This is a genomic window from Morganella sp. HSTU-ASny43 (genome assembly GCF_022819185.1).
Classification (GTDB): domain Bacteria; phylum Pseudomonadota; class Gammaproteobacteria; order Enterobacterales; family Enterobacteriaceae; genus Morganella; species Morganella morganii.
The window spans coordinates 1-40,803 of sequence record NZ_WSPG01000033.1 but is presented as its reverse complement, the minus strand read 5'-3'; the positions used below and the strand labels follow the sequence as shown (position 1 = coordinate 40,803).

Here is a 40,803-nt window from a genome sequence, read left to right as displayed (position 1 = left end):
TACTGGCAGTTGCGGCCGAGACAACTGAGTTTATCAGTGCTGATTTTGCGCCACAGGCTGTCCGGAATGGAGGTTTTGTGGTGATCGCGCAGGCCGTCCCAGCCGAAAGAGGTAAAATCATTCTGCAGCTTGCGCACAGTATCGCGTTCAGAGGCCGTTGCCACATCTGCCTTGTCTTCGAGCAGCAGCATCAGGTCGATCTGTTCCCCTTCCGCCGCGCCGATCACCGCCATATTGCGCGGACACACGTAGCGCCCGCGCCCGAACGCACCGGTAAAACGCAGGTCAGGGATAATTTTTGCCAGCAGCGGCAGATCTTTGCTGTAGATCTGATCCTGCAACGCGACATTGGCGGTGCTGATCACCAGCAGCTTTTGCTGTTCCCGCGCGACCGCAATGCCCGGGATCAGATAAGAGAGGGTTTTTCCCACCCCGGTCGGGGCTTCAATCACCAGATGCCGTCCTTCATCACCCGCCATCGTCCGGGCAACTTCCGCAATCATTTCCCGCTGCGGGGCGCGCGGGACAAAGCCGTCAATCTGCTCCGGCAGGGCTTTGTACCAGGCGCTGATTTGTTGTTTGACGGTGGCGGAAAGGGGCATCTGAAAAACCTATGGATAAATAAACAGGGCGCTATTGTTTCACACTACAGAAAAAAAATCAGCATGTCCGGGCCGTTACCGCTCATTTTCTGCATACGGTTGCTTCAATAGTTTGTTACAATTAATCAACATAGCCCCCGGATTTGTCCGGCAGACAGGCTCCACCAGATAAGACCAGAATACATCTATGAAGAAATTATTGATTATTTTCATTTTTATTTTTGCCTTCGGCTCCCTCGGCGGCGTTTTTCTTGCCGGAATGAATATGTATAATCGTTCGGTTGCCCCTGAGACTCCATCCACGGCGCAGGAAACAACCACCGGAGAAACCCGGTAGCTCTCTGCGTCCTGCTAACGAGGTTAATTGCGATGTACCGAGACTATTTTGTGACCGCAGACTGGCTGCACACGCACCTGAATGACGACAATCTTGTTGTGCTCGATGTCAGCAAAGCGCCGCCCGGTCAGCCCGCAGATTGCCATCAGTTATGGCTTGAGCGCCATATTCCGGGCGCACACTATTTTGATCTGGACAAAGTGGCTGATCTCTCTTCCCCGCTGCCGCATATGCTGCCGTCACCGGAAGTGTTCGCACAGGCTGCCGGTGAATTCGGGATCGATAATGACACCATGGTGATTATTTATGACCAGGGTAACCTGTTTTCCGCCCCGCGCGCCTGGTGGACACTGAAAACCTTCGGTGTGAAAAATCTGCGTATTTTACAGGGCGGACTGAATGCCTGGGCCGGTGCCGGTTATACCACCGAAAGCGGTGAGCTGCCGCTGCCGCAGGCGAAAACCTTTGTGCCGGAGTTTCAGCGTCATAATGCGGTAAATAAAGATGATGTGCTGCTGGCAATTACGGATCCGGAAATTCAGATTGTCGATGCCCGTTCTGCCGACCGTTTTCAGGCGCTGGCACCGGATCCGCGTCCCGGCGTGCGTTCAGGCCATATTCCCGGCAGTTGCAATGTACCGTGGAATACCCTGGTGGAGAACGGGATCTTCAAATCCCCGACGCAGATTCAGCAGATATTCCGTGATGCGGGTGTGGATTTAAGCAAATACCTGGTGGTGTCCTGCGGTTCCGGTATGACAGCCGCCATACTGCTGCTGGCGCTGACACTCACCGGCCATCAGAATGTCCGTCTGTATGACGGTTCCTGGGCGGAATGGGGCGGCTCAGACACCCTGCCGATTGAACCATAAAAAAATGCCGGAGCGCGTCAGCTGCTCCGGCATTTTTTAAATCTGTTATGCGGCTGTCAGCCCGCAAACTTCCCGGCGAGAAACAGCACCACCATCGCACCGATCACCGCTACCACAAAGCTGCCGAAATTAAACCCGTCGACACGCCCCTTGCCGAAGAAAACACTGATATATCCCCCGACAACAGCACCAACAACACCCAGTACAATCGTCATAATAATGCCGATACTATAGGTTCCGGGCATAATCCATTTCGCCAGCACACCGGCGATCAGGCCAAAAATAATCCAGGACAGAAAATTCATCAGTACCTCCTGCTGTATTAACGGGTTAAGAAAAAATCCGGCTCACCTGTCAATTAAAGTGCGATATGGCAAAAAAAGCAAATTTTATGCACCCTGAGCCCGGGCAATCGCCTGTGCAATCGAGGCAGAATCTTTCAGCGGGCGGATCACGGCAAAAAGTTCATCCGCTTCCTGCGAATAGGCTTTATGCAGATAGCTGAACCACTGTTTGATACGCGCCACATGGTACAGCCCGGTATCACCCTGCTTTTCCAGCTGCGTGTAGCGGTACAACAAAGCCACCACTTCCGGCCACGGCATAAAGGGCGCGTTATATTTAACCACACAGCTCAGGTTCGGCACATTGAGCGCCCCGCGCCCGAGCATCACCGCATCACAGCCGGTCACAGCCAGGCATTGCTGCGCACTCTGCCAGTCACGGACTTCGCCGTTGGCAATCACCGGAATGGAGAGCCGCTGACGGATAGCCGCGATCGCCGGCCAGTCAATCAGATCCGCACGATAGCCTGCTTCTTTGGTGCGCCCGTGCACTGTGATCTCGGTTGCCCCGCCTTGTGCCACCGCATCGGCGATTTCAAACTGGTGCGCATTGCTGCTCCAGCCGAGCCGCACTTTCACCGACACCGGCAGATGTGCCGGTACCGCTTCACGGATAGCTTTGGTGCCCTGATAAATCAGCTCCGGGTCTTTAAGAAGCATCGCCCCGCCGCCGCTGCCGTTCACTGTTTTGGACGGGCAGCCGCAGTTGAGATCCACCCCGTGCGAGCCGAGTTCCGCCGCACGTGCGGCATTTTCCGCCAGCCATTGCGGGAACTGCCCCAGCAGCTGGATCCGCACCGGCGTACCGGATTCGGTCAGACCGCCGTTTTCCAGCTCCGGACAGAGACGGAAAAACAGTTTCTCCGGCAGCAGCATATCCACCACACGGACAAACTCGGTGATACAGAGATCATAGTCATTCACCGCCGTCAGCAGATGACGGACGAGGGGGTCTAAGACCCCCTGCATTGGTGCTAAAAGAACACGCATGAGCCGGTTCCGTTATTTGCCCCGGTTACCCCACGGGCTGCCGGAGTCGCTGTTGCCGGAACGCGGTTTGTGCTGACGCGGACGCGGCGGACGTTTGTCACCGCCACCGCTGTTACCGCGGCCTTCGGCGCTGCGACCCTGTCCGCCCTGACGTCCTCCGCCGGAACGTCCGTTGCCGCCGCGACCCTGCTTCGCTTTCTGGATAGGTTCGGCTTTGATGGACGGATCCGGATCGTAACCCGGTTCAGCCATCCGCTCGATTTGCTTTTTCAGCAGTTTTTCAATGTCACGTAATAAGTCATGCTCATCGACACATACCAGTGATAATGCCAGGCCGGTAGCCTCCGCACGCCCGGTACGGCCGATACGGTGGACATAATCTTCCGCCACATTCGGCAGTTCATAGTTCACCACATACGGCAGCTGCTCGATATCCAGACCGCGTGCCGCGATATCAGTCGCGACCAGAGCGCGGATAGCGCCGCTTTTGAAATCCGCCAGTGCACGGGTACGTGCGCCCTGGGATTTATTACCGTGGATAGCCGCCGCTTTGATGCCGCTGTCGTTAAGGAATTCCGCCAGACGATTGGCACCGTGTTTGGTGCGGGTGAAAATCAGCACCTGCTCCCAGTTATCACGGCCAATCAGGTGCGCCAGCAGTTCTGCTTTGCGTTTTTTATCCACCAGATGAACAAACTGTGTGACCTGCTGTGAGGCACTGTTGCGCGGGGAAACTTCCACCGTCACCGGATTATTCAGAATGGTATTCGCCAGAGATTTGATACCATTGGAGAATGTCGCGGAAAACAGTAAATTCTGACGTTTCACCGGTAATTTTTTGATAACACGGCGGATATCATGGATAAAGCCCATATCCAGCATGCGGTCAGCTTCATCCAGCACCAGAATTTCGACTTTGGATAAATCCACGGCATTCTGATGTTCCAGATCCAGCAGACGGCCCGGAGTGGCAATCAGGATATCCACGCCGCCGCGCAGTTTCATCATTTGCGGGTTGATGCTCACCCCGCCGAAGACCACCAGCGAACGGGTGCGCAGATGGCGGCTGTACTCGCGGACGTTTTCGCCGATCTGAGCGGCTAGTTCACGGGTCGGGGACAAAATCAGCGCGCGGACCGGACGCCCGCCGCCTTTGCGCGGATTATCCTGTAAATATTGCAGGATAGGTAAGGTAAAACCGGCGGTTTTTCCGGTACCGGTTTGTGCGCTGGCTAATAAGTCATGTCCGGCAAGAACCTGCGGAATGGCCTGCATCTGAATCGGGGTCGGCTGTTCGTAGCCCATCTCTGCGACGGCCTTCTGAATTTCCGGGCATAATGGTAATGATGAAAAACTCATGAATTGTTAAGACTCCGCCCCGGTCTGTTGTCTGCGGGGCCTGCTGATAATTGAATGTCGAAAATTAATCCGTCACTCCGGAAGAAATATCGATAAAATACGTCTGTGATCAATCCGTTGCTTACTGCTCATTTACAACAGATACTGATGAGCATACAGTTAATCATATGATTGATCTCTCGTTTATGCCGACACACCCATAAGGATATACGCCATGTCAGTCAATACGACTAATACGCCGCGAGGCGAACAAGCCAAACTCGCTTTACTGGAAGCCGCTATTGAGATTTTCGGACTGAACGGCCCAAATAGTGCCACTACTCGCCAGATTGCACAACGTGCGGATCAAAATATCGCAGCTATTGCTTATTATTTCGGCTCAAAAGACGGGTTGTATCTGGCCGTTGCACAGCATATTGCCGACATTATCCGTGATGAATTCCGTCCTGTCATTGAAGAAATTGATCTGTTTCTGGAAAACGGCGCTGACGAACGGGATGAAAGCCGCTGTCTGCAACTGATTGAACTGAGTTTTCTTGCCTACAATGAGCTGGTACTGAAGAAAAGTAATATTAATATCAGCCGGATTATGTCGCGCGAGCAGTTAATTCCGACCAAAGCTTACACGCTTATCCACGAACAGGCGCTGTCTGCGATTTTTACCCGCCAGGCCAGATTAGTTGCCCGTTATACCGGGCTGCCGGACGGACATATCAATACGCTGATCCATACACACGCTCTGATGGGTGAGATTTTATCTTTCCGTCTGGCACGGGAAAACCTGCTGCGCCAGACCGGCTGGGATAATATCGGCCCGAAAGAGTATGACATGATCAATGATGTGCTGCGGGAACATATCCGGTTGCTGCTCAGCGGATTAAAGCAGCATTACCGCAACTGATACACCGCTGTCTCTGATAACTCACCAGGAATCAATTCATGAAGCCAATGAAAAAAACCGGGATATTTATCATTATTCTGATCCTGCTGGCCGGTGCCGGCGGATGGTACTGGTGGGAGTCGCGCCCGTCGGGGCCTGCTCTGCTGTACGGTAATGTGGATATCCGGACGGTGAATCTTGGTTTTCGTGTCGGCGGCAAACTGCAATCCCTGAATGCGGATGAAGGGGCGGCGGTTCAGCCCGGTGAGCTGCTCGGTATGCTGGATGATACACCGTACCGTCACGCCCTGCTGAAAGCGGAAGGGGTACGGGACAGCGCGCAGGCGGCATTACTGCTGATGGAAGCCGGCTACCGGCCGGAAGAAATCGCGCAGGCAAAAGCCGATGTTGCCCGTAATACGGCAGCGGCGGAGTTTGCCCGTCAGTTTTATCAGCGCCAGGCCGGACTGATGAAAAGCCGTGCTATCTCCGCCAATGACCTGGAAAATGCCCGTAATCAGCGCAATCAGGCCGATGCGGCACTGAAAGCCTCACAGGACAAACTGAACCAACTGGAAAACGGTTACCGCAAAGAAGAGATTGCCGAAGCGCGCGGACAGCTGAAACAGGCTGAAGCCGCCGTGGAGCAGGCACAGCTTGACCTGGCAGACACCCGTCTGACCGCACCGGCAGCAGGTACTATTCTGACCCGCGCCATCGAGCCCGGCACGATTTTACCGGCAGGCAGCACCGTGTTCACCCTGACACTGACCAATCCGGTGTGGGTACGGGCGTATGTCAGCGAAAGCGAGCTGGGACAGGCACAGCCCGGCCGTAAAGTATTACTGGAAACCGACAGCCGCCCGGGCAAACCGTATCACGGGCATGTCGGATTTGTCTCCCCGACTGCCGAGTTTACCCCGAAATCCGTTGAAACCCCGGCACTGCGGACAGATCTGGTCTACCGTCTGCGCATTGTGGTGACGGATGCCGACCCGCTGCTGCGTCAGGGGATGCCGGTCACTATCCGCTTTGATAATGAAGAGCAGCAGCCGTAAGGAGAGACGATGCCAGACATCACTATCTCCCTCAGTGCCGTCGAAAAATGCTTTCCCGGCCTTGATAATCCGGCAGTTGACCGGCTGACCACCACCATCCGGGGCGGCGGTGTGACCGGGCTTGCCGGGCCGGACGGTGCCGGGAAAACTACCCTCATCCGCATGCTGGCCGGATTACTGAAACCAGACGGCGGGGAGATCCGCGTGGCCGGGTTTGATCCGATTGAAGACAGTGTGGCTTTGCGCGCACAGCTCGGTTATATGCCGCAGAAATTCGGGCTGTATGAAGATCTGTCCGTGATGGAAAACCTCCGTTTATATGCCGAACTGCGCGGTCTGCCGCACCATGAACAGCAGGCTGTTTTTGACCGCCTGCTGACCTTTACTGACCTGACCCGTTTTACCGGCCGCATGGCGGGCAAACTCTCCGGCGGCATGAAACAGAAGCTCGGACTGGCCTGCACACTGCTCGGGCAGCCGCAGGTGCTGCTGCTCGATGAGCCGGGTGTGGGAGTCGATCCTATCGCCCGCCGCGAACTGTGGCGGATGGTGCACACTCTCGCCGATGACGGCATGCTGATCCTCTGGAGTACCTCTTATCTGGATGAGGCAGAACAGTGCCGCGATGTGCTGCTGCTCAATCAGGGAAAAGTCATTTATGAGGGCAAACCGGCACAACTGACAGAAACGATGGAAGGCCGCTCTTTCCTGCTCTCCGCAGCCCCCGGTGAACGCCGCCGCATCTTACAGGAGGCATTGATTCAGCCACAGGTGTCTGATGGTGTTATTCAGGGACGTTATGTCCGGCTGATTGTAAAACCACAGGCCGATACCCACACCCTGCTCAGCGCGCTGAAATGCCCGGATGCAGAGCTGCTGCCTGCTAAGCCCCGTTTTGAGGACGCATTTATTGATCTGCTCGGCGGCGGCCCTTCTCACCGCTCACAGCTGGCGCAGATTATGCCGCAGATCCCGGCGGCACCGGATGAAACCGTGATTGAAGCCGTCAGTCTGACGAAAAAATTCGGCGATTTTGCCGCGACCGATCATGTGGATTTTCAGGTCAAACGCGGGGAGATTTTCGGCCTGCTCGGCCCGAACGGTGCGGGCAAATCCACCACCTTTAAGATGATGTGCGGCCTGATGATCCCGAGCAGCGGCCGCGCTCTGGTGCTGGGGCTGGATCTGAAAACCAGCTCAGCCAAAGCCCGCAGCCGCCTGGGTTATATGGCGCAGAAGTTTTCCCTCTACGGCAATCTGACGGTCGCCCAGAACCTGAAATTTTTCTCCGGCGCTTACGGGCTGCGCGGCAAAGCGCAGCAGCAGAAAATCGATGATATGGTGAATGCCTTTAATTTCACCCCGATCCTGCGCCAGACCACCGAAGATTTGCCGCTCGGCTTCAAACAGCGGCTGGCGCTGGCCTGCGCCCTGATGCATGAGCCGGATATTCTCTTTCTCGATGAACCCACCTCCGGGGTTGACCCGCTCACCCGCCGTGAATTCTGGCTGCATATTAACGGCATGGTGGATAAAGGCGTCACCGTGATGGTGACCACTCACTTTATGGATGAGGCGGAATATTGTGACCGCATAGGGCTGGTCTATCACGGCAAAATCATTGCCGCCGGTACCCCTGATGAGCTGAAAGCCTCGGTGGCAGACGACACCCGTCCTGATCCGTCAATGGAAGATGCCTTTATCGGGCTGGTCGAGGAGTATGACAAAGAAAGCGCACAGGAGGCTGCATCATGAGCACACCTTCCGGTTTTTCATGGCGCCGTCTGCGGGCGCTGTGCATCAAAGAGAGCAAACAGATTGTCCGCGACCCGTCGAGTGCCCTGATCGCAATTGTGATCCCGCTGATTCTGTTATTTATTTTCGGTTACGGTATCAATCTGGATTCATCAAAACTGCGCCTCGGGATTCTGGTGAATCAGCAGAGCGAACCGGCGCGGGAGCTGATCAACGCCTTTACCGGCTCTCCGTTTATTGATGCCACCCTCAGTGATAACCGCCGTGAATTAATTGATAAACTCCAGGCGGGGCATATCCGCGGTATTGTGGTGCTCCCGGCGGATTTGGACAAACGTCTGGCCCGTCAGGGCGATATCGCACAGATTCAGGTGATTACGGACGGCAGCGAGCCCAATACCGCTAACTTTGTGCAGGGCTATGCCAGCGGTATCTGGCAGATCTGGCAGCAGCAGCGGGCACAGGATCGGGGGATCAGCAGTGAACCGCCTGTTGATGTCCGGCTGCGCTACTGGTTTAACCCTGCGGCTATCAGCCAGCATTTTATTATCCCGGGGGCTATCAGCATCATTATTACCGTGGTCGGCGCTATCCTGACCTCACTGGTGGTGGCACGGGAATGGGAGCGCGGCACCATGGAAGCCCTGCTCTCAACACAGGTGACCAAAACGGAACTGCTGCTCTCCAAACTGCTGCCGTATCAGGTGCTCGGCAGCTTTGTCATGGTGCTGTGTATGGTGGTGACCGTGTATGTGCTGGATGTGCCGTATCACGGCTCGCTGTGGCTTCTGGCCCTGGTGACCTCCCTCTATCTCGCCACCGCGCTTGGTATGGGATTGCTGATATCCACCGTGACCCGCAATCAGTTTAACGCGGCTATGATTTCGCTGAACGCCGCATTTCTGCCTGCGATTATGCTGTCCGGCTTTGTGTTTGAAATTGACAGTATGCCGGTGGCGATACAGGTGGTAACTTATGTGATCCCGGCGCGCTACTTTGTGGAAAGCCTGCAGACACTGTTCCTGGCGGGTAATATTATGCCGGTGATTATCAGTAATCTGGTGTTGCTGATCCTGTCAGCGCTTGTGTTTATCGGCCTGACCGCCCTGAAAACCCGCCGCCGGCTTGATTAAGGAGACTGCCATGTTTCATCGGATACTCACCTTAATTATCAAAGAGCTGCAATTACTTCTCCGAGAGCGGCAGACCCGGACGATCCTGATCGTACCGGTAATTTTTCAGATGATTTTGTTCCCGCTGGCGGCAACGCTGGAAGTCACCAACGCCACTATCGCCATTTATGATGAGGACAAAGGCCCCGCATCCATTGAACTGACCCAGCAGTTTGCCAAAGCCAGTGCGTTTTCTGATGTGCTGCTGATCCAGAACCGGCATGATGTACAGGATGTGATTGATAACCGCAAAGCCCTGCTGCTGGTGCATTTCCCGCAGAATTTCAGTGCACAGCTCGCCGCACAGAAACCGGCACAGCTGCAAATCCTGCTCGACGGACGAAACTCCAACAGTGCGCAGATTGCCGCCAATTATGTTCAGCAAATCACCGCGCATTACCAGCAGGAGCGGATGCCGCAGGCGGTCACCAGTGAGCTGGTGGTGCGCAACTGGTATAACCCGAATCTGGATTACAAATGGTTTATCGTGCCGTCGCTGGTGGCGCTGATCACCACCATCGGCGTGATGATTGTCACCTCTCTCTCTGTTGCCCGTGAGCGGGAACAGGGTACGCTGGATCAGTTGCTGGTTTCGCCGCTGACCACCGGTGAAATCTTTGTTGGTAAGGCAGTTCCGGCACTGATAGTGGCCACGGTCCAGGCCAGTATTGTGCTGGTGATCGGCATTTTTGCTTACCGCATCCCCTTCTCCGGCTCACTGCTTCTGTTTTATTTCACCATGATGGTGTACGGCTTGTCGCTGGTCGGGTTCGGCCTGTTAATCTCCGCGCTTTCCGCCACCCAGCAGCAGGCCTTTATCGGTGTGTTTGTCTTTATGATGCCTGCCGTGCTGCTGTCCGGTTATATTGCCCCGGTGGAGAATATGCCGGTCTGGCTGCAACATATCACCTGGGTCAATCCTATCCGTCATTTCAATGAAATTACCAAACAGATTTACCTCAAAGATGCGGATTTCAGTGTTATCCGCCAAAGCCTCTGGCCGTTACTGGTGATCGCCGTGACCACAGGAACCGCCGCCTATACGTTGTTCCGGCGGAAGATTGCGTGAATCAGAACGTAAAAAGGCCGGTTTTCACCGGCCTTTTATTGTTACATCCTGTTCTGTCTGTGATTAGCGGCGGTCGCCCATCAGGCGCAGCAGCATCAGGAACAGGTTGATGAAATCCAGGTACAGCGACAGCGCACCCACGATCGCATAGCGGCGCATGGTGTCTTTGTTGTTGCTGTCAATCTGCTCACCCAGCTCACGCAGTTTCTGAGTGTCATACGCGGTCAGACCGGCAAACACAATCACACCGATATAGGTGATGATCAGTGTCATACCTTCGCTTTTCAGCCAGATATTAACCAGTGACGCGATGATAATACCAATCAGCCCCATAAACAGGAAGTTACCCATCCCGGACAGGCTGCGCTTGGTGGTGTAGCCGTAGATACTCAGCGCACCGAACATCCCTGCCGTGATAAAGAAGGTGCTGGCAATAGACGATGACGTATAAATAATAAAGATACTGGATAATGTCAGTCCGGTCAGAACAGAGTAAAGCATAAACAGACCGGTGGCTGCGGCACCACTCAGGCGCTCAATCATGCCGGAAATGACCCAGACTAATCCCAGTTGGGCAATAATCAGGCCAAAAAAGACAATCTTGCTGGAATAAATAAAATTCATTATGTTGGCGTCGTTTGATGCATAAAAAGCAACAAACGCGGTCAGTAACAGACCCACAGCCATCCAGCCGTAAACCTGGGCCATATAAGCCTGAATACCGGAGCCCGCCTGTGAAACTATCGAGCCGTTAGAACGAGGAAATCGGTCCATGATGGATAACCCTTTCATCTGTATCAAATTGTTTATCGGATGATAAACGACCAAGGACTATAGATTATCACATAAAAAGGGTGTTGCCAGCAGGCAAACTGTCAGGAATTCTCCCCATTTCTTTACAAACAGAGAATATTTTTAACCTGATGTACAGCCGCCGGAAAAAATCCGGCGATCAGGAGGTTATCAGCGGTAAATTACCAGCGATCTGCGGCTTTCTGGTCGCTTTCTCTGGCATCCACCCAGCGGGTACCGCCTTCCGGCAATGTCTCTTTTTTCCAGAACGGCGCGCGGGTTTTTAAGTAATCCATCAGAAATTCAGCCGCTTCAAATGCCATGCCGCGATGGGCGGCGCTGACACCGACAAACACAATCTCATCATTCGGGTATAAACTGCCGACCCTGTGGATCAGCGTCACCCGCTGTAATTCCCAGCGCTCACGCGCCTGTGTGACAATATCCGCCAGCGCTTTTTCGGTCATGCCCGGGTAGTGCTCCAGCGACAGAGCCGCCACATTATCACCCAGGTTATGATTGCGGACTTTACCGGTGAATGTGACCACTGCGCCGTCATCCGCGCAACCGGCCAGCCACTGATATTCCTCACCGACACTGAAATTGTCCGTCTGAACAGCAATCCGGGTATTATTCATGGCTCAGCCTCCGGTGACCGGCGGGAAGAACGCGACTTCGTCACCGTCTGTCAGCGGGTGCGACAACGGCACAAAAGACTGATTCACCGCACACAGCAGTTTGCCGGATTCCAGCGCCAGTGCCCAGCGTTCACCGCGCTCACACAGCGCGGCCCGCAAATCTTCCGCTGTGGCGTAATCACACGGCAGAGAAAGCTCATCGGTATTCACCAGCTCGCGCACCTGCGCGAAAAACAGTACCTTAATCATGCGTCCGCCTTAAAATGTCCTGATTTCCCGCCGCTTTTTTCCAGTAAACGCACCGGGCCGATAACCATATCCTTCTGCACCGCTTTGCACATATCATAAATCGTCAGTGCCGCCACAGAAGCCGCAGTCAGGGCTTCCATCTCCACCCCGGTTTTACCGGTCAGGCGGCAGCAGGATTCAATACGCACACGGGATGTGTCCGGCTCCGCGCTCAGCTGAACCTCCACTTTGCTCAGCATCAGCGGGTGACACAGCGGGATCAGATCCCAGGTTCGTTTAGCGGCCTGGATACCGGCGATACGGGCTGTCGCAAAGACATCCCCCTTGTGATGGTTGCCGTCAATAATCATCTGTAAGGTTTTGGCATCCATGGTGATAAAGGCTTCGGCGCGCGCTTCGCGGACAGTTTCCTGCTTTCCGGACACATCCACCATGTTGGCTTCGCCCGCCGCATTAATATGGGTGAGTTGAGACATGTAAACTCCTGATATGACCGGCGGATCAGCCGCCGATAACGGATAAATTCGGGGTAATACCGCTGTCCCCCTGATGGAGGAAATGGGTTTCGCGTTTGTGCTGCAATGCGCGCTGAAGCCGTGCTTTCAGCTCCGCATCGTGTCCGTCTTCCGCCAGCAGATCACGCAGTGTGATCCCCTGCTCGCCGAACAGGCACAGATGCAGATTACCGACCGCGGACACCCGCAGACGATTACAGCTCTGGCAGAAGTCTTTTTCATACGGCATAATCAGGCCGATTTCGCCCTGATAATCCGGATGACTGAACACCTGTGCCGGGCCGTCACTTCGGGCACGCGCCACCTGCTGCCAGCCTGCCTGTAACAGACGGGCACGGATAACATTGCCGGAGATATGGAAACGGCGGAATACATCGCTGCCGTCACCGGTTTCCATCAATTCGATAAAACGCAGCTGGATCGGGCGGTCTTTAATCCAGTTCAGAAATGCAGGCAGATGGATGTCATTGACATTCTTCATCAGCACCACATTCACTTTTACCTTCTCAAAACCGGCCTCAAACGCGGCATCGATACCACTCATCACCTGCATGAATTTATCCTGCCCGGTGATAGCATGAAACTGGCGCGGGTCGAGACTATCCACACTGACATTCACGGCGCTCAGCCCGGCGGCACGCCAGTCGCGGATATCCCGTGCCATGCGGTAACCGTTGGTGGTCACGGCAATGGTGCGGATATTCTCATTTTCGCGGATAGCGGCAACGATATCGGTAAAATCGCGGCGCATGGTCGGCTCACCGCCGGTCAGACGGATTTTTTCCGTGCCCAGCTGAGCAAACGCGCGGGTCACCCGGCGGATTTCGCCGAGAGAAAGAAAGGATTTGTGTCCGTTTGGTTTATAACCATCAGGCAGACAATAGTTGCAACGGAAATTGCAAACGTCTGTCACGGAGAGGCGCAGATAGTAAAATTTGCGCGCAAAGGGATCTGTCAGTTGTTCAGTCATAACACCTTTCCAAATACGGGAGATGCGGACATTTCTATCCTGCACCCTGGTGGCACTCGTGAGTGTCACGGCCAGCTCACCCTATTTCCGGTTCCGACCTGAAACGTAGGTGTGAAGGCTAGGAGTTAATCGTTGTCATTAATGCTGTTAATAACCACGCTAAGTGAGTTGATTCTAGCGTTGCCCTGCGGGAATTACCATGATAAATACGCTATATATCTTATTATACAACGAGTTACCGGGCCTCCGGGAAAAGGAACGGATACGCCGGATAACGAAAATTTCACACAGTTTTTCAATTAATTAGCAAATACATTATAGATTACTGAATAAATAATAAACAGCAAACCGCCGGAAATACGGCGGTTTGACAGGAAAATTATTTACCGGTTTCTTGATCTGACACAGGTATAGCAGGCCCGGTCAGTCCAGTGTAACGTGATAGAAAATAACGGATTTATGATTCATTCTCAGTGTCTCCTGCGGGCGGAATCCGTTACGCTCTGCCAGCCGGATGGAGGGTTTATTCTCTGGAGCAATAATACACACGCATTCATTAATACCGCGCACCTCTTTCAGCCAGTTCAGTATGGCTCCCAATGCTTCACCGGCATAGCCCTTACCGTGTGCCCGCTTTGTAAACACCCAACCCGCTTCCGGATAGTGGCTGATGTCTTTTTCCATTTCACGGTAAAAATCCGCAAAACCGATATCCCCGATATACTCTCCGGTGCTTTTCTCCCTGACCGCCCAGTAACCATAGCCCAGCAGCGGCCACAACCCGAGATACGCCAGCATCCGCATCCAGCTGTCACGCGGTGTGGAGATTTGTCCTGCCATAACATGATGCGTTACCACCGTGTCTGACCACATATCAGCAACCGCCGCATGATCTTCTCTGCGGTGGGCACTCAGGATCAGACGGTCAGTTTCCAGCACCGGAATGGTGCACGTCAGGTCATTCATGATGTTCTTCCTGTCATTTATTGATTTTTGTTATTGATGTTTATTTGTGATGCTTTCAGTCACCGCATTCACTCATACCATGACTTCCCTGCCGCTGCCACTTCTGAATCACACGTAAAAGTACGCAGCAAAAAGATAATTTATCTTTATGATTGACCGGAGTTTGATAAATCTCAGTATCGTGACGCGAAAAATTGGTTTTTATGATAGATTACCGCGCAAATAAATATGAAAACTCAGGGAATGCATAAACACTATGGGAAACCGCACACTCACGTCGCTGGAACATGTTGTTGCTTTAGGCGGAGGCCACGGGCTGGGACGGGTGATGTCCTGCCTGAACGGTCTGGGATCGCGGCTGACCGGCGTGGTCACCACCACGGATAACGGCGGCTCCACCGGCCGGATCCGCCGGGCGGAGGGCGGCATTGCCTGGGGCGATATGCGCAACTGTCTCAATCAGATGATCACGGAGCCGTCGATTGCTTCCACCATGTTTGAATACCGTTTTAGCGGTAACGGCGAACTGGCGGGACATAACCTCGGCAACCTGATGCTCAAGGCGCTGGATCATATGAGTGTGCGTCCGCTGGATGCCATCAATCTGATCCGCAATATGCTGAAAGTCAAAGCTAAATTGATACCGATGTCGGAAACGCCGGTCGACCTGATGGCTATCGACAGCGAAGGTCATGAAGTGTACGGCGAAGTGAATGTCGATCAGCTGACCTGCCCGCCGCAGGAGTTACAGCTATCCCCGCCGGTGAAAACCACCAAAGAGGCGCTGGATGCCATCTGCCGCGCGGAACTGATTATTATCGGGCCGGGCAGTTTCTTTACCAGCCTGATGCCGCTGATGCTGCTGCCCGATTTCACCAAAGCCATTAATTTTAATCAGGCGCCGATGATCTATATTGAGAATCTCGGCAAAGAACTGAGCCCGGCCGCGGCGTCCCTCAGCCTGAGTGAAAAAATCGCCGTGATTGAAAAACGCATCGGCCGCAAACGGATAGATGCAGTGGTGTGCGCACCGCATATCAATACCGGCGACCTCGGCGACCGCCTGATTGTCAGAGAGGTCCTGGAGGCACAGGATGTACCGTACCGCCATGACCGCCGCCTGCTGCTGAGTGCGCTGGATAAAACAATCGCCCTGCTGCCCTGATCCCGTCAGGAGTTGGCAATAAACTGCTCACGCAGCCCCTGTAATTCATCCCGTACCGCTGCCGCCTGTTCAAATTCCAGATCCTGAGCGTGGCGGTACATCTGTGCTTCCAGCTCCTGAATTTTAACTTCCAGCTCTTTCGGCGACATACGCTGATAATCGCTGCTTTTCGCGGCTGCTTTCCCTTTGCCTTTATTCTTCGCCCCGGCTGACGGCTGGCCGATTTTAAGGATATCGCCAATCTTTTTATTCAGCCCTTTCGGCACAATACCGTTTGCTTCGTTAAACGCCATCTGCTTCTCTCTGCGGCGTTCGGTTTCCTCAATAGCCCTCGCCATTGAGTCAGTGATTTTATCGCCGTAGAGAATCGCTTTGCCGTGCAGGTTACGGGCGGCACGACCAATGGTCTGGATCAGTGAACGTTCGGAACGCAGGAAGCCTTCTTTGTCCGCATCCAGAATCGCCACCAGCGACACTTCCGGCATATCCAGCCCCTCACGCAGCAGGTTGATACCCACCAGCACATCAAACTCCCCGAGACGCAGATCGCGGATAATTTCCACACGTTCCACCGTATCGATATCCGAGTGCAGATAACGCACCCGCTCGCCGTGCTCTTCCAGATATTCGGTGAGATCTTCCGCCATCCGTTTGGTCAGCGTGGTGACCAGCACGCGCTCATTTTTCTGTGCGCGGATGCGGATTTCAGACAGCAGATCATCCACCTGAGTGGTCACCGGACGCACTTCCACTTCCGGATCGAGCAGCCCGGTCGGCCGGACCACCTGTTCAACCACATCAGACCCGGATTTCTCCGTTTCATATTTGCCCGGCGTGGCGGACACATAAATGCTCTGCGGCGCGAGGGATTCAAACTCCTCAAAGCGCAGCGGACGGTTATCCAGCGCGGACGGCAGACGGAAACCGTACTCCACCAGCGTTTCTTTGCGCGAACGGTCTCCTTTGTACATCCCGCCGATTTGCGGAATGGTGACGTGGGATTCATCAATTACCAGCAGGCCGTCCGCCGGCAGGTAATCAAACAGGGTCGGCGGGGATTCACCGGATTTGCGTCCGGAGAGGTAGCGTGAGTAGTTTTCGATACCCGAGCAGTAACCCAGTTCATTCATCATTTCCAGATCAAACTGAGTGCGCTGGGCGAGGCGCTGCTCTTCCACCAGTTTGTTGTTGTCGATCAGGAATTTGCGCCGCTCCGCCAGCTCCGTTTTAATCCCTTCCATCGCCTCAATGATGCGCTCACGCGGCGTTACATAGTGGGTTTTCGGGTAAACGGTAAAGCGCGGTACCTGATAATGGATATGGCCGGTCAGCGGATCAAACAGCGACAGGCGCTCGACCTCATCATCAAACAGTTCCACGCGCAGTGCGTAATCATCAGATTCCGCAGGGAAAATATCCACCACTTCGCCGCGCACACGGAATGTGCCGCGCTGAAAGGCCTGGTCGTTACGGGTGTACTGGAGATCGGAAAGGCGGTGCAGGATCGAGCGCTGATCAATGATCATCCCCTCGGTGAGGTGCAGCATCATCTTCAGGTAGCTGTCCGGATCACCCAGCCCGTAGATAGCGGAAACGGACGCCACCACCACCACATCCCGCCGTTCCAGCAGGGCTTTAGTGGCGGAGAGCCGCATCTGCTCAATGTGTTCGTTTACTGAGGCATCTTTTTCGATAAAGGTGTCAGAACTCGGCACATAGGCTTCCGGCTGATAGTAGTCGTAGTAGGAGACAAAATATTCCACCGCGTTTTCCGGGAAAAAATCTTTAATCTCACTGTAAAGCTGCGCGGCAAGGGTTTTGTTGGGCGCCATGATCATGGTCGGGCGGTTCAGCGTGGCGATAACATTGGCAATGGTGAAGGTTTTCCCCGAGCCCGTTACCCCAAGCAGCGTCTGATGCGCCAGCCCGTCTTCCAGGCCCTCAACCAGTTTTGCAATGGCCTGCGGCTGATCACCGGCCGGTTTAAAGTCAGAATGCAGTTTAAATAGTTTGCTCATTGGCCCCCCTGCGCGAATAGGGTCACTATGATACTGGATAAAAAACCAGCTTCAACCCCCGGCAGAAAAAATCCGTTATTTTGTGATTTTTTGCTTGCAAAACCGGGGAAAATTTTATTGGCTTTCCACAGTTATCCCCAAAAAAAAAGCACTTGCAATTTTAAATTATGCTGAAATCTGATGCCCCTCTGACCAATTGCTATTTTTCACGCCGGAGGACCCTTGATTTTATTTATCTAATTGTTATTTATGAATAAATCATAAAAGCCCGATTTTACAACAATGTCAGTGAAAGCCCCGTTCCTGCAAGGATAGCGTGAGTTTTCTAAAGTTAATACACAGGGTTATCCACAGGAATAGTGGATAACTTAATAAAGTCGTTTGCCGGTGCATGGTTGCGTGACATTGTGCAGTCATAAAATTGTCACTTTCAGCACAAAGAGAAAAAATAATTCAGGATTTTTTCCTGATAAAAAACACCCGGCCGGAAGATTTGCCGTGATCCCGGCACGATCCGTCCGGATGCAGGATCAGTGCGCGGAAACCGGCAGTGAAAGATAGCCGGATAAGTCCTGATTCATCGGGTCCGGCAGATGCGGTAACACACCCAGGCACAGTGCCGGGATCAGGTTATTCAGTGTCGCCAGATACTCCGGCTGACGCAGGCCCGGCGGTGTGACTTCATTCGCCACCCAGCCCGCCAGGGTCAGTCCGGCCTGCTGTATCGCCAGTACAGTCAGTAACGCGTGATTAATGCAGCCGAGCTTCACCCCGACGACGAGGATCACCGGCATCCGCATTTGTGCCGCCCAGTCCGCATAACTTTGTGTGGCCGACAGCGGCGTAAACCATCCGCCCGCCCCTTCGGTCAGTACCCAGTCAGCCTGCTGATTTAAGGCATGCAGCCCGTCAGTCATCACCGAAAATTCCAGCGGGGTTTGAGTCAGTTCGCTGACAATGTGTGGTGATGTCGGCTCGGCAAAGGTATAGGGGTTAATCTGCGCGTAACTGACCGCCGGTACCGTATGCCGCCACAATGCCAGTGCATCACTGTTGCGCAGCCCCTCCTCCGTCATCTCACTGCCCGAGGCTACCGGCTTATACCCCGCGCAGCAGAAACCGGCGTTGCGGGCCGTTTGCAGCAGGGCGCAGCTGACCACGGTTTTACCGGCATCCGTATCGGTGCCGGTTAAAAACCAGTTATTTTTCAACATGTATGACTCCGTACTGAATAAGATAGCTGAGCGGAAATACGCCGTCTTCGGCGGGATAATGATTCGCCAGCTGAATGAGTTTATTGCGTGTCATCAGCCCGGCAGCACGTCCCTGATGAACATGGGTAGCTCCAATCCCCTTGAGGGAGTGCAGCAGCGCGGGCAGAGAATCAAAGGAGAGCCGGTAACACACTTCTGACAAAGTATGCCGGTAAGGCTGACAGGCGGCGGAAACCGCCTCACGGCTGAGAAAACCGTTGGCGTGACGGTTGCTGTCCACCCGGGAAAACGCCTGATTCAGCTCGTCCAGCGACCCGCTGAGCAGGGTGGAAAACGCCACCACACCACCGGGCCGGGTTACCCGCACCAGTCCGGCCAGCGCCGCCGCCAGTGAATCACACCACTGCACCGCCAGATTGCTGAAACAAAAATCAAACTGATTATCCGCAAAAGGCAGCTGTTCGATATCCCCCTGCACATAACGGGTCGCCCGCTGCTGCTGCCGGGCGTGTGCCAGCATGTCAGGGGAGAGATCAAACGCCGTCACACAGCGGCAATCCGCTTTCCACTGTTCACTGAAAAACCCGGTACCGCAGCCTGCATCCAGCCCGTGCAGTTCCGGTAATAACAGCTCGGAAAGCGCCTGTGTGGTCAGGCGGCGCAGATGGTATCCGGTTTTCTGCTGAAGGTGCGCCACGGTGTCATAGTGTCCGGCGGCGCGTCCGAAAGCCGCGGCAACAGCGGCTTTATTCACAGGGGCGGTAGTGACGGCAGAATGCATCCAGCGCCTCCGTAAGCTGTGTGATATCGTCGCGGTGATGGGCGCTGGTCAGCGTGATGCGCAGACGGGCGGTATTCGGTGGCACAGTCGGCGGACGGATAGCTTTCACCCACAGGCCGCGCTCCTGTAAATAGTGCGACAGTGCCAGGGCTGCGCGGTTATCCCCTACGATCAGCGGCTGGATCGCCGAGGCGGACGGCAGTAACTGCAGCGGCAGATGCGCCACCCGTTCACGGAAGAAGCGGATGTTTTCCGCCAGTGTGTCCCGTAACCCGTCACCGTGACGGATTTCCTGCACCGCTGCCTGAATGGCACACGCCTGTGCCGCCGGGAAGGTGGTGCTGTAGATAAGATGACGGGCATATTGCGTAAGATAATCCGCCGTCTGTGCATCGCACAGCACCGCCGCGCCGCTGGCCCCGACCGCTTTACCGAAGGTGACAATCTGAATATCCGGGCGTATCCCCGCCGCATCACAACTGCCCCGCCCTTCACGGCCGCAGACACCGATACCGTGCGCATCATCCGTCATCAGCCGCGCGTTATGCTGCCGGGTGAGCGACAGGATCGCCGCCAGCGGCGCGGCATCCCCGTCCATACTGAAGATCCCTTCAGTGACCACCAGGGTTTTGCCGGTACTGTTTTCAGTCCGACTCAGCCGGGTACTGAGATGGGCGGTATCATTATGATGAAAACGGCTGAATTCAGCGGGTGAATGCATCGCCGCTTCCATAATGGAGGCGTGAGCGAGTTTGTCGCAGATAAGGTGGTCGCCGCGCTGCATCAGTGCGGTGATCACCGCCTGATTAGCGCTGAAACCGGAGACAAATAAGATCGCCCGATCAAACCCGAGCCACTCCGCCAGCATCTGCTCCAGGTCCCGGTGTGCCGTGGTGTAACCGGTGACATGACCGGATCCGCCGCTGCCCACACCGTATTGCCGGGTACCGTCACACCAGGCGCGGATCACCGCCGGGTGGCGGCTGAGGCCGAGATAATCATTACCGGAGAAATTCACGGCACGTCTGCCGTTAATCAGGAGGGTGCGCCCGTCCGCGCCGTCATTGGCCTCGCGGCGGCGTACCGCATCCTGTTCCTGCGCCTGCTGCAGGCGCTCAGAGAGAAAAGTCTGCCACATGGTACGGCTCACAGGGCTGCGTTATAGAATTTTTCGTCATCGCTGTGGCTGATGGCATCCAATAAAGAATCCGTCTCTTCATTGTCACCCCGGGTAACATGGATGGCTTCGCGTTTGATCCCCAGCTTTTTAAACAGGGCAATATCGGTATTTTCTTCCGGGTTGGTGGTGGTGAGCAGTTTGCAGCCGTAGAAAATGGAGTTCGCACCCGCCATAAAGCAAAGCGCCTGGGTCTGTTCATTCATCATTTCACGACCGGCGGAGAGGCGCACATGAGACGTTGGCATCATAATGCGGGCAACAGCGATGGTGCGGACGAAATCAAACGGATCGACTTCCTCATTATCCTCAAACGGCGTGCCTTTGATTTTCGCCAGCATGTTGATCGGTACACTTTCCGGTGCTTTCGGCAGATTCGCCAGCTGTACCAGCATCGCCGCGCGGTCGCGCACCGCCTCACCCAAACCTAAGATCCCGCCGGAGCATACTTTGATCCCCGCATCCCGCACATTGTCGAGGGTGTCGAGTCTGTCCTGATAGGTCCGGGTGGTGACAATCGAGCCGTAAAATTCCGGCGAGGTATCGAGGTTGTGGTTATAGTAATCCAGACCTGCTTTGGCAAGGCGCTCCGCCTGTGAGCTGTTCAGCATACCGAGTGTCATGCAGGTTTCCATACCCAGCGCCCGCACTTCTTTCACCATGGTTTCCAGGTACGGCATATCGCGCTCATGAGGATTCTTCCACGCCGCGCCCATACAGAACCGGGTCGAACCGGCTGCCCGCGCCTTACGCGCCGTCTCCACCACCTGCTGTACTTCCATCAGACGCTCTTTTTCCAGCCCGGTCTTGTATCGCGCACTCTGCGCACAGTATTTACAATCTTCCGGACACGCCCCGGTTTTGATGGAAAGCAGTGTGCTGATCTGCACCTGCTGCGGGTCAAAATGCCGGCGATGTATGGTCTGAGCTTCATACAACAGTTCAAAAAAAGGTTTTTCAAACAATGCATTGGCTTCTTTTAATGTCCACTGACGACCTTGGCTCATAACTGTAACTCCCGATAAAAAAGTGTTGCCAGTTTAAATATCAGCATTATCATGTCAACTTTATTTGCATTGAAATGGTTTACATAATGGCTTTTTCAGGGAATATTTCAGGTCACGCCTTTTCGGATGATGATGCGGATTTTGACCGCCGCCACATCTGGCACCCTTATACATCAATGACTCAGCCGCTGCCGGTCTATCCGGTGGTGTCGGCACACGGTGCGGTGCTGACACTCGCAGACGGCCGCGAACTGGTTGACGGTATGTCCTCCTGGTGGGCGGCTATCCACGGCTATAATCACCCGGTACTGAATGCGGCGGTGACTGAACAGCTGTCACAGATGTCACATGTGATGTTCGGCGGGATCACTCATCCGGCTGCCGTTGCACTGTGCCGCCGTCTGGTGGCAATCACGCCGGAGCCGCTGGAATGCGTGTTTCCTGCCGACTCCGGTTCGGTCGCGGTGGAAGTGGCCCTGAAAATGGCGCTGCAGTACTGGCAGGCACGCGGCGAAAAACGCCACCGGATAATCACCCCGCGTCACGGCTACCACGGCGATACATTCGGCGCGATGTCAGTGTGTGATCCGCAAAACTCCATGCACTCACTCTGGCAGGGCTATCTGCCGGATCACCTGTTTGCTGATGCACCGCAGTGCGGATTTGATGAGGAATGGCGGCCGGAAGATCTTCATTCTGTGGAAAACCTGCTGGCACAGCATCATCATGAGGTCGCTGCCGTGATCCTGGAGCCGGTTGTCCAGGGGGCGGGCGGAATGCGCTTTTACCATCCGGAATATCTGAAAGGCGTAAGATCACTGTGTGATCACTACAATGTCCTGCTGATTTGTGACGAAATCGCCACCGGATTCGGGCGCACCGGTAAACTGTTTGCCTGTGAACACGCAGGTATATCACCGGACATTATGTGTCTCGGAAAAGCGATTACCGGTGGTTATATGACACTCTCAGCCACCCTCACCACCCGCCATATTGCAGACACCATCAGTCAGGGTGACGCAGGCTGCTTTATGCACGGTCCGACCTTTATGGGTAATCCGCTGGCCTGTGCCACGGCAGTGGCGAGTATTGATCTGCTGTTGTCCGGAGACTGGGCTGCGTGTGTGAAGGCTATCGAAACACAACTAAAAAGCGCTCTGCTGCCGCTGAAATCCCGCAGCGGAATCCGCGATGCGCGGGTACTCGGTACCATTGGTGTGATTGAAACGGAAGAGCCGGTGAATATGGCAGAATTGCAGCGCCGTTTTGTTGACGCCGGAGTGTGGATCCGTCCGTTCGGACGGCTGATTTATATTATGCCGCCATACATTATTACAGCGGCACAACTGGAAAAACTGACGCAGGCGATAGATAAGGTAACGGCATAAATCCCGGCATATTTGATCACTCCGCCGTTCAGGTTAACAGCGGGTAACGGGCGAAGGAAACGAAAAGCATGCGCGTCATGGATGACGCGCCTGAGCGCACACGGATGTGTTTACAGCGACTTTTCGTTTTTGCCCGTTACCCGCCGGGCTCCGGAGTAACAGAAAACTACCTGAGCACTGTTATTTCAGCGTCAGCACTGTTATTTCAGCGTCAGCACTGTCACCCACATCGGCCCTTTCCCTGCCGGATAGCGGTTTATCAGGTGCAATTCGCCGGTAATCGCATCAATCCGGGAAACCGCCACATGGTGAGAAAGCTGTCCGGCTGAGATCAGGAAACGCCCGCTGTTATCCACCGCAAAACCGCGCGGCTGAGTTTCTGTCGGATAACGCCCCGCCAGCTGCAGATGACCGCCGTCATCCGACACCCGGTAGTGATTAATCACGCTTGATGCCCGCTCACAGGCATAGAGATGATGCCCGTCCGGCGTGATATGAATATCGGCAGCCCAGCGGCGTCCTGAATAACCATCCGCCATCATATCGACAGACTGAATTTCACGGACTTTCACCCATTCGCGGTAAACATTAATGGTCGCATTTAATTCATTCAGGCAATACGCCACATGTTTTGCCGGATGAAACGCCATATGGCGCGGCCCGGCACCGGCAGCAACCGTCAGCATATCGGCGTGACGTTCAGTTAAGCGTCCGTCTTCATCAATAGTGTAAACGCGGATATGATCTTCCCCGAGGCACGGCACAAACAGTGTGTGTCCATCCTGCGCAATATTGGCGGAATGCGGATTTTTTAATCCCTCGATCACCTGCACTGCACGGGCGGGAATACCGTTATCGCGGATCGGCAGTACCGCCAGATTTCCCTGATGATAAGAGGCGGCATACAGTGTGCGCCCCGCTTTATCAAGGGTGATATAGGCGGCAGTGCCCGGGAGCGGCGTCAGGCCGGTTTGTGTGAGTTTGCCGTCTTCCGCGATTTTATAAGTCGCCACCGCATTGCCCGGTTTGACCGCAGCATAAAGATGACGGCCATCCGGCGCGGTGATCAGCGGCTGCACCTGATCAGGCGTTGATACTGTCTGTAACAGTGACATCTCACCGTGTTCATTCATCTGCCAGACATGAATCTGATGACTTTCCGTACTGGCAACATAAACCACCTGCTTCATTCGCGCTCCTTAATATCATCACTTACCCGTTTGATTTTTAACAGGTAATGTAAGCATTTCTGTATAATAATACCGCACTTAGCGTTTATCGCGAAACAATTAACATGCTATATTATCAGTTATCTCCGCCCGGAATCATTCAGGATGCCGTCAGGATACAATAATATTCCCTGATGCCCGCCGTTATTCCGGTTCTGACACTCATACAAGGGGCTCCCTGTTATGTCTTACCGCGTCCTCGCATTTGATCTCGATGGTACACTTCTCGATCCGGATAAACATATATTGCAGGAGTCGCTGGATGCCATCCGCGAAGCCCGTCGTGCCGGGGTGCAGGTGCTGATTGTCACCGGCCGTCATCACGTTGCTATTCATCCGTTTTATCAGACATTGCAGCTGGATACACCGGCTATCTGCTGTAACGGTACCTATCTGTACGATTATCCGGGGAAAAAAGTGCTTTCCGCCGATCCGATGAGTGTCAGTGAATCCCGTCAGCTGCTCGAACGCCTGGCACAGACGGATATCGAGCATCTGATGTATATCTCGGATGCCATGCTTTATCACACTGACAGCAGCACTATTGAGCGGACACTGAACTGGTCAGCTTCTCTGCCGGAGCACCAGCGTCCGGTGATGCGCAAAGTGAATAATTTTCTTGATGAGGTTGATCGCGCTGACACTATCTGGAAATTCGCCACCTGCTCAGATGATCTGAACAAACTGCGTGAATTTACCGACGCTGTGGAAGCGGATATGGGACTGTCCTGCGAGTGGTCGTGGATAAACCAGGTGGATATTGCCCGCAAAGGTAACAGCAAAGGCCGCCGTTTACAGGAATGGGTGGAATCTCAGGGAATGACAATGAAAGATGTGATGGCATTTGGTGATAACCATAATGACATCAGTATGCTTTCAGCCGCCGGCCTGGGTGTGGCAATGGGTAATGCGGCAGACGAAGTCAAAGCACACGCTGACCTGATTATCCCGGATAATACCCAGCCGGGTATTGCGCAGGCAATCCGCCGTCATATTCTCAGCTGATAAATACAGTGTAATAGACCATAAAAAAACGCCTTTTAATAAAGGCGTTTTTATTTATTTCCCGCTGGCCAGAGAATAAAACCTGTTACTTATACTTATCAAAACTCCAGTTATTTTTTGGTTTTTCTGCCGGGTTCTGATTCGGGAATTTTGCATTTTCGACGATCAGCAGTAATTTCGATCCATCATAAGTATAGCCGCCCTCAGAATACTGATACGGGAAGCTTTCTGTTGCCACCACTTTATATCCCATACTGAGCAGATCAGGGATACGCATTCCGCCCTGGGAGCCGTCAGTGGTGCCGATACACCAGACTTTTAAGTTTTCGATTTCAACATCTTTGACTTTTTTCAGATAGGTGTAACACATCACCTGATTTGCCGCCAGCGCCTGGCCGCCGGAGAAAATACCCAGTAATAAAAAGAAAAGTGCTTTTTTCATTTTATCCCTCTGACTCAGTGGTTTCTTATGCAATAACGCACGTCTTACACTTGTTTCCGTGTGCAGAGAATATTCTGTGATAATCTGGCAGGGTCAGTGATGCACCGGCGTTAATATATATCGCCGGTGATTCGGAAGGGCAATCGGAATAATATGAATGCCCCTTTTATTAATGAAAAGTACGTATATTCAGATAAATTATAATTCGCGGCTCAGTGACACGCTTTTTACCTGGGCATACACCCATTGTCCGGGTTTCAGCTGCAAATCATCCCGCGCCCAGCCGGTAATACGTGCCCAGAGGAAATGATTGCCGACCGCCAGACGCACATCAGTCTGCCCGTTGTCGTCATCATACATTTCCGTGATTTTTGCCCGTAATATATTGCGGATACTGCTGCTTTTCGGTTTTTCCAGTGCAATGGACACATCATCCGCACTGACACGCACACGTACCGGCGTGTCCCGTTCACCGGCGATACGCGGCACCCACAGCACCTGGTCACCGATAGCAGCGGCCGTCATGGCGTAGCGGTCGTGGTGCTCAAGCACAGTGACACTCAGTACACTTGAGAGACTTTCCTGTGTCAGCCACGGGCGTAATGCCGCCCCTGCCCATACCTCTTCCAGCGGTCCCTGTGCCAGAATGCGGCCTTTTTCCAGGATCACCACATCTTCCGCCAGCCGCAGGATCTCATCCAGGCTGTGGCTGACATACAGGATCGGAATACTGATATCCTGTGCCATCTTTTCCAGATACGGCAGCAGTTCGCGTTTACGCGGCAGATCCAGAGACGCCAGCGGTTCATCCATCAGCAGGATATCCGGTGCGGTCAGCAGCGCGCGGCCAATCGCCACCCGCTGTTTCTCCCCGCCGGAGAGGGTCATCGGCAGGCGGTTCAGCAGATGCCCGATACCCAGCAGTTCCACAATACTGTCAAACTGATCTTCCATCCCCCGTGCCATGCCGTAGCGCAGGTTGCCTCTTATCCGGTAATGGGGAAACAGGCGTGCATCCTGGAAGACATAGCCGATTTTGCGTTTTTCCGGCGGCAGACAGATACGTTTTTCAATATTGACGAGTGTGTGGCCGTTAAGCTCAATCCGCCCTTTCTGCGGTTTTGTCAGCCCGCCGATCACATTGATAAAGGAGGTTTTCCCTGCCCCGGAGAGCCCGAAGACAGCGGTAATACGGTCACTGGCCAGTTCGGTATTGATCACCATCGATAAATCACCGAGCTGTTGTTCAAAATCAAGCACTAACATGTGGCAACCCCCAGGCGTTTGCGTCCCCAGCGGGTCAGCCATTCCGAGGCCAGCAGTGAAGCCAGTGCCAGAACAATGGCGATAATACAGAGCCGCGCTGCGTCCATTTCCGCCCCCGGCGTTTCAAGCAGGGAGTACATGGCCAGCGGGATAGTCCGGGTTTCCCCCGGGATATTGGAAACAAAGGTGATTGTCGCACCGAATTCCCCCAGCGAACGGGCAAATGCCAGCACGGTACCGACAATAATCCCCGGCAGCGACAGCGGCAGTGTGATGGTGAAAAAGACCCGCAACGGGGAAGCCCCGAGTGTCCGTGCCGCCTGCTCCAGGCGCATATCCACCGCTTCCAGCGCCAGGCGGATAGCCCTCACCATCAGCGGAAAAGCCACCACAGCCGCAGCCAGCGCGGCACCGCGCCAGCTGAAGGTAAAACTGAAACCGAACCAGTTATAGAGCCACTCACCGATAATGCCTTTGCGCCCCATGCTGATCAGCAGCAGATAACCCACTACCACCGGCGGTAACACCAGTGGTAAGTGGATAAGACTGTCCAGCAGCGACTTGCCCGGAAAACGGCAGCGCACCAGTACCCATGCCATCAGTATGCCAAACGGCAGACTGGCTGCCACGGCGACCGTTGATACTTTCAGGCTGAGGATGACCGCCTGCCATTCATACTCATTCAACATCGCTGTCTGTTAGTCCTTACTTATTACAGAGGGCTGAAACCGTAACGTTTGAAGATCTCTTTTGCTTCCGGTGTCTGCAGGTAATCATAGAAACCTTTAACATCGGCATTATTGCGATCTTTCAGGATAGCAATCGGATATTCAACCGGTTTATGGGTATCTGCAGGGAAAATACCGACCACTTTCACTTTATCACTGGCAACCGCATCAGAGCCGTACACAATACCCAGCGGCGCTTCACCGCGTTCCACCAGCGCCATGCCGCTGCGCACATTATTGGTGCGGGCCAGCATCGGATCAACGACTTTCCAGGCACCCAGGTTTTCCAGGGCTTCCTGTGCATAGATACCAACCGGCACATGATCAGGATCGCCGACAGCCAGACGGCCGCCATCCAGTAATTTAACCCAGTCAGTCTGCTTATTAATATCAACTTTATCAATTTTGCTGTCTTTCGCGGCAATCAGCACCAGCTCATTACCCAGCAGGGTTTTACGGGTGTCATTGATGATCAGGTTTTTCTCCTGGGCATAATCCATCCATTTCTGGTCAGCAGAAATAAAGATATCTGCCGGAGCACCATTTTCAATCTGACGGGCCAGGGTGGAAGAAGACGCATAAGACGCGACCACTTCACCTTTTTTCTCCTGCTTATATTTTGCCGAGATTTCATCAACCGCATTTGTCAGTGATGCCGCAGCAAATACGGTCACTTTTTCAGCGGCCCATGCCTGACTCATGACAGCAGCAGAGATAACAACACCGGCCAATAACTTACTGAACTGTTTTTTCATTTTTTCCACCAGGATAGATTAGGATTAACCCGTTGTATATAACAAGATACAACGAAAAATGAAAGGAGGTTTATCCCACTATCGGCAGTTAAGCGGAAAACAATATAAAATGAGGGGAATTACGCAGATAATGAGCGGGAAAACAGAAACAAAGACGGATTACCCGCGAACGCAGGTAATCCTGAATACGGTATAATCAGAGCTGCTTTTCGCGGCGCTCGCCTTTTGAAATCAGGTTGAAAATTTCACCTAATCCCCAGATCAGAGCCGCCAGGCCTGTCATAACAACAGGAACCATTAACAGTGCGAAACCTAAACTTTTAACTAACTCAAACATAGCACTTAATCTCTTTATATCAGGCGAAAAGGATATTCAGCATGACTATAATAGCGTCATAATGGCCGCTATTCTATATAAATCACACCCCGGAAAGCATGGCGATTCGTGCTGTCAGGTCTGCATAAAGTAAACAACCGCCACAATAGCCGCCGCCAGAATCAGAAAACCTATCACTTTTCCGGCACTGCCGGGTTTTTCCACAATACTGCTGCGTGGTGAGACAGGGGCAGCCGGGGATTGTACCGGTGTTTCACCTTTATCGTCTTCGCGGTAAAGCTCCTGAATATAGAGAAACATCATTTTCATAAACTGGCTGTTCAGTGGCAGGGTTTGCCCATCCTCACCGATGATGCACAGTGTGAAATCAATTTTCCTGCTCAGTCCCAGTAAAAACGCGCCCGGCAGCCAGGTATATTCCCGCTCACCGGATGCCATTTCTTCCGCGACTTTTGCAGGTGCTTCATGACCGCCATCATCACGCATATAAACGAGCAGCAGAGGTTCTTCATCATCTTCCCCCTGAGTGAATGCCAGACCAATTTGTCCGCCACTTTCATGATCCTGTGATTCAGCCCAGAATGGCTGTTCTGCCAGCATACGGGCAAATTCTTCTGTTTCAGCCCCTTCCGGTTCCGGGGAATCCTTGACTGCCTGATGAAGACGAAATAATACATTCTGCATGAAATAATCTCTGGCTGATAATCAATTCCTATACCATACCTGTTTTTATCCGGTTCATGAATTTTTAAGTAAACTTAAACCGCCATATTGGCAGATGAAAAAAAAACGCAGTTTGCTACACTAACCGGAAAGTAAAGCCGCACCGGGCGGAGAGACTGCGCCGGTGATTCTGTCTGATTAATATACGGGGTATTTTCCGTTGGATATTTTATTAACACTGAAATCAGAAGGTCATTTATTTGCCGATCCGCGGCGGATTTCCTTACTCAAACAGGTCAGAGCCACCGGCTCCATCAGTCAGGGGGCAAAACTGGCCGGAATCAGTTACAAAAGCGCCTGGGATGCCATCAATGAGATGAACCAGCTTGCCGAGGAAACCATTGTTGACCGGGCCACCGGCGGCAAAGGCGGCGGCGGCGCGACACTGACACGCTATGGTGAGCGCTTACTTCAGCTTTATGATCTGCTGGCACAGATCCAGCAGAAAGCCTTTGATGTTCTTAAGGATGATTCGCTGCCCCTCGACAGCCTGCTGGCGGCCATCTCCCGCTTCTCATTGCAGACCAGTGCCCGTAACCAGTTCTTCGGCACAATTATGTCGCGCAACCATTCTCATGTGCAGCAGCATGTGAATGTCCTGCTGGCGGATAAAAAGACCGAACTTGCCGTTGCCCTGACGGAACAGAGTGCCAACCGGCTGGGCTTATCAGTCGGTAAAGAAGTACTTACTCTGATTAAAGCGCCGTGGGTGAAAATCAGCAAATCCGCAGAAAACAGCACGGATTATGACAACCGTCTGAGCGGACGTATCTGTTCCGTTGCCAGAGGTGCGGAAAACAGCGAGGTGATGGTGACACTGACCGGCGGCGCACAATTATGCTCCACCCTGGATAATCAGGATGCCGACAGGCAGCAACTGAAAGAAGGTGATGACGTCACCGCGCTGTTTAATGCGGACCAGGTGATTATTGCCACATTATGCTGATAAAAATGATGATAAAAGCCGCCGCTGACGGCGGCTTTCGTGAGTAACTGCTTACTTCGCTGTTAAATCAACCTGATAAACCGCAAAACCCACATCATCCGTCCCGACCCGGGTCATCGGGTAATGGGCATTTTCTTTAATAAACTGTGTGGCTTTATCGCCCGGTGAAGTTTCAAAGCGGATATCTAATTTCTTATCCGTTTTCACCGGCACAAATGTCCAGTTTTGCTCAGCCTGCGCTGATACCGCACCTTTCGCTTTGGTTTCTGCCGCGATATAACCGGCCAGCACACTGCGGTTTTCATCCGGTGAGGCAAACGCAATATGTTTGTCACCGGTACCGGCAAATTTTCCGCCGTAAGCACGGTAGTTATTGGTGGCAACCAGGAAAACCGCTTTCGGATCAATCGGCTTACCCTGATAAGTCACATTTTTGATACGGTTGGCCTGCGGATTGACTGTCTGGCACTCCACATCATATTTTGCCGGTTGTGTCAGGTCTATCTGATAGTTGATCCCGGAAATGGTATCGAAATTATAGGTTCTGAAACCATCCCAGTTGACCAGGCTCTGCGGTGCCTCTGACTGCGGGTTAATCTGATTGAACATCCCGGCGGAGCACTCCAGCCATTCGGTCACTTCCGCACCGGTCGCTTTCACCACCACCAGCGTATTCGGGTAGAGATAGAGATCCGCCGCGTTGCGGAACGTCATATCCCCTTTTTCCACCTCGACGAAATCCGCCGGGGCATTTTTGCGTCCGCCCACTTTAAACGGTGCAGCCGCTGACAGCACCGGTAAATCTGCCAGATCCGGATCGCCCTGAATAAAGCGGCGGGTATAATCAGTCTGTGCATTATTCACAATCTGCACCGTCGGGTCGCTCTGCAGCAAGGCAAGGTAGCTGTACATATTATCCGGTGATTTACCAATCAGTTTGCCGACAAAGGTCCGGGTCGCATTGTGCTGCTCATCAATCACAGAAGCCAGCTTGTCATCCCGTACCACCAGCGGCTTTTTATTGACTTTGTCATAAATCGGACGCGCCTGTGCTTTGGCATCCGCCACCTTCCACGCACCGTCATCATTATTCAGCACCAGATCCACCACGCCGAGGTGATCCCCCCACTGGCCGGGCATCACTGCCGGAATACCGTTAACGGTTCCCTGCTCAATATTAACGCCTTTGATATCCGCAAAGTCTTTGCCCGGAAATACACCGTGCGAGTGACCGAACATAATGGCATTAATACCCGGTACTTCACTGAGATAATAAACCGAGTTCTCAGCCATGGCTTTATACGGCTCCTGAGAAAAACCGGAGTGCGGAATAGCGACAATTAAATCCGCACCTTCTGCCTTCATTTGCGGCACAAATTTTTTCGCGGTTTCCGTAATATCATTGACGCGGACTTTTCCTTCCAGATTCGCTTTATCCCAGATAAGGATCTGCGGCGGTACAAAACCGATATAGCCGATTTTAATCACATGCTCTTTGCCGTCGCGATCTTTAACCGGGGTATCAACGATAATATAAGGGGTAAACAGATTCTTACCGGTTTTCTCATCAATAATATTGGCATTCACATACGGAAAATCCGCACCGGCAATGGCTTTTTTCAGATAATCCAGGCCAAAGTTAAATTCATGGTTACCGAAGTTTCCGACGGTATAACCCATGGTATTCATCAGCTTATGTGCCGGATGGGCTTCACCGTCATTTAACCCTTTACTGACCATATAATCCGCCAGCGGGCTGCCCTGAATTAAGTCCCCGTTATCCACTAATACTGCGTTGGTGGCTTCACCTTTTGCCGCTTTAATTAAACCGGCGGTGCGGACCAGACCAAACTGCTCTGTCGGTTTGTCTTTGAAATAATCAAAGTCAATTAAGTTACTGTGAATATCCGAGGTTTCCATCACCCGCAGATCCACTGTCGCGGCATTGACCGTTCCGCTGACCAGTAATGCCAGCACCGAATATTTTAATCCTGTTCTCACCCTGCCCTCTCTTCCGGTTAATTTCCGTGATGCCCTGATTTCTGTACCAAAAAGTATAACAAAAACAGCAGACTGAATGATGACGTTTCTGTGAAGCAGATCTTCTTTTCATGATACGGGATGTAACACCGGTACCATATCTTGACATCCCTGCCGGTTCCGCTTATTTCTGGTGAATAATTAAACTAATAATAAGGCTGTTCACTATGGCATATCTGCACATCACACAAGGGGTCTTCCGGTTAAGCGCGGATAAACAGCTTTCTGTTCCGTCATTACAGCTGGAAAGCGGTCAGCACCACGCCTTTATCGGCACTAACGGCAGTGGAAAATCTGCCCTTGCCCGCGCGCTGATTCAGGAACTTCCGCTGCTTTCCGGGGAGATGAGCAACACTTTCCGCCGTCCGGTTCTGGTCGCGTTTGAGAAATTACAGGCGCTGATTGATGAAGAGTGGAACCGCAATAATACCGACCTGATGGATGGCGATGACACCGATAACGGCCGTACCACCGCTGAGATTATTCAGGCGGAGCATCGTGATAATGAGCGCTGCCTGCAGCTGGCGGCGCAGTTCGGGATTTCTGATCGCCTGTCACGCCGCTTTAAATACCTTTCCACCGGTGAAACCCGCAAAACCCTGCTGTGTCAGGCACTGATGACAGAGCCGGATTTACTGGTGCTGGATGAGCCTTATGACGGGCTGGATACCGATTCCCGCCGTATGCTCAGTGAGATGCTGGCAGAGCTTGCAGAGGGCGGGCTGACGGTTGTTCTGATCCTCAACCGTTTCAGTGATATTCCGGACTTTATCACCCGCGCCGGGCTGCTGACAGACTGTGTGCTGGCACCGGCGGATACCTTATCCGCACTATTACAGGCACAGCTGGCCCGTAGTGAGCAGACAGAGCATCTGACGCTGCCGGAGCGGGATGACCCGTCCGCAGAACGCCTTGCGCCGGATATTCCGCGGGTGATCCTCAATCACGGCTGTGTCAGCTATAATGATAAGCCCATCCTCAATGATCTGACCTGGCAGGTGCTGCCCGGTGAGCACTGGCAAATCACCGGCGAGAACGGCGCGGGTAAATCCACACTGCTCAGTCTGATCACCGGTGATCATCCGCAGGGCTACAGCAATGACCTGACGCTGTTCGGCCGCCGCCGGGGCAGCGGAGAAACGGTGTGGGATATCAAACGCCATATCGGGTATGTCAGTAACAGCATCCACCTCAGTTACCGCGTCAATATCAGTGTGCGTAACACGCTGATTTCCGGTTATTTCGATTCTGTCGGGCTCTATCAGAAACCGTCAGACCGGCAGGTAAAACTGGCGGATGAGTGGCTGGCGCTGCTCGGTCTGAAAGCGTACCGCGATGCTCCGTTCCACAGCCTGTCGTGGGGGCAGCAGCGGCTGATACTGATTGCCAGGGCCCTGGTAAAACACCCTGCAATGCTGATCCTTGATGAGCCGTTACAGGGGCTGGATACACTCAACCGCCTGCTGGTGCTGCGTTTTATCGATATTATGATAAGCCGTGGTGATACCCAGCTGCTGTTTGTCAGCCATCACAGAGAGGATACCCCGGCCTGTATCAACCGGCGGCTGGCATTTATTCCTGATAACGGTAGTTATCGTTACGAAATCAATACGTTGTAATCTTTTTATCAAACGGCTGTTTTACTTTTTTACTGCACCGGAAACAGCCGTTATTTTCTGAATGTATTCAGTCTGTTATTAAGAATAATCTGATTAAAAATCATTATCAGTCTGCTTTTTTTACTGGCGCATCACTGACTTCTCTTTTACCCTGCCCACTCCTTTTCTGATTCTCTGACACAATTCCATGACCTGGCTTTTACTTGCATTATCTCTGCTGTTATTACAATTTCACCGGACACTGTCACTGGCAACACTTCTGGCTGCCACCATCAGCGCCCTGTTTACCGGTGTGATGGACTGGCATGCCCTGCTCACCCTGTGGCTTGCTATCCTGCTGGCTGTTGCACGGCCTTATACCGCACCACGTTCATGGCAGCGTGTACTGCTGACACTACTGGTCATCACCGTCGTGACGGGGCTGGCTTTTCATCTGCTGCCGGGATTCCACAACCTGCGCTGGATGCCCCCGGAGGCTGCCGGGCCGCACAGTCCGCCCTATTCATTCTGGTTTAATGCCGATAAAGCACTGCTTCCGTTTATGCTGATCATCATCATTCCGCAACTGTTTGTCACAGCGCCGCTGCGCCGTGCCACCCGTCTGCACTGGCTGTTACTGGCTTTCTCCGTGCCTGCACTGTTGTTACTGGCAACCGCCCTTGGCGGACTGGGGTTTGAACCGCATCTGCCGCGCTGGCTGCCGGCGTTTATGCTGGCTAATCTGTTTTTTGTCTCCCTCGCAGAGGAAGCGCTGTTCCGGGGGGCTATTCAGCAGGTACTTTCCCGGTATCTGCCGCCGTATGCCGCGTTGTTTATTGCTGCCGCAGTCTTCGGCCTGGCACATATTGCCGGAGGGCCGCTGCTGGTTGTCTTTGCCGGTCTGGCAGGGGTTATCTACGGGCTGGCCTGGATGTGGAGCGGGCGGCTGTGGGTGGCGACAGGGTTTCACTTCGCGCTGAACCTCTGCCATCTGCTGTTTTTTACCTGGCCGTTTAAGGTGGCGTAAAAAAACCGTTTTTGCCTGTGTATCACACTTTGCGTAAACATTTATAGCGGAATCGATTCAGTTTTGGTGTACACTATCCGGTAAACAGGACGGAATTGATCTCTTCCGCACAGGCCCCGGCGGAAATACCTGTGCGGAAAGTTTGCCGAAAGGCGCCGGTGACCAATATAATGGGCAATGTGCCGGGTCTGTTTCAATTCTGAAACCCCCTATCTGAAACACAACAGGAGTTTACGCTATGGCAGTAACTAAACTGGTGCTTGTACGTCACGGTGAAAGTGAGTGGAACAAAGAGAACCGCTTTACCGGCTGGACTGATGTTGAGTTATCTGAAAAAGGCCGTGCTGAAGCACAAGAGGCTGGTCAGTTACTCAAAAAAGAAGGCTTCTCTTTTGATTTCGCCTATACCTCTGTACTGAAACGCGCTATTCACACACTGTGGAATATCCTGGATCAGGTAAACCAGCAGTGGCTGCCGGTTGAGAAAAGCTGGAAACTGAACGAACGTCATTACGGCGCACTCCAGGGTCTGGATAAAGCGGAAACCGCTGCAAAATACGGTGACGAGCAGGTCAAACTGTGGCGTCGCGGCTTTGCCATCACCCCGCCGGCACTGGAAAAAAGTGATGAGCGCTTCCCGGGCCACGATCCGCGTTATGCGAAACTGGCAGAAAGCGAATTACCTGCCACTGAGAGCCTGGCGATCACTATCGACCGCGTTGTGCCTTACTGGACTGATGTTATCAAACCACGCGTTGCTTCCGGTGAGAAAGTGATCATCGCTGCACACGGTAACTCCCTGCGTGCACTGGTGAAATACCTGGATAACATGAGCGAAGATGAAATCCTCGAGCTGAACATCCCGACCGCAGTGCCGCTGGTGTATGAGTTTGATGAAAACATGAAGCCGCTGCGCCGCTATTACCTGGGCGACCAGGATGCGATTGCTGCCAAAGCCGCTGCTGTTGCTAACCAGGGTAAAGCGAAGTAATCCGCTTTCTTTGGTGAAAAAAACCCTGACAGTGTCAGGGTTTTTTATTTTCCGGGATTAATGCTTCCGGCGAAATCAGCTGCGGCGGGCTTTTACCGCATCTGCCAGCTGACGCAGCAGGGTTTCGGTATCTTCCCAGCCGATGCAGGCATCTGTCACGCTCTTGCCGTACACGAGCGGCGCATCACCTTCCAGGTTCTGGTTCCCTTCCTCAAGGTGGCTTTCCACCATCACACCCATAATGGCTTTCTCACCACCGGCAACCTGCTGTGCCACATCGGTGCTCACATCCATCTGACGCTTGTACTGTTTGCTGCTGTTAGCGTGGCTGAAATCGATCATGATACGCGGTGCCAGACCGGCCTGTGCCAGCCCTTCTTTTACCGCACTGACATCTTCCGCGCTGTAGTTAGGTTTTTTACCGCCACGCAGAATGATATGGCAGTCACCGTTACCGGTGGTGTTCACGATGGCCGAATGTCCCCACTTGGTCACGGACAGAAAACAGTGCGGCGACCCGGCGGCGTTAATGGCATCAATGGCGACTTTGATGGTACCGTCTGTACCGTTTTTAAACCCGACCGGGCAGGACAACCCGGAGGCCAGCTCACGGTGTACCTGAGATTCCGTGGTACGGGCACCGATAGCACCCCAGCTCATCAGATCCGCCAGATACTGCGGGGTGATCATATCCAGAAACTCACCGGCTGCCGGTAAGCCTTTATCATTGATATCCAGCAGCAGTTTGCGGGCAATACGCAGACCATCATTGATGGCAAAAGAGTGGTCGAGGTGCGGATCGTTGATCAGCCCTTTCCAGCCGACCGTGGTGCGCGGTTTTTCAAAATAGACGCGCATGACGATTTCCAGCTCACCTTTCAGTTCTTTGCGTAATGTCAGCAGGCGATCCGCATATTCAACCGCCGCTTTCGGGTCGTGAATTGAGCATGGCCCGATAACGACCAGCAGGCGATCATCCCGGCCTTCCAGGATTTCGTGGATTGCATGACGGGTGCGGCGAACGGTGTCTGCGGCAGTCTCAGTCGCGGGAAATGACTCTAATAACGCCACTGGCGGTAATAATTCCCGAATTTCTTTTATTTTTACATCATCGTTCTGATAATTCATAACCCGTCTCTTCCGGTGTCCCGTTTCATTATTGTCGTTATTTTAATCTAACTGCTTGTCAACAAGCTGTAAACAATTAGCTGCCGCCGGAATTGAAATTAATTTTTCACCCCGAAAATATTCAGATCAACAGGACAAATTATTATGAATCAGAAGGAAAACAGCGGCTTCATCAGCCGCTGCCCGTGAGAAGGGTATTTATGCCGCTAATCCCGTTTTAATACGCTTAACAGCGGTAATCAGCGCAACAATCACCAGACCGGCGACGAGACCAAACAATAAATTGGCAACCGGTGGGGTCATAAAGTGCAATATGCTGCCGAGTGCCGGGAGTTGTGCACTCTGCTGAGCAAGACTTTCAATCAGGTTATGAATAAACGGAATGCCGTGTGTCAGAATACCGCCGCCGACCATAAACATGGCCGCTGTCCCGACGACTGATAAGGTTTTCATTAAATACGGCGTGGCGTGGATCAGTCCGTCACCCAGTTTTTTCAGCAGCGCGGCTGATTTCTTCTGCAGGTAAAATCCCAGATCATCGAGTTTGACAATCCCGGCCACCAGGCCGTATACCCCGATAGTCATAATGATCGCAATCACCGACAACACCACGAGCTGATTAATAAAGGGAGAGGTGGCAACAATACCGAGGGTGATAGCAATAATCTCCGCTGATAACACAAAATCGGTGCGGATAGCGCCTTTGACTTTGCGTTTCTCGAACGCGGCCAACTCTTCCGGCGTCTGAATATCTTCCGCCGGTGCCGTTTCACCGGGCTCATCACCGGCTTTATGCAGAAACTTATGTGCCAGTTTTTCCGCCCCCTCAAAACACAAAAACGCCCCGCCGACCATCAGAAGCGGCGTAACAGCCCAGGGGGCAAAGGCGTTGATCAACAGTGCGAGCGGTACCAGAATCAGTTTATTGAGAAAGGAACCTTTCGCCACCGCCCAGACCACCGGGATCTCCCGCTCAGCGCGGACACCGGCCACCTGCTGAGCATTCAGCGCCAGGTCATCCCCCAGTACCCCGGATGTCTTTTTGGCGGCCATTTTGGTCATCACAGAGACATCATCCAGTACAGTTGCGATATCATCGAGTAGTGCGAGTAAGCTGCCACCGGCCACAGGCGTTTCCTTTTATTGCTGATTAATGAGAATCCGATTATTACCGGACTCTCATTATAATCACCCGGTTATTGCACTGAAAACAGTTTTACGGCTGCTTCGCTGCTTTTATCCACATCCGCGAGCCGTTGAGCGCCACACCCAGCAGGATGATATATTCCAGCGACAGCGCGTACACACCCTGAAGGGCATAAATCACAATACTGATCATATTGATAACCACCCACAGCAGCCAGTTTTCCACCAGTTTGCGGGTCATCAGGATCATCGCCACCACAGACAATACCGTCATGGCTGCATCCCAGAACGGGAAAGCATCGGGCAGCAATACCGGCATTGCCAGATCAGCCCCTGCGGCATTCAGTATACTGACCATGCTCTGTGCCAGCCACGTAAAGACCGGGTCGATAAAACGCGCCAGCAGTAAAATCGCCGCCAGAGAAACCGCCGCAATCACGGCAGTCTGCCGCAGTGGCATCCAGCGGATTTTCAGCTCCGCTTCTGCTTTCTCATTTTGCCGGCTCCAGGCATACCAGCCGTAAATATTGGCGGCGAAAAAGAAAATCTGCAGCAGCAGATTGGCGTAGAGCTGGATCTGAAAGAAAATCACCGCAAACAGTGTGACGTTAATCAGACCAAACAGATAATTGATTGTTTTTTCCAGGCTTGCCAGCCAGATACATAACAACCCGGCGGTTGCTCCCACCGCTTCAATCCAGGACAAAGCATAAGACCCTTCTTTCCAGTAAGGGATCACCACGAGAATATTATTAATATCAAAAAATTCCATTCCGTCACCTGTGTTAAGTATATTTCCTGTCACCGGCGGTCAGCCACTGATAACAGGTTTAGTTAACTGTATCCTTCCCTGCTGTTTTCAGTAAAATCATCCCATCGTAACAGCATTTGTTTAATATGCTAAACATGATAACGTTTTTTTAACCTGAACTCTCCCGCTATTTTTGTTTATGACGTACTATCAGCCCAGCTATCAATTATATGAATGAGATGTAAGATGGAATCAATTGAGCAAATTATAAACAATATAATTTCTTTTGCCCTATTAGATCCCCGTATCGATGCGGTCATTATCACCGGCTCTGTGGCACGCCAGAACCAGGCAGACCGTTTTTCGGATATTAATGCCGAACTGATCGGCAGCAGTCATGATGAGTTGTTTCAGGACAGCCGCTGGCTGAGCCGGTTTGGTGTGCCGCTGATTATCCGCAAAGCGGCTTCGCGCGAAGACGACAGCCTCTGCTGGCCGTCTTGTCAGGTTCTGTATGAGAAAGGCCGTAAAGTTGATTTTGTGCTGGCCGGGCGCGAACGTATCATACAAATGGCCGCACACGGGCTGGACAGCATCTATCAGCGCGGTTATGCCGTTCTGCTGGATAAAACCGGTCTCACTGCCGGGTTGCCTGAGTATGCCGATCCGGCTGCCGTGCTCACTCCGCCGGATCAGCAGACATTCCTGGAAAACTGGCAGAACTTCTGGCTGGAAGCCTCACAGGTGCCGGTTTATTATCTGCGCAATGAACTCTGGACTGCCCGTCTGCGGGATGTGGCGATGAAACAGTGGCTGATCACCCTGCTGGAGTGGCATGTGCTGCTTCGTAGTGACGGTACACAGGATGTCTGGTATGCGGGGCGTCATCTGGGCACCTGGCTGCCTCCGGGCCTGTACGGGCGTTTTATGGCGACACTGGATAACCGTGATCGTGTCCGTGCCGCACGGGCGCATATGGCGATGCTGACACTCTACCGCGATGTGGCACTCCGCGTGATTGAAACACAGAAATTTGATATCGATATAACGCTGGCAGATAAAATTATTGCACTGGTCACTGACCGGCTGAATGCCGATGATTTACTTGCGCCGGAGAATGAATAATAACAAACGGATGATCGCCGGTGTGATGCCGGGGGAGAACAAAAATCAGAGGGAAAATGGTTACGATGGTGGGTCGTACAGGATTCGAACCTGTGACCAATTGATTAAAAGTCAACTGCTCTACCAACTGAGCTAACGACCCATCGTAATACTGCTGAGGGACTCTGAAATGGTGGGTCGTACAGGATTCGAACCTGTGACCAATTGATTAAAAGTCAACTGCTCTACCAACTGAGCTAACGACCCAT

General features: G+C 53.1%; 41 protein-coding genes, 2 tRNA genes and 1 riboswitch. Of the genes, 15 read left to right on the top strand and 28 right to left on the bottom strand.

All coding sequences use genetic code 11. The features are described from left to right. Window positions 1-602: DEAD/DEAH box helicase (locus GN208_RS15555; protein ID WP_243828475.1), on the bottom strand; the 602-nt coding region annotated here is incomplete at its 3' end. A gap of 187 nt (window positions 603-789) precedes the next feature. Here GN208_RS15555 and GN208_RS15550 point away from each other — a divergent pair. Continuing rightward, window positions 790-939: a hypothetical protein gene (locus GN208_RS15550; protein WP_004235712.1), complete on the top strand. Its 150-nt coding sequence runs from the start codon at window positions 790-792 to the stop codon at window positions 937-939. Between the two features lie 32 nt (window positions 940-971). Then, on the top strand, window positions 972-1,811 hold the full coding sequence (gene sseA / locus GN208_RS15545; RefSeq protein WP_004235710.1) for a 3-mercaptopyruvate sulfurtransferase: 840 nt from the start codon (window positions 972-974) through the stop codon (window positions 1,809-1,811). A 56-nt stretch (window positions 1,812-1,867) separates the two neighbouring features. Here sseA and GN208_RS15540 read toward each other — a convergent pair whose 3' ends face one another. The 3 genes from GN208_RS15540 to rhlE all read right to left on the bottom strand — a co-directional run bounded on the left by GN208_RS15540 (window position 1,868) and on the right by rhlE (window position 4,504). Continuing rightward, window positions 1,868-2,116, bottom strand: a complete 249-nt coding sequence (locus GN208_RS15540) for a GlsB/YeaQ/YmgE family stress response membrane protein (protein WP_004235708.1) — start codon at window positions 2,114-2,116, stop codon at window positions 1,868-1,870. 84 nt (window positions 2,117-2,200) lie between these two features. After that, on the bottom strand, window positions 2,201-3,145 hold the full coding sequence (dusC, locus tag GN208_RS15535; RefSeq protein ID WP_004235706.1) for a tRNA dihydrouridine(16) synthase DusC: 945 nt from the start codon (window positions 3,143-3,145) through the stop codon (window positions 2,201-2,203). Between the two features lie 12 nt (window positions 3,146-3,157). After that, window positions 3,158-4,504 carry an ATP-dependent RNA helicase RhlE gene (gene rhlE, locus GN208_RS15530; protein WP_004235705.1) on the bottom strand — a complete coding sequence of 449 codons (1,347 nt, stop codon included), beginning with the start codon at window positions 4,502-4,504 and terminating at the stop codon, window positions 3,158-3,160. 214 nt (window positions 4,505-4,718) lie between these two features. On the opposite strand from rhlE, the gene cecR reads away from it, so the two are divergent. Genes cecR through GN208_RS15505 form a run of 5 tightly spaced genes read left to right on the top strand, consistent with a single transcriptional unit; the run spans window position 4,719 to window position 10,438 of the window. Continuing rightward, the gene (gene cecR / locus GN208_RS15525; protein ID WP_004235704.1) at window positions 4,719-5,405 is read left to right on the top strand and encodes a transcriptional regulator CecR; all 687 of its coding nucleotides are present in this window, start codon (window positions 4,719-4,721) and stop codon (window positions 5,403-5,405) included. Window positions 5,406-5,443: 38 nt separating this feature from the next. Further along, entirely contained in the window at window positions 5,444-6,442 is a 999-nt protein-coding gene (gene hlyD, locus GN208_RS15520; protein WP_004235703.1) for a secretion protein HlyD, read from the top strand. 9 nt (window positions 6,443-6,451) lie between these two features. Then, window positions 6,452-8,197 carry an ATP-binding cassette domain-containing protein gene (locus GN208_RS15515; protein WP_004235702.1) on the top strand — a complete coding sequence of 582 codons (1,746 nt, stop codon included), beginning with the start codon at window positions 6,452-6,454 and terminating at the stop codon, window positions 8,195-8,197. Continuing rightward, on the top strand, window positions 8,194-9,330 hold the full coding sequence (locus GN208_RS15510) for an ABC transporter permease (RefSeq protein WP_004235701.1): 1,137 nt from the start codon (window positions 8,194-8,196) through the stop codon (window positions 9,328-9,330). Before GN208_RS15515 ends, GN208_RS15510 begins: the two co-directional genes overlap by 4 nt. A 10-nt stretch (window positions 9,331-9,340) precedes the next feature. After that, window positions 9,341-10,438, top strand: coding sequence for an ABC transporter permease (locus GN208_RS15505; protein ID WP_004235700.1), 1,098 nt, complete (start codon window positions 9,341-9,343; stop codon window positions 10,436-10,438). Between the two features lie 63 nt (window positions 10,439-10,501). Here the strand turns inward: GN208_RS15505 and GN208_RS15500 are convergent, their stop codons facing one another. The 6 genes from GN208_RS15500 to GN208_RS15475 all read right to left on the bottom strand — a co-directional run bounded on the left by GN208_RS15500 (window position 10,502) and on the right by GN208_RS15475 (window position 14,568). Then, window positions 10,502-11,212 (bottom strand): Bax inhibitor-1/YccA family protein, encoded by a 711-nt coding sequence (locus GN208_RS15500; protein ID WP_015422555.1) that lies wholly within the window; start codon window positions 11,210-11,212, stop codon window positions 10,502-10,504. A gap of 200 nt (window positions 11,213-11,412) precedes the next feature. Then, window positions 11,413-11,868, bottom strand: a complete 456-nt coding sequence (moaE, locus tag GN208_RS15495) for a molybdopterin synthase catalytic subunit MoaE (RefSeq protein ID WP_004235696.1) — start codon at window positions 11,866-11,868, stop codon at window positions 11,413-11,415. A 3-nt stretch (window positions 11,869-11,871) separates the two neighbouring features. Continuing rightward, window positions 11,872-12,117 (bottom strand): molybdopterin synthase sulfur carrier subunit, encoded by a 246-nt coding sequence (gene moaD, locus GN208_RS15490; protein ID WP_004235695.1) that lies wholly within the window; start codon window positions 12,115-12,117, stop codon window positions 11,872-11,874. Continuing rightward, a complete protein-coding gene (moaC, locus tag GN208_RS15485; protein WP_004235693.1) occupies window positions 12,114-12,593 on the bottom strand; it encodes a cyclic pyranopterin monophosphate synthase MoaC in 480 nt (159 codons plus the stop codon). The genes moaD and moaC overlap by 4 nt, the downstream gene beginning before the upstream one ends. Before the next feature lie 25 nt (window positions 12,594-12,618). Continuing rightward, window positions 12,619-13,602, bottom strand: a complete 984-nt coding sequence (gene moaA, locus GN208_RS15480; protein ID WP_004235691.1) for a GTP 3',8-cyclase MoaA — start codon at window positions 13,600-13,602, stop codon at window positions 12,619-12,621. Beyond that, a riboswitch (molybdenum cofactor riboswitch) is annotated at window positions 13,590-13,739 on the bottom strand. It overlaps the preceding gene by 13 nt. 286 nt (window positions 13,740-14,025) lie before the next feature. Next, a complete protein-coding gene (locus tag GN208_RS15475) occupies window positions 14,026-14,568 on the bottom strand; it encodes a GNAT family N-acetyltransferase (RefSeq protein ID WP_004235690.1) in 543 nt (180 codons plus the stop codon). A 256-nt stretch (window positions 14,569-14,824) separates the two neighbouring features. Here GN208_RS15475 and yvcK point away from each other — a divergent pair, with 256 nt between their 5' ends. Beyond that, entirely contained in the window at window positions 14,825-15,733 is a 909-nt protein-coding gene (gene yvcK / locus GN208_RS15470; RefSeq protein ID WP_004235688.1) for a uridine diphosphate-N-acetylglucosamine-binding protein YvcK, read from the top strand. Window positions 15,734-15,738: 5 nt separating this feature from the next. Here yvcK and uvrB read toward each other — a convergent pair whose 3' ends face one another. The 5 genes from uvrB to bioB form a co-directional block, all read right to left on the bottom strand. Then, window positions 15,739-17,751, bottom strand: a complete 2,013-nt coding sequence (uvrB, locus tag GN208_RS15465) for an excinuclease ABC subunit UvrB (RefSeq protein ID WP_004235687.1) — start codon at window positions 17,749-17,751, stop codon at window positions 15,739-15,741. 530 nt (window positions 17,752-18,281) lie between these two features. Continuing rightward, window positions 18,282-18,965: a dethiobiotin synthase gene (bioD, locus tag GN208_RS15460; RefSeq protein WP_243828474.1), complete on the bottom strand. Its 684-nt coding sequence runs from the start codon at window positions 18,963-18,965 to the stop codon at window positions 18,282-18,284. Then, a complete protein-coding gene (gene bioC, locus GN208_RS15455) occupies window positions 18,952-19,746 on the bottom strand; it encodes a malonyl-ACP O-methyltransferase BioC (protein WP_243828473.1) in 795 nt (264 codons plus the stop codon). Before bioC ends, bioD begins: the two co-directional genes overlap by 14 nt. Then, window positions 19,712-20,884, bottom strand: coding sequence for an 8-amino-7-oxononanoate synthase (gene bioF, locus GN208_RS15450; RefSeq protein ID WP_004235684.1), 1,173 nt, complete (start codon window positions 20,882-20,884; stop codon window positions 19,712-19,714). The genes bioC and bioF overlap by 35 nt, the downstream gene beginning before the upstream one ends. A gap of 8 nt (window positions 20,885-20,892) precedes the next feature. Continuing rightward, the gene (gene bioB / locus GN208_RS15445; protein ID WP_004235683.1) at window positions 20,893-21,930 is read right to left on the bottom strand and encodes a biotin synthase BioB; all 1,038 of its coding nucleotides are present in this window, start codon (window positions 21,928-21,930) and stop codon (window positions 20,893-20,895) included. Window positions 21,931-22,016: 86 nt separating this feature from the next. Between bioB and bioA the strand changes: the two genes are divergently transcribed. Further along, window positions 22,017-23,318 (top strand): adenosylmethionine--8-amino-7-oxononanoate transaminase, encoded by a 1,302-nt coding sequence (gene bioA, locus GN208_RS15440; protein ID WP_004235682.1) that lies wholly within the window; start codon window positions 22,017-22,019, stop codon window positions 23,316-23,318. Between the two features lie 200 nt (window positions 23,319-23,518). Here the strand turns inward: bioA and pgl are convergent, their stop codons facing one another. Further along, window positions 23,519-24,508, bottom strand: coding sequence for a 6-phosphogluconolactonase (gene pgl / locus GN208_RS15435; protein ID WP_004235681.1), 990 nt, complete (start codon window positions 24,506-24,508; stop codon window positions 23,519-23,521). Between the two features lie 222 nt (window positions 24,509-24,730). On the opposite strand from pgl, the gene GN208_RS15430 reads away from it, so the two are divergent. Then, window positions 24,731-25,552 carry a pyridoxal phosphatase gene (locus tag GN208_RS15430; protein ID WP_004235680.1) on the top strand — a complete coding sequence of 274 codons (822 nt, stop codon included), beginning with the start codon at window positions 24,731-24,733 and terminating at the stop codon, window positions 25,550-25,552. 85 nt (window positions 25,553-25,637) lie between these two features. On the opposite strand, the gene GN208_RS15425 is transcribed toward GN208_RS15430, so the two are convergent. From GN208_RS15425 to GN208_RS15400, 6 genes are all read right to left on the bottom strand, one after another. Further along, window positions 25,638-25,994 (bottom strand): hypothetical protein, encoded by a 357-nt coding sequence (locus GN208_RS15425; protein ID WP_015422553.1) that lies wholly within the window; start codon window positions 25,992-25,994, stop codon window positions 25,638-25,640. Window positions 25,995-26,192: 198 nt separating this feature from the next. Next, window positions 26,193-27,260 (bottom strand): molybdenum ABC transporter ATP-binding protein ModC, encoded by a 1,068-nt coding sequence (gene modC, locus GN208_RS15420; protein ID WP_004235679.1) that lies wholly within the window; start codon window positions 27,258-27,260, stop codon window positions 26,193-26,195. Then, window positions 27,254-27,949 carry a molybdate ABC transporter permease subunit gene (gene modB / locus GN208_RS15415; RefSeq protein ID WP_004235677.1) on the bottom strand — a complete coding sequence of 232 codons (696 nt, stop codon included), beginning with the start codon at window positions 27,947-27,949 and terminating at the stop codon, window positions 27,254-27,256. The genes modC and modB overlap by 7 nt, the downstream gene beginning before the upstream one ends. Window positions 27,950-27,972: 23 nt before the next feature. Next, window positions 27,973-28,743, bottom strand: a complete 771-nt coding sequence (gene modA / locus GN208_RS15410) for a molybdate ABC transporter substrate-binding protein (RefSeq protein WP_004235676.1) — start codon at window positions 28,741-28,743, stop codon at window positions 27,973-27,975. A gap of 196 nt (window positions 28,744-28,939) precedes the next feature. Next, complete coding sequence (locus GN208_RS15405; protein ID WP_004235675.1) at window positions 28,940-29,080, bottom strand: AcrZ family multidrug efflux pump-associated protein; 141 nt, start codon at window positions 29,078-29,080, stop codon at window positions 28,940-28,942. Between the two features lie 114 nt (window positions 29,081-29,194). Beyond that, a complete protein-coding gene (locus tag GN208_RS15400) occupies window positions 29,195-29,764 on the bottom strand; it encodes a hypothetical protein (RefSeq protein WP_004235674.1) in 570 nt (189 codons plus the stop codon). Window positions 29,765-29,963: 199 nt separating this feature from the next. On the opposite strand from GN208_RS15400, the gene modE reads away from it, so the two are divergent. Continuing rightward, window positions 29,964-30,749, top strand: a complete 786-nt coding sequence (modE, locus tag GN208_RS15395) for a molybdenum-dependent transcriptional regulator (RefSeq protein ID WP_004235672.1) — start codon at window positions 29,964-29,966, stop codon at window positions 30,747-30,749. Window positions 30,750-30,800: 51 nt separating this feature from the next. Here modE and GN208_RS15390 read toward each other — a convergent pair whose 3' ends face one another. Next, the gene (locus GN208_RS15390) at window positions 30,801-32,750 is read right to left on the bottom strand and encodes a bifunctional 2',3'-cyclic-nucleotide 2'-phosphodiesterase/3'-nucleotidase (protein WP_015422552.1); all 1,950 of its coding nucleotides are present in this window, start codon (window positions 32,748-32,750) and stop codon (window positions 30,801-30,803) included. Between the two features lie 206 nt (window positions 32,751-32,956). Here GN208_RS15390 and modF point away from each other — a divergent pair, with 206 nt between their 5' ends. From modF to gpmA, 3 genes are all read left to right on the top strand, one after another. Continuing rightward, window positions 32,957-34,408 (top strand): molybdate ABC transporter ATP-binding protein ModF, encoded by a 1,452-nt coding sequence (gene modF / locus GN208_RS15385; RefSeq protein WP_004235670.1) that lies wholly within the window; start codon window positions 32,957-32,959, stop codon window positions 34,406-34,408. Between the two features lie 187 nt (window positions 34,409-34,595). After that, complete coding sequence (locus tag GN208_RS15380; protein ID WP_004235669.1) at window positions 34,596-35,414, top strand: CPBP family intramembrane glutamic endopeptidase; 819 nt, start codon at window positions 34,596-34,598, stop codon at window positions 35,412-35,414. 238 nt (window positions 35,415-35,652) lie between these two features. Further along, complete coding sequence (gpmA, locus tag GN208_RS15375) at window positions 35,653-36,405, top strand: 2,3-diphosphoglycerate-dependent phosphoglycerate mutase (protein ID WP_004235668.1); 753 nt, start codon at window positions 35,653-35,655, stop codon at window positions 36,403-36,405. A 75-nt stretch (window positions 36,406-36,480) separates the two neighbouring features. On the opposite strand, the gene aroG is transcribed toward gpmA, so the two are convergent. The 3 genes from aroG to pnuC all read right to left on the bottom strand — a co-directional run bounded on the left by aroG (window position 36,481) and on the right by pnuC (window position 39,451). Beyond that, window positions 36,481-37,533, bottom strand: coding sequence for a 3-deoxy-7-phosphoheptulonate synthase AroG (gene aroG, locus GN208_RS15370; RefSeq protein ID WP_004235667.1), 1,053 nt, complete (start codon window positions 37,531-37,533; stop codon window positions 36,481-36,483). 198 nt (window positions 37,534-37,731) lie between these two features. Then, the gene (locus GN208_RS15365; protein WP_015422551.1) at window positions 37,732-38,661 is read right to left on the bottom strand and encodes a DUF808 domain-containing protein; all 930 of its coding nucleotides are present in this window, start codon (window positions 38,659-38,661) and stop codon (window positions 37,732-37,734) included. Window positions 38,662-38,749: 88 nt separating this feature from the next. Beyond that, window positions 38,750-39,451 carry a nicotinamide riboside transporter PnuC gene (gene pnuC, locus GN208_RS15360; RefSeq protein WP_004235665.1) on the bottom strand — a complete coding sequence of 234 codons (702 nt, stop codon included), beginning with the start codon at window positions 39,449-39,451 and terminating at the stop codon, window positions 38,750-38,752. A 225-nt stretch (window positions 39,452-39,676) separates the two neighbouring features. On the opposite strand from pnuC, the gene GN208_RS15355 reads away from it, so the two are divergent. Beyond that, the gene (locus GN208_RS15355; RefSeq protein ID WP_004235664.1) at window positions 39,677-40,555 is read left to right on the top strand and encodes an aminoglycoside 6-adenylyltransferase; all 879 of its coding nucleotides are present in this window, start codon (window positions 39,677-39,679) and stop codon (window positions 40,553-40,555) included. 66 nt (window positions 40,556-40,621) lie between these two features. Here the strand turns inward: GN208_RS15355 and GN208_RS15350 are convergent. After that, window positions 40,622-40,697 (bottom strand) — tRNA-Lys (locus GN208_RS15350). 28 nt (window positions 40,698-40,725) lie between these two features. Further along, window positions 40,726-40,801, bottom strand: a tRNA-Lys gene (locus GN208_RS15345). Window positions 40,802-40,803: the final 2 nt, after the last annotated feature.

Coding starts and splice junctions, on each gene's coding strand:
- dusC (WP_004235706.1), bottom strand. CDS start 3,145: ATGCGTGTTCTTTTAGCACCAATGCAGGGGGTCTTAGACCCCCTCGTC.
- GN208_RS15425 (WP_015422553.1), bottom strand. CDS start 25,994: ATGAAAAAAGCACTTTTCTTTTTATTACTGGGTATTTTCTCCGGCGGC.
- GN208_RS15500 (WP_015422555.1), bottom strand. CDS start 11,212: ATGGACCGATTTCCTCGTTCTAACGGCTCGATAGTTTCACAGGCGGGC.
- moaC (WP_004235693.1), bottom strand. CDS start 12,593: ATGTCTCAACTCACCCATATTAATGCGGCGGGCGAAGCCAACATGGTG.
- bioB (WP_004235683.1), bottom strand. CDS start 21,930: ATGAGCCAAGGTCGTCAGTGGACATTAAAAGAAGCCAATGCATTGTTT.
- GN208_RS15405 (WP_004235675.1), bottom strand. CDS start 29,080: ATGTTTGAGTTAGTTAAAAGTTTAGGTTTCGCACTGTTAATGGTTCCT.
- hlyD (WP_004235703.1), top strand. CDS start 5,444: ATGAAGCCAATGAAAAAAACCGGGATATTTATCATTATTCTGATCCTG.
- GN208_RS15540 (WP_004235708.1), bottom strand. CDS start 2,116: ATGAATTTTCTGTCCTGGATTATTTTTGGCCTGATCGCCGGTGTGCTG.
- bioD (WP_243828474.1), bottom strand. CDS start 18,965: ATGTTGAAAAATAACTGGTTTTTAACCGGCACCGATACGGATGCCGGT.
- modC (WP_004235679.1), bottom strand. CDS start 27,260: ATGTTAGTGCTTGATTTTGAACAACAGCTCGGTGATTTATCGATGGTG.
- pgl (WP_004235681.1), bottom strand. CDS start 24,508: ATGAAGCAGGTGGTTTATGTTGCCAGTACGGAAAGTCATCAGATTCAT.
- uvrB (WP_004235687.1), bottom strand. CDS start 17,751: ATGAGCAAACTATTTAAACTGCATTCTGACTTTAAACCGGCCGGTGAT.
- modB (WP_004235677.1), bottom strand. CDS start 27,949: ATGTTGAATGAGTATGAATGGCAGGCGGTCATCCTCAGCCTGAAAGTA.
- GN208_RS15380 (WP_004235669.1), top strand. CDS start 34,596: ATGACCTGGCTTTTACTTGCATTATCTCTGCTGTTATTACAATTTCAC.
- cecR (WP_004235704.1), top strand. CDS start 4,719: ATGTCAGTCAATACGACTAATACGCCGCGAGGCGAACAAGCCAAACTC.
- moaA (WP_004235691.1), bottom strand. CDS start 13,602: ATGACTGAACAACTGACAGATCCCTTTGCGCGCAAATTTTACTATCTG.
- moaE (WP_004235696.1), bottom strand. CDS start 11,868: ATGAATAATACCCGGATTGCTGTTCAGACGGACAATTTCAGTGTCGGT.
- pnuC (WP_004235665.1), bottom strand. CDS start 39,451: ATGGAATTTTTTGATATTAATAATATTCTCGTGGTGATCCCTTACTGG.
- GN208_RS15430 (WP_004235680.1), top strand. CDS start 24,731: ATGTCTTACCGCGTCCTCGCATTTGATCTCGATGGTACACTTCTCGAT.
- GN208_RS15475 (WP_004235690.1), bottom strand. CDS start 14,568: ATGAATGACCTGACGTGCACCATTCCGGTGCTGGAAACTGACCGTCTG.
- modA (WP_004235676.1), bottom strand. CDS start 28,743: ATGAAAAAACAGTTCAGTAAGTTATTGGCCGGTGTTGTTATCTCTGCT.
- GN208_RS15550 (WP_004235712.1), top strand. CDS start 790: ATGAAGAAATTATTGATTATTTTCATTTTTATTTTTGCCTTCGGCTCC.
- bioA (WP_004235682.1), top strand. CDS start 22,017: ATGGCTTTTTCAGGGAATATTTCAGGTCACGCCTTTTCGGATGATGAT.
- bioC (WP_243828473.1), bottom strand. CDS start 19,746: ATGCATTCTGCCGTCACTACCGCCCCTGTGAATAAAGCCGCTGTTGCC.
- yvcK (WP_004235688.1), top strand. CDS start 14,825: ATGGGAAACCGCACACTCACGTCGCTGGAACATGTTGTTGCTTTAGGC.
- GN208_RS15505 (WP_004235700.1), top strand. CDS start 9,341: ATGTTTCATCGGATACTCACCTTAATTATCAAAGAGCTGCAATTACTT.
- GN208_RS15400 (WP_004235674.1), bottom strand. CDS start 29,764: ATGCAGAATGTATTATTTCGTCTTCATCAGGCAGTCAAGGATTCCCCG.
- GN208_RS15515 (WP_004235702.1), top strand. CDS start 6,452: ATGCCAGACATCACTATCTCCCTCAGTGCCGTCGAAAAATGCTTTCCC.
- sseA (WP_004235710.1), top strand. CDS start 972: ATGTACCGAGACTATTTTGTGACCGCAGACTGGCTGCACACGCACCTG.
- bioF (WP_004235684.1), bottom strand. CDS start 20,884: ATGTGGCAGACTTTTCTCTCTGAGCGCCTGCAGCAGGCGCAGGAACAG.
- aroG (WP_004235667.1), bottom strand. CDS start 37,533: ATGAATTATCAGAACGATGATGTAAAAATAAAAGAAATTCGGGAATTA.
- modF (WP_004235670.1), top strand. CDS start 32,957: ATGGCATATCTGCACATCACACAAGGGGTCTTCCGGTTAAGCGCGGAT.
- GN208_RS15355 (WP_004235664.1), top strand. CDS start 39,677: ATGGAATCAATTGAGCAAATTATAAACAATATAATTTCTTTTGCCCTA.
- rhlE (WP_004235705.1), bottom strand. CDS start 4,504: ATGAGTTTTTCATCATTACCATTATGCCCGGAAATTCAGAAGGCCGTC.
- GN208_RS15510 (WP_004235701.1), top strand. CDS start 8,194: ATGAGCACACCTTCCGGTTTTTCATGGCGCCGTCTGCGGGCGCTGTGC.
- moaD (WP_004235695.1), bottom strand. CDS start 12,117: ATGATTAAGGTACTGTTTTTCGCGCAGGTGCGCGAGCTGGTGAATACC.
- gpmA (WP_004235668.1), top strand. CDS start 35,653: ATGGCAGTAACTAAACTGGTGCTTGTACGTCACGGTGAAAGTGAGTGG.